The organism is Ruegeria sp. AK11 (genome assembly GCF_056541095.1).
This window is the reverse complement of sequence record NZ_JBQFXU010000013.1, coordinates 1-55,535: the sequence shown is the minus strand read 5'-3', so window position 1 is coordinate 55,535 and position 55,535 is coordinate 1. Positions and strand designations below refer to the sequence as shown.

At 56.1% G+C, this 55,535-nt stretch carries 56 protein-coding genes (1 of these 56 running past the window's edge); 27 read left to right on the top strand and 29 right to left on the bottom strand.

What is annotated here, in order from left to right; genetic code table 11:
- The 9 genes from ACR0D9_RS19025 to ACR0D9_RS18985 form a co-directional block, all read right to left on the bottom strand.
- Positions 1 to 557 carry the start of an aminopeptidase P family protein gene (locus tag ACR0D9_RS19025; protein ID WP_480539863.1) on the bottom strand. Its footprint begins 1,243 nt before the window's first position, so the window shows 557 of its 1,800 coding nt (coding positions 1-557); it begins with the start codon at positions 555 to 557; the stop codon falls past the left edge of the window.
- Positions 547 to 1,548, bottom strand: a complete 1,002-nt coding sequence (locus ACR0D9_RS19020) for an ABC transporter ATP-binding protein (protein WP_480484618.1) — start codon at positions 1,546 to 1,548, stop codon at positions 547 to 549. Before ACR0D9_RS19020 ends, ACR0D9_RS19025 begins: the two co-directional genes overlap by 11 nt.
- Positions 1,545 to 2,540: an ABC transporter ATP-binding protein gene (locus ACR0D9_RS19015; RefSeq protein ID WP_480484619.1), complete on the bottom strand. Its 996-nt coding sequence runs from the start codon at positions 2,538 to 2,540 to the stop codon at positions 1,545 to 1,547. The genes ACR0D9_RS19020 and ACR0D9_RS19015 overlap by 4 nt, the downstream gene beginning before the upstream one ends.
- 10 nt (positions 2,541 to 2,550) lie before the next feature.
- A complete protein-coding gene (locus tag ACR0D9_RS19010) occupies positions 2,551 to 3,309 on the bottom strand; it encodes an ABC transporter permease (protein ID WP_480488785.1) in 759 nt (252 codons plus the stop codon).
- Positions 3,310 to 3,413: 104 nt separating this feature from the next.
- Positions 3,414 to 4,355, bottom strand: coding sequence for an ABC transporter permease (locus ACR0D9_RS19005; protein ID WP_480484621.1), 942 nt, complete (start codon positions 4,353 to 4,355; stop codon positions 3,414 to 3,416).
- Positions 4,356 to 4,409: 54 nt separating this feature from the next.
- Positions 4,410 to 5,996 carry an ABC transporter substrate-binding protein gene (locus tag ACR0D9_RS19000; RefSeq protein WP_480484622.1) on the bottom strand — a complete coding sequence of 529 codons (1,587 nt, stop codon included), beginning with the start codon at positions 5,994 to 5,996 and terminating at the stop codon, positions 4,410 to 4,412.
- A 221-nt stretch (positions 5,997 to 6,217) separates the two neighbouring features.
- Positions 6,218 to 6,787, bottom strand: a complete 570-nt coding sequence (locus ACR0D9_RS18995; RefSeq protein WP_480539861.1) for a helix-turn-helix domain-containing protein — start codon at positions 6,785 to 6,787, stop codon at positions 6,218 to 6,220.
- A gap of 724 nt (positions 6,788 to 7,511) precedes the next feature.
- Positions 7,512 to 8,444 (bottom strand): phosphotransferase, encoded by a 933-nt coding sequence (locus ACR0D9_RS18990; RefSeq protein WP_480484624.1) that lies wholly within the window; start codon positions 8,442 to 8,444, stop codon positions 7,512 to 7,514.
- A 15-nt stretch (positions 8,445 to 8,459) separates the two neighbouring features.
- Positions 8,460 to 10,883 carry a GcvT family protein gene (locus ACR0D9_RS18985; protein ID WP_480539859.1) on the bottom strand — a complete coding sequence of 808 codons (2,424 nt, stop codon included), beginning with the start codon at positions 10,881 to 10,883 and terminating at the stop codon, positions 8,460 to 8,462.
- 146 nt (positions 10,884 to 11,029) lie between these two features.
- On the opposite strand from ACR0D9_RS18985, the gene ACR0D9_RS18980 reads away from it, so the two are divergent.
- Complete coding sequence (locus ACR0D9_RS18980; protein ID WP_480484626.1) at positions 11,030 to 11,812, top strand: DeoR/GlpR family DNA-binding transcription regulator; 783 nt, start codon at positions 11,030 to 11,032, stop codon at positions 11,810 to 11,812.
- A gap of 453 nt (positions 11,813 to 12,265) precedes the next feature.
- On the opposite strand, the gene ACR0D9_RS18975 is transcribed toward ACR0D9_RS18980, so the two are convergent.
- The 7 genes from ACR0D9_RS18975 to pobA form a co-directional block, all read right to left on the bottom strand.
- Positions 12,266 to 13,327, bottom strand: a complete 1,062-nt coding sequence (locus ACR0D9_RS18975) for a 3-carboxy-cis,cis-muconate cycloisomerase (RefSeq protein WP_480539857.1) — start codon at positions 13,325 to 13,327, stop codon at positions 12,266 to 12,268.
- A gap of 66 nt (positions 13,328 to 13,393) precedes the next feature.
- Positions 13,394 to 14,215 carry a 3-oxoadipate:acetyl-CoA acetyltransferase gene (locus ACR0D9_RS18970; RefSeq protein ID WP_480539856.1) on the bottom strand — a complete coding sequence of 274 codons (822 nt, stop codon included), beginning with the start codon at positions 14,213 to 14,215 and terminating at the stop codon, positions 13,394 to 13,396.
- 48 nt (positions 14,216 to 14,263) lie between these two features.
- Positions 14,264 to 14,881, bottom strand: a complete 618-nt coding sequence (gene pcaG, locus ACR0D9_RS18965) for a protocatechuate 3,4-dioxygenase subunit alpha (protein WP_480539854.1) — start codon at positions 14,879 to 14,881, stop codon at positions 14,264 to 14,266.
- Between the two features lie 2 nt (positions 14,882 to 14,883).
- On the bottom strand, positions 14,884 to 15,612 hold the full coding sequence (gene pcaH, locus ACR0D9_RS18960) for a protocatechuate 3,4-dioxygenase subunit beta (RefSeq protein ID WP_480508246.1): 729 nt from the start codon (positions 15,610 to 15,612) through the stop codon (positions 14,884 to 14,886).
- Positions 15,613 to 15,664: 52 nt separating this feature from the next.
- Positions 15,665 to 16,042, bottom strand: a complete 378-nt coding sequence (gene pcaC, locus ACR0D9_RS18955; RefSeq protein ID WP_480508248.1) for a 4-carboxymuconolactone decarboxylase — start codon at positions 16,040 to 16,042, stop codon at positions 15,665 to 15,667.
- Positions 16,035 to 16,823 (bottom strand): 3-oxoadipate enol-lactonase, encoded by a 789-nt coding sequence (pcaD, locus tag ACR0D9_RS18950; protein ID WP_480539852.1) that lies wholly within the window; start codon positions 16,821 to 16,823, stop codon positions 16,035 to 16,037. Before pcaD ends, pcaC begins: the two co-directional genes overlap by 8 nt.
- Positions 16,823 to 17,992 (bottom strand): 4-hydroxybenzoate 3-monooxygenase, encoded by a 1,170-nt coding sequence (gene pobA / locus ACR0D9_RS18945; RefSeq protein ID WP_480539850.1) that lies wholly within the window; start codon positions 17,990 to 17,992, stop codon positions 16,823 to 16,825. The genes pcaD and pobA overlap by 1 nt, the downstream gene beginning before the upstream one ends.
- A gap of 97 nt (positions 17,993 to 18,089) precedes the next feature.
- Here pobA and pcaQ point away from each other — a divergent pair, with 97 nt between their 5' ends.
- The 10 genes from pcaQ to ACR0D9_RS18895 all read left to right on the top strand — a co-directional run bounded on the left by pcaQ (position 18,090) and on the right by ACR0D9_RS18895 (position 27,502).
- Complete coding sequence (gene pcaQ / locus ACR0D9_RS18940; RefSeq protein ID WP_480539848.1) at positions 18,090 to 19,031, top strand: pca operon transcription factor PcaQ; 942 nt, start codon at positions 18,090 to 18,092, stop codon at positions 19,029 to 19,031.
- A 44-nt stretch (positions 19,032 to 19,075) separates the two neighbouring features.
- Positions 19,076 to 19,732 carry a class II aldolase/adducin family protein gene (locus ACR0D9_RS18935; protein ID WP_480539847.1) on the top strand — a complete coding sequence of 219 codons (657 nt, stop codon included), beginning with the start codon at positions 19,076 to 19,078 and terminating at the stop codon, positions 19,730 to 19,732.
- Between the two features lie 59 nt (positions 19,733 to 19,791).
- On the top strand, positions 19,792 to 19,917 hold the full coding sequence (locus tag ACR0D9_RS18930; protein ID WP_480529140.1) for a hypothetical protein: 126 nt from the start codon (positions 19,792 to 19,794) through the stop codon (positions 19,915 to 19,917).
- Between the two features lie 62 nt (positions 19,918 to 19,979).
- Positions 19,980 to 21,005 carry a LacI family DNA-binding transcriptional regulator gene (locus ACR0D9_RS18925; protein WP_480488813.1) on the top strand — a complete coding sequence of 342 codons (1,026 nt, stop codon included), beginning with the start codon at positions 19,980 to 19,982 and terminating at the stop codon, positions 21,003 to 21,005.
- Positions 21,006 to 21,098: 93 nt separating this feature from the next.
- Complete coding sequence (locus ACR0D9_RS18920) at positions 21,099 to 22,400, top strand: ABC transporter substrate-binding protein (RefSeq protein WP_480484636.1); 1,302 nt, start codon at positions 21,099 to 21,101, stop codon at positions 22,398 to 22,400.
- Positions 22,401 to 22,506: 106 nt separating this feature from the next.
- On the top strand, positions 22,507 to 23,373 hold the full coding sequence (locus tag ACR0D9_RS18915; protein WP_480488815.1) for a carbohydrate ABC transporter permease: 867 nt from the start codon (positions 22,507 to 22,509) through the stop codon (positions 23,371 to 23,373).
- A 12-nt stretch (positions 23,374 to 23,385) separates the two neighbouring features.
- The gene (locus ACR0D9_RS18910) at positions 23,386 to 24,216 is read left to right on the top strand and encodes a carbohydrate ABC transporter permease (RefSeq protein WP_480539845.1); all 831 of its coding nucleotides are present in this window, start codon (positions 23,386 to 23,388) and stop codon (positions 24,214 to 24,216) included.
- A 12-nt stretch (positions 24,217 to 24,228) separates the two neighbouring features.
- Entirely contained in the window at positions 24,229 to 25,233 is a 1,005-nt protein-coding gene (locus ACR0D9_RS18905) for an ABC transporter ATP-binding protein (RefSeq protein WP_480488819.1), read from the top strand.
- Complete coding sequence (locus tag ACR0D9_RS18900; RefSeq protein WP_480484639.1) at positions 25,230 to 26,003, top strand: L-iditol 2-dehydrogenase; 774 nt, start codon at positions 25,230 to 25,232, stop codon at positions 26,001 to 26,003. Before ACR0D9_RS18905 ends, ACR0D9_RS18900 begins: the two co-directional genes overlap by 4 nt.
- A complete protein-coding gene (locus ACR0D9_RS18895; protein ID WP_480488821.1) occupies positions 26,003 to 27,502 on the top strand; it encodes a mannitol dehydrogenase family protein in 1,500 nt (499 codons plus the stop codon). Before ACR0D9_RS18900 ends, ACR0D9_RS18895 begins: the two co-directional genes overlap by 1 nt.
- Positions 27,503 to 27,592: 90 nt before the next feature.
- Here ACR0D9_RS18895 and ACR0D9_RS18890 read toward each other — a convergent pair whose 3' ends face one another.
- The 3 genes from ACR0D9_RS18890 to ACR0D9_RS18880 are packed head-to-tail and all read right to left on the bottom strand — an operon-like array spanning position 27,593 to position 30,820.
- Positions 27,593 to 28,471 (bottom strand): DMT family transporter, encoded by an 879-nt coding sequence (locus ACR0D9_RS18890; protein WP_480539843.1) that lies wholly within the window; start codon positions 28,469 to 28,471, stop codon positions 27,593 to 27,595.
- A 3-nt stretch (positions 28,472 to 28,474) separates the two neighbouring features.
- Positions 28,475 to 29,632, bottom strand: a complete 1,158-nt coding sequence (gene argE, locus ACR0D9_RS18885; RefSeq protein ID WP_480539841.1) for an acetylornithine deacetylase — start codon at positions 29,630 to 29,632, stop codon at positions 28,475 to 28,477.
- A gap of 3 nt (positions 29,633 to 29,635) precedes the next feature.
- The gene (locus ACR0D9_RS18880; protein ID WP_480488824.1) at positions 29,636 to 30,820 is read right to left on the bottom strand and encodes a M24 family metallopeptidase; all 1,185 of its coding nucleotides are present in this window, start codon (positions 30,818 to 30,820) and stop codon (positions 29,636 to 29,638) included.
- A gap of 492 nt (positions 30,821 to 31,312) precedes the next feature.
- Here ACR0D9_RS18880 and ACR0D9_RS18875 point away from each other — a divergent pair, with 492 nt between their 5' ends.
- The 7 genes from ACR0D9_RS18875 to ACR0D9_RS18845 all read left to right on the top strand — a co-directional run bounded on the left by ACR0D9_RS18875 (position 31,313) and on the right by ACR0D9_RS18845 (position 38,581).
- Positions 31,313 to 31,687: a hypothetical protein gene (locus ACR0D9_RS18875; RefSeq protein WP_480488825.1), complete on the top strand. Its 375-nt coding sequence runs from the start codon at positions 31,313 to 31,315 to the stop codon at positions 31,685 to 31,687.
- Positions 31,688 to 31,990: 303 nt separating this feature from the next.
- Positions 31,991 to 33,574 carry an ABC transporter substrate-binding protein gene (locus ACR0D9_RS18870; protein ID WP_480488827.1) on the top strand — a complete coding sequence of 528 codons (1,584 nt, stop codon included), beginning with the start codon at positions 31,991 to 31,993 and terminating at the stop codon, positions 33,572 to 33,574.
- A 68-nt stretch (positions 33,575 to 33,642) separates the two neighbouring features.
- Positions 33,643 to 34,737, top strand: coding sequence for a M24 family metallopeptidase (locus ACR0D9_RS18865; RefSeq protein ID WP_480539839.1), 1,095 nt, complete (start codon positions 33,643 to 33,645; stop codon positions 34,735 to 34,737).
- A complete protein-coding gene (locus tag ACR0D9_RS18860; RefSeq protein ID WP_480477613.1) occupies positions 34,737 to 35,744 on the top strand; it encodes an ABC transporter permease subunit in 1,008 nt (335 codons plus the stop codon). The genes ACR0D9_RS18865 and ACR0D9_RS18860 overlap by 1 nt, the downstream gene beginning before the upstream one ends.
- The gene (locus ACR0D9_RS18855) at positions 35,744 to 36,646 is read left to right on the top strand and encodes an ABC transporter permease subunit (protein ID WP_480488831.1); all 903 of its coding nucleotides are present in this window, start codon (positions 35,744 to 35,746) and stop codon (positions 36,644 to 36,646) included. The genes ACR0D9_RS18860 and ACR0D9_RS18855 overlap by 1 nt, the downstream gene beginning before the upstream one ends.
- Positions 36,647 to 36,650: 4 nt before the next feature.
- Complete coding sequence (locus tag ACR0D9_RS18850) at positions 36,651 to 37,628, top strand: ABC transporter ATP-binding protein (RefSeq protein WP_480539837.1); 978 nt, start codon at positions 36,651 to 36,653, stop codon at positions 37,626 to 37,628.
- Entirely contained in the window at positions 37,625 to 38,581 is a 957-nt protein-coding gene (locus ACR0D9_RS18845; protein ID WP_480539835.1) for a dipeptide ABC transporter ATP-binding protein, read from the top strand. The genes ACR0D9_RS18850 and ACR0D9_RS18845 overlap by 4 nt, the downstream gene beginning before the upstream one ends.
- Before the next feature lie 73 nt (positions 38,582 to 38,654).
- On the opposite strand, the gene ACR0D9_RS18840 is transcribed toward ACR0D9_RS18845, so the two are convergent.
- Positions 38,655 to 39,425: a transporter substrate-binding domain-containing protein gene (locus tag ACR0D9_RS18840; RefSeq protein WP_480539833.1), complete on the bottom strand. Its 771-nt coding sequence runs from the start codon at positions 39,423 to 39,425 to the stop codon at positions 38,655 to 38,657.
- Between the two features lie 121 nt (positions 39,426 to 39,546).
- Between ACR0D9_RS18840 and ACR0D9_RS18835 the strand changes: the two genes are divergently transcribed.
- The 3 genes from ACR0D9_RS18835 to ACR0D9_RS18825 are packed head-to-tail and all read left to right on the top strand — an operon-like array spanning position 39,547 to position 41,399.
- The gene (locus ACR0D9_RS18835) at positions 39,547 to 40,287 is read left to right on the top strand and encodes an amino acid ABC transporter ATP-binding protein (RefSeq protein ID WP_480539831.1); all 741 of its coding nucleotides are present in this window, start codon (positions 39,547 to 39,549) and stop codon (positions 40,285 to 40,287) included.
- A 9-nt stretch (positions 40,288 to 40,296) separates the two neighbouring features.
- Entirely contained in the window at positions 40,297 to 41,052 is a 756-nt protein-coding gene (locus tag ACR0D9_RS18830) for an amino acid ABC transporter permease (RefSeq protein ID WP_267365874.1), read from the top strand.
- A gap of 11 nt (positions 41,053 to 41,063) precedes the next feature.
- Entirely contained in the window at positions 41,064 to 41,399 is a 336-nt protein-coding gene (locus ACR0D9_RS18825) for a carboxymuconolactone decarboxylase family protein (protein WP_480484652.1), read from the top strand.
- Between the two features lie 31 nt (positions 41,400 to 41,430).
- Here ACR0D9_RS18825 and ACR0D9_RS18820 read toward each other — a convergent pair whose 3' ends face one another.
- A complete protein-coding gene (locus ACR0D9_RS18820; RefSeq protein ID WP_480484653.1) occupies positions 41,431 to 42,363 on the bottom strand; it encodes a hydrogen peroxide-inducible genes activator in 933 nt (310 codons plus the stop codon).
- A gap of 107 nt (positions 42,364 to 42,470) precedes the next feature.
- On the opposite strand from ACR0D9_RS18820, the gene katG reads away from it, so the two are divergent.
- Positions 42,471 to 44,651, top strand: a complete 2,181-nt coding sequence (gene katG / locus ACR0D9_RS18815) for a catalase/peroxidase HPI (RefSeq protein WP_480539829.1) — start codon at positions 42,471 to 42,473, stop codon at positions 44,649 to 44,651.
- 69 nt (positions 44,652 to 44,720) lie between these two features.
- On the opposite strand, the gene ACR0D9_RS18810 is transcribed toward katG, so the two are convergent.
- The 6 genes from ACR0D9_RS18810 to ACR0D9_RS18785 all read right to left on the bottom strand — a co-directional run bounded on the left by ACR0D9_RS18810 (position 44,721) and on the right by ACR0D9_RS18785 (position 49,503).
- Positions 44,721 to 45,563: a fumarylacetoacetate hydrolase family protein gene (locus ACR0D9_RS18810; protein WP_480484655.1), complete on the bottom strand. Its 843-nt coding sequence runs from the start codon at positions 45,561 to 45,563 to the stop codon at positions 44,721 to 44,723.
- Positions 45,564 to 45,581: 18 nt separating this feature from the next.
- Complete coding sequence (locus ACR0D9_RS18805; RefSeq protein ID WP_480484656.1) at positions 45,582 to 46,337, bottom strand: SDR family oxidoreductase; 756 nt, start codon at positions 46,335 to 46,337, stop codon at positions 45,582 to 45,584.
- Between the two features lie 134 nt (positions 46,338 to 46,471).
- Positions 46,472 to 47,302, bottom strand: coding sequence for an amidohydrolase family protein (locus tag ACR0D9_RS18800; protein WP_480539827.1), 831 nt, complete (start codon positions 47,300 to 47,302; stop codon positions 46,472 to 46,474).
- Positions 47,299 to 47,727, bottom strand: a complete 429-nt coding sequence (locus tag ACR0D9_RS18795) for an RbsD/FucU family protein (RefSeq protein ID WP_480488848.1) — start codon at positions 47,725 to 47,727, stop codon at positions 47,299 to 47,301. Before ACR0D9_RS18795 ends, ACR0D9_RS18800 begins: the two co-directional genes overlap by 4 nt.
- Positions 47,717 to 48,769, bottom strand: a complete 1,053-nt coding sequence (locus ACR0D9_RS18790) for an aldo/keto reductase (RefSeq protein ID WP_480539826.1) — start codon at positions 48,767 to 48,769, stop codon at positions 47,717 to 47,719. Before ACR0D9_RS18790 ends, ACR0D9_RS18795 begins: the two co-directional genes overlap by 11 nt.
- On the bottom strand, positions 48,766 to 49,503 hold the full coding sequence (locus tag ACR0D9_RS18785) for a GntR family transcriptional regulator (RefSeq protein ID WP_480484660.1): 738 nt from the start codon (positions 49,501 to 49,503) through the stop codon (positions 48,766 to 48,768). Before ACR0D9_RS18785 ends, ACR0D9_RS18790 begins: the two co-directional genes overlap by 4 nt.
- Positions 49,504 to 49,584: 81 nt before the next feature.
- Between ACR0D9_RS18785 and ACR0D9_RS18780 the strand changes: the two genes are divergently transcribed.
- From ACR0D9_RS18780 to ACR0D9_RS18765, 4 genes are read left to right on the top strand one after another with little or no spacing between them, the layout of a single operon-like run.
- Positions 49,585 to 51,138, top strand: a complete 1,554-nt coding sequence (locus ACR0D9_RS18780) for a UxaA family hydrolase (RefSeq protein WP_480484661.1) — start codon at positions 49,585 to 49,587, stop codon at positions 51,136 to 51,138.
- 41 nt (positions 51,139 to 51,179) lie between these two features.
- Entirely contained in the window at positions 51,180 to 52,703 is a 1,524-nt protein-coding gene (locus tag ACR0D9_RS18775; protein WP_480488852.1) for a sugar ABC transporter ATP-binding protein, read from the top strand.
- Positions 52,703 to 53,710, top strand: coding sequence for an ABC transporter permease (locus tag ACR0D9_RS18770; protein WP_480484663.1), 1,008 nt, complete (start codon positions 52,703 to 52,705; stop codon positions 53,708 to 53,710). The genes ACR0D9_RS18775 and ACR0D9_RS18770 overlap by 1 nt, the downstream gene beginning before the upstream one ends.
- A 44-nt stretch (positions 53,711 to 53,754) precedes the next feature.
- On the top strand, positions 53,755 to 54,699 hold the full coding sequence (locus ACR0D9_RS18765) for a substrate-binding domain-containing protein (protein WP_480539824.1): 945 nt from the start codon (positions 53,755 to 53,757) through the stop codon (positions 54,697 to 54,699).
- 54 nt (positions 54,700 to 54,753) lie between these two features.
- Here ACR0D9_RS18765 and ACR0D9_RS18760 read toward each other — a convergent pair whose 3' ends face one another.
- Together ACR0D9_RS18760 and ACR0D9_RS18755 are read right to left on the bottom strand one after the other, a co-directional pair.
- The gene (locus tag ACR0D9_RS18760) at positions 54,754 to 55,053 is read right to left on the bottom strand and encodes a CcdB family protein (protein ID WP_480484665.1); all 300 of its coding nucleotides are present in this window, start codon (positions 55,051 to 55,053) and stop codon (positions 54,754 to 54,756) included.
- A complete protein-coding gene (locus ACR0D9_RS18755; protein ID WP_480539822.1) occupies positions 55,053 to 55,283 on the bottom strand; it encodes a type II toxin-antitoxin system CcdA family antitoxin in 231 nt (76 codons plus the stop codon). The genes ACR0D9_RS18760 and ACR0D9_RS18755 overlap by 1 nt, the downstream gene beginning before the upstream one ends.
- Positions 55,284 to 55,350: 67 nt before the next feature.
- Here ACR0D9_RS18755 and ACR0D9_RS18750 point away from each other — a divergent pair.
- Positions 55,351 to 55,535: hypothetical protein (locus ACR0D9_RS18750; RefSeq protein WP_480539820.1), on the top strand; the 185-nt coding region annotated here is incomplete at its 3' end.

The window sequence follows — 55,535 nt, the reverse complement described above, 5'->3', positions numbered from 1 at the left end:
ACCAGATAGTTTGCCAGACTAGTGCATTTTTCAGCACAGTTTTTCCCGGCAATTTGCGACGGTAAAACTGTCACACGACCGCAGGGTGGTGCTGGTTGATCTGTCCAAACCGCGTCGACTGGATTGACTTGTTGCGGCACCATCGTTGCGCCTACTTCCTTGCAAGCTGCGTCAAACCGGTCAAACCACGACGGGGGTATGTGCATCGGGTCAAATCCGAGCCGCCAACCAATACGCATTTCTTTTCTCAGCCACTTTTCGGGCGTCTCGCCATGAAGGTGGTGATGAGAGAACAACGCGCCTTTGCACTCTTGCGCAGCCTGCAAGCTGTATCGACCATCGACAAAAAGAGCGACGATCTCGGGTGTTACAAAAGCAAGTCCGGCAGATCCGGTGAACCCGGTCAGATACGCCAGACGTTCGTCATGCGGTGCGACGTATTCACCTTGATGAGCATCAAATCGCGGTAGTACAAAGGCATCCAGGTCCTGCACAATCAGTTGGTCACGGAACAGCGAAATTCTCTCGCTCGGACATAAGTGAAACCTATCCAGCATTTGCTTTGATCTCTTCCGCGTGGTGGCAGGCGACTTCTCCAAAACCCCCAAATTGTCTGAGTGCGGGAACGTCGCGCTGACACAGGCTTGTGGCAAAGCGGCAGCGCACGTGGAACGGGCATCCGGGCGGTACGTTCATAGGTGATGGCAATTCACCTTCCAGTCGAATGACGTTCCCCTTGTCATCCGGATCAAGCGAAGGCGCGGCGCTGAGCAGAGCTTGGGAGTAAGGATGTGAGGGATCGGAGAACAAGGTTTCACTGTCGCCGATCTCCACAATCCGGCCCAGATAAATCACAGCCACCCGGTTCGAGACGTGACGTACAAGTCGCAAGTCGTGTGCGACGAACAGAATTGTGAGGTTCAGTTTGTCCTGCAATTCAAGCAGAAGATTGACCACTTGTGCCTGTACTGAAACGTCCAGCGCGGAAACCAGTTCGTCGGCAATCAAAACTTCCGGCTCGACTGCCAGTGCGCGAGCGATCGCAATTCGTTGCCTCTGGCCCCCCGAAAACTCGTGCGGTAATTTGTTTGCGGCGTCCTGTGGCAGGCATACCAGATCCAACAGTTCCATAACACGCGAGGGGATTTCACTCTCGGGGCGCATCTTGTGAACACTAAGAGCCTCGGACAGAATCTGACCAGTCGTCATGCGGGGGTTCAGGGACGAATAAGGATCCTGAAACATCATCTGAACGCGACGATTATAATCGCGCTCGTTACGATATTTCGGGTCAAAGATATCTTTTCCAGTGAAACGGATACTGCCGGTCTGAGGCTGGTGGAGCCTAACTATGCAACGTGCAAGTGTGGACTTACCGCAGCCGGACTCACCGACAACTCCCAGTGTTTCTCCTCGCTTGAGCTCGAGGCTAACACCGTTCAGCGCGTTGACAACCCGCCCGGGTCGCTGGCTGATCAGGTCAAGAACCGACCGTGACAAATGAAATTGAAGACCCACATCATTTATCTCCATGACCGTATCTGTCATGCGACGTCTCCCTGAGCTGCGGGCACATGATTGAAGCACGCCACATGACGGCCTTCGGATATCGCCGACAAAGGCGGACGCGCGTTCAGGCACGCGTCGATGGTGCTCTGACACCTTGGGGCAAAGGCGCATCCGACCGGCAACTTCTCAAGACTCGGAGGCGTGCCCGGCACCGAATAGAGTGGTGTACGCGGCGGCACATTCTGAGGGACAGACCGCATCAGCCCTACGGTATAAGGGTGGCGTGGTGCATTCAAAACCTGACGCACAGCCCCCTGTTCAACCACCCGCCCGGCATACATGACCGCCAAGGATTCACAGGTCTGAGCGACCACACCTAAATCATGCGTGACAAGAACCACGCCCATTTGAAGCTCATCGGCCAAGGACAGGATCAGATCAAGAATCTGTGCCTGAATTGTTACGTCCAATGCGGTGGTTGGTTCATCGGCAAGCAACAGTTTCGGATTTGCTGCCAGAGCAATCGCGATCATAACGCGCTGCCGCATACCACCAGAAAACTGATGTGGGTATTCGTCCAAACGTGACGCAGCAGATGGAATCCCTACATGATCCAGCATCTCAACCGCCCGATCACGGCGCGCTGCGCGACTGAGGTCGGTATGCGCTTTCAACGTCTCGGTCAGCTGCATGCCAACCGTCAACAACGGGTTAAGCGATGTCATCGGCTCTTGAAAGATCATCGCAATTTCGCCACCGCGAATGCGCCTCAGTTTTCGTTCGGAAAGCGAAACAAGGTTTTGCCCCTGCCAATTCACGACTCCTGTGACTTCACCATAGCGCCGCGACAGTCCCAGAACCGAACGCAAAGTGACACTCTTGCCAGAACCGCTTTCACCGACCAATCCCAGCACTTCGCCACGTCGAACGGAAAAACTTACGTCTCGCACAGCTGGCAGAGGGGTCCCTTCCTTCCAGAAGGTTGTACTCAGGTTTTTGACTTCGAGGATAGGTTGCTGATTGCCTGTCATTGTCAACTCCTTACCCACGTGGCCTGAGCAGGTCTGCTAACCCATCGCCAACAAGGGAAAATCCAAGACCTGTGATAACGATCGCGATGCCGGGCATCAGGCTCAACCACCAGGCCGTTGTGATAAAATTGCGTCCTTCCGCGATCAGGACACCCCATTCCGCCTGCGGTGGCTGTGCGCCAAGACCCAGATAACCCAGCGACGAACCCAGCAGAATTGCCAGTGCCATGTCCGTCATCCAGTAAACGATAACCGGCGTGATCGCGTTCGGCAGAAGGTGGCGAAAGATAATGCGCCTGTCAGAGTATCCCATGACGATGCCAGCAGCAGCATAGTCGTTTCCCATCTGCGCGATGACCTCGGCCCGCATTAACCGGGCATAGTAGACCCAACCAACAACCGTTATCGCAATGTACATATTGACCAAACCCGGCCCAAGCACGGCGACGACCGCGATAACAAGAACCAGAAATGGGAACGTGATGATCGCGTCTACAACACGCCCGAAGATCATATCGGCAATTCCGCGGTAGTAGCCGACAAGCGCGCCAATCACGACGCCAATGATCAGGGCAAAGACTGTGGCAAGGACAGCCATCTGCATGTTTACCGAATAGGCTGAAATAACGCGGCTCAGACTGTCGCGCCCCAGCAGGTCGGTGCCGAAGGGATGGGCCCAGCTTGGTGGCTGGCGAACCGCGTTATAATCAATGAAATTGGGATCATAGGGGGCGAAAGCATTTGGCATGATCGCAAGCAAAGTCGACATTCCAATGATGCAAAGGCCTATTATGAAACCCGGTTTTCGTAGCGCCGCTGGCATGCGCGTCCTTGGCGGCTCACCCGCCCCAACAGGAGAAGTGGCAGTGTTGGTCATGTCAATCGCATCCTCGGGTCCAACGAGCTTTGAAACAGGTCCGTAAGCAGGAATACGACCGAGACCAGAACGGCAAAGGTCAACGTCAATCCCTGGATAAGCGGGTAGTCGCGCGCGAAAATCGCCTCAAGCATCAAGCGTCCGACACCAGGCACGGCAAAAACTGTTTCGGTAACCAGTGTTCCGCTCATGAGGTTGCCGATGGACAGACCCAAAAGTGTAACGGTCGAAATCAGCGCGTTACGCAGCACATGGCGTCCCAAAATCAGCCTGTCAGGCAAACCCTTGGCTCGGGCAAACTGAACGTATTCAGCATCCAGAACCTCGATGATTGCAGCACGCAGATTTCGCATGATGATCGCCGACGTATATAACGCCACCGCTACGGCAGGCAGGAACAGATGATATAGCCTGTCGCCAAAGGTGTCGCCGTAGCCGCCGACTGGAAACCACCTGAGCTGTGCGGCAAGAAAGGTTAGCAGAATCAGACCGATGTAAAACACAGGCATCGACAACCCCACCTGGAAAACCGTGCGGATCACTGCGTCGGGCCACCGTCCGCGGTTCAGAGCTGCAACAAACGCCAGTGGTCCTGCAATCAACAAAGACATGAGGACAGCATAGATCGTCAGAAAAGCCGTGGTCGGAAGTCGGTTGATGATGACTTCAGTTACCGGTGCGCGCATCAGGATTGACCGGCCCAAATCGCCTTGCAGCGTATTTGTCAGAAACAGCCAGAACTGTACCAAAAGCGGCTCGTTCAGTCCCAACCGTTCGCGGATAGCAGCAAGATCCGCATCCGATGCCCGATCTCCTGCGATGGCGATGGCCGGGTCCCCCGGCAAGAGACGAACCAGAACAAAGATAATGATCATAACGAGGATGAATGTCGGGATCATCAACAGCAAGCGTTTGAACGTGTATTGAAGGGTTGCCATCAAGGCCTCCGTCAAAAGAACCGCCGGCAGGTACTGCCGGCGGCATATAAGCGATCAGCGGCTGACGGTCGCCTGATCGAAGACGTTATTTCCCAGTGGTGTCTGAACGTAACCGTCCACGCTGGTCGAAACGGCCACCGCAAAAGGCGTCTCATACATGAAAAGCAAGGGAGCAGCATCTGCATATATTTCCTGCATTTCAGCATACTGGGCCGCTCTTTTTTCGGCGTCGATTTCGGTTGCCGAAGCTTCAAACAGAGCGTTAAATTCCGCATTTTCCCAACCAGTACCGACCGCATTGGCCGTAGGTGTATGACCCAACCAGCCCACGACCTGGCTGGGGTCGTTTACGTCGTTCACCCAGCCATAGGTGTGGATGTCAAACTCACCCGAGCGGTTCTTGGCGCCACGTGTCGGTCCATCCACCTGTTCGACTGACAGGTTTATCCCCAACGGAGCCCACATTTGCTGAAGAGCCGCAAATATTGTGCTGTCATCCGCAGAGCCAGCCAAAGTCGTAAAGGTGATTTCGGTTCCTGGCGCTACGCCGGCCTCGGCGATCAGGGCTTTCGCCTTGTCAAGGTCGTAGGCATACAACGGATCAAGATTTGCGGAAAGTTGGGTCGCCGCCGCCATCAAAGGCGACGTCATTGGCTTGCCGGCGCCTTGCAGCACAAGCCCGATCAGTGCCTCTTTGTTGGTGGCATAGTTGAGTGCCTGCCGAACCCGAGCGTCTGACAACGGGTTAGGCGATCCGTCAGCACGGGTTTCACGCGTGTTGATCGGCGAATATATGATCCGTGTGGACGGATAGAGGTTCATGTTGATCGCTTGGTCAGCTTCAAGCTCCGGCACACGTGAAAAGGGAATGAACTCGGCGGCATCCACCTCACCGGCCTGAAGCTTCAGAATCCGGGTTGCGTCATCGGGAATGATCTCGAAATGCACGCCGTCCAGGTAGGGCAGCGCTTTGCCGTCGGATCCTTTGCGCCAATAATTCTTGTTGGCACAGAACTCCATGGAAGTTCCCTGCTCAAATCCACACAGATAGAAGGGGCCGGACCCGACACCGGGGCCTTTGGCTGCAAAGATTGCGGCGGACTTTTCCTGGTCTGTTGAACCTTCGGCCGCCTCAAAGACGGCTTTGGAGACAATGCCGGTTGTGAAAGTGGCAAGCATAGAGAGGATTGTCGGGTCAGCCGCTTTCAGGCTGATCGAGATGACGTTTCCTTCCGCGCTTACATTGTCGATGGATCCGAGAAGCCCAGCCCATGGGCTCAGATCGGGATTGCGGGCGCGATCCAGCGAAAAGACAACGTCTTCTCCGGTCAAAGGTGTTCCATCCGAAAACGAGACGCCGCTGCGCAAGGTAAGCGATACAGACTGTCCATCGTCGGAGATACTGTATTCTTCGGCCAGTCCTGGGATGACAGAGTTCCCATCTTCACTGGGGCGCAAAAGCGTGTCGAAAAGGCTGCCAACCATCCAGATGTCAGGGTTTCGATCTGCATAAATAGGGTCAATCAGGTTTGATCCGTCATATCTGGCGAAATTCAGAATGCCACCACGCTCTTGTGCAAACAAAGGTAGGGCCATTGCAGTGGCCACGACGGCAGTCGCTGCCATCAAATTACGTTTCATTGATGAGTTCCTCCCAAAGCGATTCTCCATCGCGTGAAGGTGTTATACATTAATTTCATTGCTGCTAAAACTTTTTTTAGTAATGTGTAAATTGTGTATTGCGCTCACAGGAGCATTGATTGAGAATTTCAGGGCGCGCCACAACGTTCGGGGCAGCACTTTCAAGTGCGGCCCCGCGATAGAATTCGGAGAACTTTCGGTGAGCTGTTCAGCCGGTGCGATTACTTGGACGTATTTTTGATCGGCGTCGTATCCACCCACAATTCAACCGCTTCGGTATCTCCTAGAACGATCGAATAATGCGGCTTGGACGCGTCGTGATGTATCGTGTCACCGCTCGACATGATGTGGACTTCGTCACCCAGATGATATTCCAACTGACCCGAAATCAGATAACAAAAGGTCTCGCCTTCGTGACACATTTTCTCGGACATGTGACCCGCAGGGCGATGAACAATACAAGGATACAAAAGCGCGCCCGAAAACCCCGGACCCAACTTTTCATAGAACCGCCCGTTGACTCCCAAAGCATAGGTTTGACGTCGATCTTTGCGAACGTATTCGGTGTACTCCTCGGGAACGCTGACTAGCTGTTCAATGCTGGTCTTCAAAGATGCAGCAATTGCCATAAGCGAAGACAGGGACGGGGCACTGATGCCGCGTTCAACCTGCGATATGAACCCTGTCGTCAAATCAGCTTCAACCGCAACTTCGACAAGTGTTTTGCCAAGCGCTTTCCGGCGGCGTCGAATTGCTTTCCCCAGTTGAGACGGGTGATTTTTCTGATCCATTATTTCTTCTCTAGTGGTAGAGCTCGACAGCTCTCAAAGGCCTTGTTTCAGCAAATCCTGTACCAGTGTCCGAAGGGGACAGCGATTCGCTTACCTAGGCGAACTTCATAACCGGTACGGTTATCATTGGCTAAGTTTCTACTAAAAGCGTTTTTGACCCTGAAAAGCAAATTTGGTTCGGTCCTTCGTGTCGCTACAAGTTTCTGAATGAGAGGCGTTGTCTTGGCGAACACGTGTGAGGAACCTAGCCAAATCAGCCCGCCGCTATGACAGACTCAGATCTGACAGGGGACCTTGTTGCAGTCGACTTACTTCACCGCGCGCACAGAAGGAAATCAGTGATTTTGACGCCATCATTCAAGAAGGGGCGTAGAAACGCCCGCGTACCTGTTGCGTTGATATACGTTTGGCCCAAGCGCCAGGAAATCTGCACTTAGCGTTCCTTCAAATGTGCCCCGTGCAAAGACCAACGGTGGAAAATCGCAACCCGTATGTTGAGGTCGCCAGATCAACTCTCGGACCGCATTCAGCTATGATATCTGTTCGATCACGACAGGAAACTGTGCCTCAGGTAGAACAGCACAGCATTTTAACTGCCGTTTTGGGGACGTTGCGGCCCCTCAAAGAGCCTACCGTGAAACCTGTTCGAATCCCATTTGTCCGAACCATTTTTCATTTCCACATGCCAGTCATTCATCAAGAGATCGCAACTTATCCATCTGCACTATTCGTTCGCAACTGCCTGAACATGGGCTGCGAAAGCAGGATTGAACATCAGTGCCTTGCACCTGTCGAACCGACCCGTAGCATAGGCCCAGAAATCTTCGGCCGGGTTATCATCAGCATGTTGGATCAAGCCCCAGAGTGTCCACAGAAGATCGCACATCGCCTTGTAGATCACCATTCGCCCGAATTGAGCCGCTGTTGGTGCCGCGCCAAAATAGGAGGTCAGCATTTCGATTTCCTGCTTCTCGGTCAGCCCTGCTTCGACTGATAAATCGCCGAGGTCCCAAAGAGCATCATTCATCCCGGAATATTCGAAATCCACGATCCACATACGGTCACCGTTGTCGAGAAAGTTCTCGCAAAGCGGATCGCAATGGCTGGGAACCAGCGCGCCCGGCTTGTCTTGCAGCAGCTGTTTGATCGGCGCCGCTTCGGCGACGATTTCAGTATAGCCTTCGGGCAGGGAAATATCCTTTGTTGCCAGGACTTTCAGATATTCATCGATCATCGAAAAAAGTTCGAACCGGAACTCGAAAGGGCGGGGTGACTCGTGTAGTTGCCGCAGGGCATGCCCGGCACGCGCAGCCGCTCCGGTGCGCGTCGCGAAAAGCTCGGGTGTCATGGTGACGATATCGTCAATGCAGTCACTGATCATCACACCGGTATCTGCATCCGCCCAAAGCACAGCGGGACCGATACCAGCTTCGGCTGCGACCTTGGCATTGTGAATCTCAACGCCACGATCGATATAATCCGCGGTGCCGTCTCCGGGGATGCGAACGATCATGGTGTGTCCGCAGGTTTCCACTCTGTAGACCAGGTTGGTCAACCCACCCAGCCGCTTGATTTCGCTGTTTTGTGCTGAGGTGTCCTCAAAGCCTTTCAGGTTGCGAAGTTCACTCAGGACACGGTCAGTGTTTCCGTCAGTCATTTTCTGCCCTCCCCCTCAGGCTTTTAGCCGTTCATTGGCCGGGTCGAACAGAGGCCCGTCCACCCGGCAGATTTGTTTGCGGTCACCGAACAGTTCGAGTTCGAATTCCGTCTGGTCCGTCATCGCCACCGGAAGATAGCCGTAGATGATCGTTTTCCCGACGTGGTACCCATAACCACCGCTGCTGGCGCGCGAAACGGTTACGCCATTGTGCAGGATGGTTTCTCCCCCGGTCATCGGCAGTTTTTCTTCGGTCACGAAGGTACAGAGTATCTGTGCCGTGCCATTGGATTTCTGGTCCTCCAGCACATCGCGCCCTAGGAAACTTTCCTTCGATTTCAGGTGGACGCGAGAGCCCAGGCCCGCTTCTACAGGTGTATAGTCCGGGGTGATGTCGGTGCTCCAGTAAAGATACCCCTTTTCCAGGCGCAGCGAGTCAATGGCCCGGTAGCCGATATCGCGGATGCCATGGGCGTGCCCGGCCTTCCAAAGCTGATCATAGACATGAAGTGCAAATTCGGTTGGGATGTGCAGTTCCCAGCCCAACTCGCCGGTATAGCCTATGCGCACTGCACGCACTCTTGCTGCTCCGACTGTAATGTCGCGCGCTGTTGCAAAGGGAAACGCAGCGTTTGAGATATCCTCTTCGGTTACCGTCTGCAGGACGTCGCGCGCTTTTGGCCCGCACATGTTGATCACCGCGCGGGAAGAGGTAACCTCGATTAAATGTGCTGATCCGTCTTCCGGCAGATGACGTCGGATCCAGTCGGAATCGTGAACCCCGAATCCAGCGCCGGTCACGATATAGAAATGGTCGCGCCCCAGGCGGGTGATGGTGACATCCGCCTCGACGCCGCCTTTGTCGTTACAAAGTTGGGTATAGATTACGCTGCCATCCGGCTTGTCCATGTTTGAGACCGCTAGGTGTTGCAACACACCCAACGCGCCAGAGCCGATCAGCTCGAACTTGGAAAAGCTCGACTGGTCGATCAGAACGACACTTTCGCGGGCAGCGCGGTGTTCTTCGGCCGCGAAGACATGCCAACCGGGATTGAGGAAATCGAGCTGATCCACTGGGGCGACCCCAGCTGGGGCAAACCACAAAGGCCGTTCCCACCCGTTCTTCGATCCATAAACCGCCCCGTGTTCTTTCAATCGGTTATATAGTGGAGACAAGCGCAAATTACGTGCGGTCTCGGCCTCCTGGCCCGGATAGCGCATCTTGTAGTGATGTGCGTAATGTTCGACGGCTCGGGGATACATAAAGGCCTTGGTCGCATGATGTGGGCTAAACCGCCGCACGTCCAATGGCCAAAGATCCAGGCTTGGACGCCCGTTCAGAATCCATTCCGCGATCATTTCCCCCGCGCCCCCGCCAGCCGCAATACCGTAGAGGAACCCGGTCGAGAGCATCAGGTTTTTAACCTCAGGGGCCCAGCCCATGACAAAATCACCATCGGCGGAGTAGGGGATTGGTCCATTGATGATTTGCCGGATGCCGACCTGGTTCACGACAGGCGTGACGACACCGGCAAGTTCAGCCAGCGGCGCGAAACGGTCAAGATTGTCCGGTAGCAACTGGCGCACGAACTCTCCGGGAATGCCCCGTTCTCCAAATGGCAATGTGTCGTCTTCGTAACCTCCGATGACCAGACGCCCGCCAGCATCGGGCTTGTAATAGACCAGACGCTCAGGGTCGCGCAGCGTGGGCAGGCCCTTGACCAACTCCGGCTCTGGCAACGGTTCTGTTACGACATATTGGTGCTCGACAGCGCAGGCTGGCACCACGACGCCCAGTTTTGCCGCCAGTTCACGGCTCCACATGCCCGAGGCCAGCACAACGGTTTCCGCCTCATAGTCGCCGTTGGTTGTCATCACTTTGGTTATGCGACCATTGCGGATTTCGAAATCCTCAACCTTCACCCCCTGCCTGATCTGTGCGCCGTGGTTACGCGCACCGGCTGCAATCGCCAGACACAGGCCAGCGGGGTCAACGTGGCCGTCCGACGGAATAAAGGCGGCCCCCTCTAACCCGTCGGCATCGATATAGGGAAACAGGGCTTTCGCTTCGGCTGGTGAGATGATTTCCATCTCCAGGTCAAAACTGCGTGCCATCGTTGCCAAGCGTTTTGCCTCCAGCAACCGTTCCTTGGTTGCCGCCAGCCGCAAGCTGCCGACTTTCTTCCAGTCGAATTCCATACCAGTCTCGTCGGCCAGCCGGTCATAGAGCGCGACCGAACGTTTCAGCATCCGGGTTGTATTGCGGGAAGATCGCAATTGCCCAACCAGCCCGGCAGCGTGCCATGTTGCCCCCTCTGTCAGAGATGCCTTTTCCAGAAGGACGACATCCGTCTCACCTGCCTGGGCCAGATGATAAGCGATTGAGCATCCGATGATGCCGCCGCCAATAATAAGGTGTTTTGCAGAATGGGTTGTCATGGCCTCGCCCCTGTCGACAAATTGGGTGCCAGATCACCGTATCGGCCAATATAAATCAACAAAAATTAAACAATAGTGTTGAAATCTGTTGATTTAAGGGGGTAACTACAATTTATCCTGTTAAAGTCCAACATCCGAGTGACTGAATGTCAAAATACGAAAAGGACATCCTGAGCGCGGTTAACATGCATGGCCGAATCTCGGTCATGGACCTGGCGCAGAGGCTTAACGTTTCCGATCAGACAATCCGTCGAATTGTAAAGCCGTTGGTGGATGCGGGGCAAATCGACAAGGTTCACGGCGCGTTGATCAGCACCCAAAAGGTTCTGGATCCCCCTTTCATCGCGCGTATGACAACCAACCGCGCAGCGAAAGTCGCCATTGCCAAGTCAATATTGAACCTTGTACCAGATAACGCGTCCATTGCTATCGATACGGGATCTACGTCGGGTTTTGTGGCCCAAGCCCTCAAGGCGCGCAGAGATCTTACCGTGGTGACGAATTCAGCGTTCATCGCAACAACTTTGGCCATGGGGAACGGCAACCGGGTCTTTATGGCGGGCACACAGCTTCGAAATCATGACGGGGCAGCGTTCGACCGCGCGGCCTTTGACGTTATTGCAAATATGTCGGTGGAGTACTCAATCCTGTCGGCGTCACGTGTGGATCCGAAACAGGGTTTTTTGGTGTTCGAACAATGCGAAGTCGATATTGCGGTCGCAATGAAGGCGATCAGTGAACGATGTTTCATGGCAGTTGACTCGACCAAGTTCCAGGCATCCGAACCCAAACCAGCCTTGCGTCTTCCGGCTCTTTCGGCAAGTGACTTCCTGATAACCGAGCGGAAGCCTGCGCCAAAATTCGAAGGCGTCATAGGTCAGGCAAAGACAGTAATCGCTGCAGATCAGTTTCAAGCTTTTGATGAGTGATTGGCCTTTGGGAACGGACGTTTTTTCCTATTATTTACCACAAAGCTGTGTGGAGTGGCGGGATTGCGTCGCTTGCATAACGCGTGGGCCGCATCAATATTGTCGGCGACATCTGACATACTCCGGCACTCCAAAATGGCAGCTGTCCTGATATCCGCGTCAACGAAATTCCGATATGTTCCGTCCAGCGTAGGCTGACTTCCTTGGCCGTGAAATAGGCCAGCGACAGATCGTCAGGGCGATCCTCGGCCATCACCTTGATCAGGAACGCCGCCTGTTCTCGGTTCTTCGGCGACTTTAGGTTGCTCGCACCGTCACTGATCCTTCGCTACTGAAGTGGCCCGTCGTTGGGATTGGGAAAACGGAGGAAACACGATGGGAAACAAGTGACACAACCTGCGACGCCAAGTCAGTGTCGCGCCTGAATAACGTCGGGCTCAGAGGCCAGTGCAGTCACTCCACCATGCCTATCCGTTCGATCTGTTGCACTAACGTACCACAGCTGATCAGAGCCTGCCCCGTTGCCAGGATCATCTGGGGCAGGATCATCCATTCCAGCGTCCAGGCAACGCCGGAACGTTCCTGCTCGTGCACCAGCGCCTGATGCATGCCCGAAAGTTGGGTTGCGTTGAAACGAGCAAGTGCGACCAGCAGTTCCGCGCGGACCGGGTTGCGCTTGTGAGGCATCGCCGAAGATCCGCCGCCACCTGCCAGCGAAACCTCGTCCACCCCCTGCTGGGCCATGAGCGACACGTCCTGACCGATCTTTCCCAGCGATCCGGTTATCAATGAAAGCCATGAGGCAAACTCTGCAAGATTGTCCCGGCGGGTATGCCAGTTTGCATCGCAGCTGGCCAGGCCAAGCCCACGGGCCACATGATCTGCGATTACCTGTCCGGACCCGTGCATCCCGGCGCGGTCGCCAACGGCGCCGCCAAGTTGCAGCACAAGCAATCTGGGTTGCAATTCGGTCAGGCGTTTCTGGTGATCGGCCAATGGCAACCGCCAGTTTTGCAGGCGCGTGGCAACTGTAATCTGCAATGCCGCCTGCATTCGGGTTCGCCCCGTCATCACGCGTTCGCCATGTGCCTGTTCCAGCGCCACAAGCGCATCTATCAGGTTTGAAAGGCGGGCCGAAAACACCTCCAGAATGTCCTTGATTGACATGACCAGAGCGGTGTCGACAACATCCTGCGACGTCATCCCCTTATGCAGCGCCACGTGGCAATGATCAGGCAATGCCGCTTTGAGCGACCGCACCAGCGCGGGCACCACCACGCCATCCAATGCCGTCCCGTCGCGCAGCGCCTGCATGTCGGGACGGTGTTGTCGGATAAGTTTTGCCGCGGTATCCACCACCTCTGCTGGTACGGTGCCGACCGCCGCCAAAGCCTCTGAATATGCGGCCTCGACGGCCAGCATGTGTCGCAGCTGAGCCTCTGCACCCAGCAACTCTGAGGTCTGTGGGTCCTCAAACAGCCCGCTGAGCCAGGGATGAGTGGAAAGCTGTTCCATCCTATTTGTGGCCTTTGAACGGAAGAGGGCGGATATCAATCGTCATGGCGCCAATTCTCCTTGCGCTCAAAGAGCCAAAATTTCGCGGGCCTGTTGCCATGTTGCGACCGGACGTTCGTGCTTTGCACATAGCTCGGTCACGCGATTGACCAGCGCAGCATTCGAAGGCGCAAGTGTAATCCGGTCCAGCCGGACATTGTCTTCCAGACCTGTTCGCGTGTGCCCACCCGCAGCAATGGCCCATTCATTTACCACAATCTGGTTTGGACCGATCCCGGCAGCACACCATTCAGCATCCGGTGCGCGATCCTGCATGGACTTCACGTAAAAGTCGAATACGGCCCTGTCGACCGGCATCGCGTTTTTGACACCCATGACAAACTGAACATACAGCTTGCCATAAAGCTTGCCTTCCTTGTGCAATCTGATCGCTTGCAGGATGTGGGACAGGTCAAACGCCTCGATCTCGGGTGTAACTTTGTATTTTTGCATCTCGGCTGATAGCCAGTCCACCAGGTCGGGTGGATTTTCATAAACCCGGGTGGGAAAGTTGTTCGACCCAACAGACAGCGAAGCCATGTCAGGTGACAGGGGCAGCATTCCGCCCCTTGCCTGACCGGCGCCTGACCGCCCACCGGTAGAGAACTGGATAATCATTCCGGGGCAGTGTTTTTGCAAACCCTCTTTGAGGAGGGCGAATTTCTCGGGGTCGCTGCTGGGTGTCTGATCATCGTTGCGAACATGGGCGTGGACAATGCTGGCCCCGGCCTCGAACGCCTCTTGCGTGCTTTCGACCTGTTCCGCAACCGAGATCGGCACCGCGGGGTTGTTCTTTTTGGTGGGCAGGGAACCAGTGATGGCCACGCAAATGATGCAGGGTTTGGTCATGGTGACTTCCTGAATTAAGTGCCGCCTTGGCAAGGCAGCACCAAGTAATCAGATATCAAAAAAGACGGTCTCATCTTCGCCTTGTATCTTGATATCGAAGCGATAGACAACTTGACCGTCCCGATTGGTGCGTCTGGCCAGCAGCGTTGCGCGGCGGCGTTCCCATTCGATGAGATTAAGGACCGGGTCCTTGCTATTGGCCTCTGCCTCGTCCTCGAAATAGATACGCGTATTCAGGCCGACATTGATACCCCGGGCAACAACCCAAAGGTTGATATGAGGCGCTTGCTGGCCCACGTTTCGTCCCGGTGTCGGACCGGGTTTGACTGTGTCGAACGCCCATTCGCCGGTTTCAAAGTTGGTGATGACGCGTCCCCAGCCGCGAAAGCCGTCTTCGACATCGCCGCCGCCCTCAGGATGGGCATAGACGCCCCTGGCATTTGCCTGCCAAGCCTCAAGCAAAACATCCTTGATGGGCGATCCTGCCCCGTCCACGACCAGCCCTTCGACCCTGATACGCTCACCCTCGGCATTTGGTCCGGCTATGTCCCAGCCCAATTCCTGCCTGTAGATTTCGAATCCGGCGGCCCCGGGTGCCAGGCCGATATGGACGTAAGGCCCAGCTGTTTGCGAGGGGGTTTCCTTCAGATAATTAAGCTGTTGCATCTTCAGTTCCCCTCCAGACGGTTTTCAAACAGGGTCGAGCGCCGACCGCGCAAAACCACGTCGAATTTATAGGCGATGGTATCCAGTGGGATCGTTGAATTCATGTCGAGCCGCGAAATCAGGCGGCTGATCGCATCGGCGTCAGGAATAGTTTTCACGATCGGACACCTGTCGATCAGCGGGTCGCCTTCGAAATAGCATTGTGTGATCAGGCGTTGCGCAAAACCTGTTCCGAATATCGACATGTGGATATGGGCGGGACGCCAGCTGTTCACCCAATTGCGCCAGGGGTAGGCCCCGGGTTTTACGGTGCGGAAGAAATAATACCCGTTTTCATCTGTCAGGGTGCGGCCGCAACCACCGAAATTGGGATCGATCGGTGCCAGATAGGTATCTTTCTTGTGACGATAGCGCCCACCTGCATTCGCCTGCCAGATCTCCACCAACGTGTTTGGCACCGCGCGTCCGTTTTCATCCAGCACCCTGCCGTGTAGAATGATACGCTCGCCAATCGGGCTTTTTCCGGGTTGCGCATAGTTCGAGATCAGGTCGTTATCCAGAGGGTCAACATCGTTGTCGCCAAAAACCGGGCCGGTGACCTCACTGATTGAGTTTTGCAGCGAGATCAGCGAATATTGCGGTGAACGGGTCACGCTGGTCTTGTAGTCGGGTGTCAGCGCAGGTGGGTGCCACTCGCGGTCACGCTGGTAGAAATCACCTTGTTTCAACATTGTCGGATCACACTTCCTTTTTGTCTGACTCGGGTTTCTGCGCGTTTCCCATTCAGTCCTGTTCCATTTGATCATAGGTCAGTTTTGCCAGTTTGAGGGCCTGATTGGCGCGTGGCACGCCCGCGTAAATTGCGACGTGCTGAAACGCTTCAAGTACATCCTGCTTGCTGGCGCCGGTACGGACTGTGGCGCGGATATGCATCGGGATTTCTTCGAAATTTCCCAACGCAGCAAGCAAAGCCAGCGTCAGCATGGATCTTTCTCGGTCACTGATCCCGTCCGAGGCCCAGACGGTGCCCCACGCGCCTTCGGTGATAAGCGTCTGAAATGGACCGTCCAGATCAGACTTGGCGTCTTCGGCGCGATCCACATGGGCGTCGCCCAGAATTCTGCGGCGCACTCGCATACCGGACTCGTATTTGTCACTCATTGCGGTTCTCCATCAGGAAGGCGGACAAGTGTTCAGCATAGGTGGCGGGGGCTTCCACGCATGGCAGGTGCCCGGTGTTGGGTATCTCGACATAGTGCGCTCCGGGGATCATAGCACAGGTCTGCCGGACCAGTTCGGGCGGGCAGGCGCGGTCATCTGATCCGGCGATGGCCAGAACCGGCAATCGCAGCGTCCGGGTCATGGATTCAAGATCAGCATTTGCAATGGCGTTGCAACATCCCAGGTACCCAGAAACAGGGGTACGCACCAGCATGTTGCGCCAAAGCAGCACGTTATCGGTTGCCCTGAAACCCGCCGCAAACCAACGGTCCAGAATTGCGTCTGCCACAGGCTCGATGCCGGACGACCGGATCGCGCCCATCCGGTCACGCCACATCTGCGCCGTCCCCATTTTCGTGGCGGTGTTGGACAGAACAAGGGCGCGGATCTGGTCCGGTCTGCGCGAAGCCAGCGCCTGACCGATCATCCCGCCAATAGACAGGCCGACAAACACCGTGTCGCGAACCCCGATATGGTCAAGCAAAGCCTCGGCGTCATCCGCCAGCTCAGCCATGCTGTAAAGCGCCTGAGGGCATTCCGACAGGCCGTGACCACGCAGATCGAACCGGATTAGGCGCAGGCCCTTGGGCAGCAAGGGCACAACCTTGTCCCAAAGGCGCAGGTCAGTTCCCAGCGAGTTGGCAAACACCACAGGCGTGCCATCTGGATCGCCATCCTCACGCCAATGCAGGTGAATGTTATCCAGCGCCGCAATCTGCATCAGTAGGGCAGCCCGACGTAGTTTTGTGCAAACACCGATTGCGCCTCTTTGTTTTCGCGCAGGAAATCAATGTCAGCCTTCTGCATTTTCAGGTCAAAGCCGTTCTGTTCCGGAAAACGGTGCAACAGATTGGTCGTGGACCAACTGAACCGCTCGGCCTTCCAGATCCGGGCCAGCGCTTTTTCGGAATAGCGGTCGATGCCTTCGCTGTCGTGGTCTTCATAGAATTGCAGCAGTGCGTTGTGCAGATAGTGGATGTCGCTTGCCGCTGTGTTAAGCCCCTTGGCCCCGGTGGGGGGCACGATATGCGCGGCATCCCCACACAGGAACAAACGGCCCCAGCGCATTGGTTCGGTCACGAAAGACCGCAGCGCCGCAATTGATTTTTCGACCGATGGCCCGGTGATCAGTGTCTCAGCATATTGCGCGGGGATCCTGCGTTTCAGTTCCTGCCAGAAGGCTTGATCAGTCCAGTCATCGGCACTGTCAGACAGCGAGCATTGAATGTAGTACCGGCTGAGGTTCTCATTGCGCATGGAACAAAGCGCAAAACCGCGTTCCGATCCGGCATATATCAGTTCGTCATGGACCGGGGGTGTTTCGGACAAAACGCCTAGCCAGCCAAATGGATAGACCTTTTCATATTCCCGGCGCACGGTCAGCGGGATGGTTTGACGCGACACCCCATGAAACCCGTCGCACCCGGCGACAAAATCGCAATCAATCCGGTGTCTGGTCCCATCTGCTTGATACGTCACATAAGGCGTATCGCTGTCAGCCCCGTGAATCTGAACATAATCGGCGTTGAAAGCGATCTTACCTCCCATCGCATCGCGGGCATCATACAGATCACGGGTTACTTCCGTTTGTCCGTAAACAACAACGTGGCTGCCGGTCAGCTCTTTAAAGTTAATGCCGAATTCGTTATCGCCGTATGAGATCACTGTGCCGTCATGGACAAAACACTCCTTGTCCATCCGCTCTCCTACACCGGCCTCGCGCATCAGTTCCACAAAACCGGTTTCCAGAATGCCGGCGCGAATGCGGCCCAGAACGTATTCTCTGGTTTTGCGCTCTAACACGATGGTGTCTATGCCTTTGCGGTGCAACAACTGGCTGAGCAAAAGACCTGAAGGTCCACCGCCGATGATCGCGACCTGAACGCGCATGTTGGCTCTCCTGATTTCGCGTATCTAATAATTGAACGCCATTTCTCGATATGTAAAATGAGTTCTGCTTGGACTTAGTTGCCGGAATTGGAAAGTAATGATAGATCGCCGCATCAAAGTTAGGCATATTCAATGTTTTATTGAGATATGTCGCGAGAAAAGCCTGAAAGTTGCGGCAGAGAAGCTGTTTCTCACGCAACCGGCGATATCCAAGACGCTTAAGGAGCTTGAGGATATTCTGGGCACTGTGCTGTTGTCCCGTAACCGGTCCGGTGTTTCTCTGACACGGCAGGGTGAAGTGTTTCTGCATTTCGCCGAAATGTCGCTGGCCGCTTTGCAGCAAGGCTTTTCTGGTGTGGAGCAGATCGAGGCGCGGGGCAGAGCCAGTCTCCAGGTCGGGGTGCTGCCTTCGGTTGCGGCCCGTTTGATGCCAGCCGTTGCCACTGAGTTTTCCGAACTTGCGGGCAATGCCCGACTGAGCGTTTTCGACGGTCCACATGGCCATTTGATGGAGCGTCTTCGTCTGGGCGACCTGGAACTTGTTATCGGGCGGTTGGGTCGCCCTGAAACCATGCAGGGCATTTCCTTTACCCAGCTTTACGAGGAGAAAGTCGTCTTTGTCGTGCGCGCGGATCACCCGCTGCTGAAAGCCCCCGATCTCAGGCGGATTACCGAGTGGCAAGTGCTTTACCCGCCTGAAGGATCGGCAATTCGGCCCTTGGTGGATCGCCTCATGATCGCGCATGGGATTGGTGAAATCGAAGATCGTCTGGAAACTGTCTCGGGTGCTTTCGGGCGGGTGTATACCCGGCAGACCGAGGCGATCTGGATCATCTCGGCGGGGGTGGTCGCCAATGAAATCAGCGATGGCCACCTTGTGGCGCTGCCGTTTGATACGTCGATCACACGCGGGCCCGTTGGGCTGATGCGTCGGCCTGACCAGGTCCTGTCACCTCAGGCGCAGGTTTTCGGGTTGGCTTTGGACAATGCAATTGCGAGGTTGGGCTTGTCGCCTGATGGTGCGACCTCTGATAACTAAGGCTGGTCCATTCTGCCGGGGTGGCGCTAGGACAGGAGCACAAGATGGATGACAAGGAACGCAGAATCCGTGAGGCAATTATCGAGAAATGCCTTTTTCTGAATTCCAGCGGTCTTAGCCAGGGCACATCCGGCAATATCTCGGCCCGATACGAGAACCGGATGCTGATCACACCTTCGGCGACGCCATATGACAAGCTGACCCCCGAGATGATCGTCTCAATGCCATTTGATGGAGAGTATGGGACCTGGGATGGCCCGCTCAAACCTTCGACCGAATGGCGGTTTCACTTCGACATTCTCAAGACCCGCCCCGATATGGGCGCGGTGGTCCATGCACATCCGACCTATTGCACGGCGCTGGCGATTGCACACAAAGAAATCCCGGCAGCGCATTACATGGTCGCGGCCTTCGGCGGTCCCAATGTTCGCTGCGCACCCTATGCGCGCTTTGGAACGCCCGAGCTGTCGGAGCTGGCGATCGAAGCGCTGCAAGGTCGAACCGCCTGTCTGCTTGGAAATCATGGGTCCATTGCCATGGGAGAGGACCTGGACAAGGCCATATGGCGCGCAGTCGAGCTGGAAACCATTGCCCGTCAATATTACCTTTCCCTGACCCTCGGTCCGGTGATCCTGACCGATGAACAGATTTTCGAAACGCTATCCGGTTTCGCTTCTTATGGTGTTCAGGGCGACTACTAGGACGTCGCAGCAGGTACTGCTAAGAAGCAAAATGAGCCTGAACAGACCTGACTGCCAAGATGGCTGCGCTGAGGGGCGGTATATTGGGCTCAATTCCAAAACGTCGCGACGTGATCAGGAGGTTTTCGCCTGTCGGCGTTGGTGTCACGCATCTGGCCATTCGCGCGGATACGGCTGCCTATTGATTTATTGCCGCGCGTAAAGAAGATGTAAGGTCAAAGCAAAAGAGTTCCGCAAGCGGGTAGGTATGGTAAAAATAAGAAATATGGAGGAGTTCGCGGCCCTGAGCGGGATTTCTCGGCCAACGGTTTCCAAATATTTCCACGACCCGGAAAGCGTTCGTTCCTCTACGCGGGCGCGTATCGAAGAAGCATTGGAAAAGTTCGATTACCGTCCAAATATCTATGCGGTGAACCAGAACCGAAAGCTGACCAAGAATATCGGTATCGTTGTTCCCTATCTTGCCGATCCATTTTTCGCCGAGATGGCCAGATACCTTGAGCAGAGTTGTATTGTCGCCGGGTATCGTCCATCTCTTTTCAGCTCGCACGGTGAGCAGGAACTCGAGAACGATATACTCGACAGCCTGCGGTCGCTCAAGCCGGCCGGAGTACTGTTTGCTCCTTTGGGGCGCGGGTCGGACCGAGCTCACATCGAGAAATTTTGTGCCGAGGTGCCAACAGTTCTGTTTGACAGCAACCTCGAAGGTTTGGGTGCAGCCTTTATAGGGTCGGACAATTTCAGTTTTGTTTCCCAAACCGTGGAATACATGACCCGGACGGGTGAACCTCCGTCTTTCTTTGAAATGCGCACGCCAGCAAACCCAAACGCCAACAAGCGACGCAAGGCATATATTGAGGTTATGGAACGTCTGGGGTTCGAACCCCATGTCATAAAAATCGATGGTGAAGGCTGGGCGTTTGAAGAGATCGGGCATCAGGGTGCTTTGAGAGTGTTGGAGAAAGGTGCTCTCAGGACGAACTCGGTTTTGTGCAGCAATGACCGTCTTGCGATCGGATTTCTGGCAGCCTGTTATGAGCAGGGGATTCGGGTTGGGCGAAAGGAAGATTGCTCACTCCGTGTCGCATCAAATGACGACCACCCCTTTGCAAAATTTACCTGCCCATCGCTGACAACAGCTGCGCATGATTATGACAACGTGGCTGGGCGCAGTGTGGATACCTTGTTTGAACTCATTGAAAGCGGCGGAAAATTTGACGACCGGACGGAGACTCTGTTTCCTGCGCGGCTTGTCTTGAGAGAATCCGCGTGAATTAAAACTTAACGCGCGTAAAGTTATTATTGACGCCGCGACAATTTATAAACTAGGGTCTCTGTACAGCATCCAAGCTCAGGGAGGACAGGGATGTATTTGAAGAACGCACTTCGTGCGGCGACTGCGTTGACTTTCGTCGCTACGGCAGCAGCCCAAGCGGAAACCATCACGATCGCGACCGTCAACAATGGCGACATGATCCGGATGCAGGGCTACACAGACGATTTCTCTAAAGCGACCGGCATCGATGTCGAGTGGGTGACGCTTGAAGAAAACGTACTGCGTCAGCGCGTGACCACCGACATCACGACCAAGGGCGGTCAGTTCGATATCATGACCATCGGCATGTACGAAACTCCGATCTGGGGCGCGAACGGCTGGCTGGTACCGCTGGACGGTTTGTCCGATGAATATGATGTTGGTGATCTGCTGCCTGCGATGGCAGGCGGGTTGAGCCATGATGGCACGCTTTACGCTGCGCCGTTTTATGGCGAAAGCTCGATGATCATGTACCGCACCGACCTGATGGAAAAGGCCGGTCTGGAAATGCCCGAAGCACCTACATGGCAATTCATCCGTGAAGCTGCGGCTGCCATGACCGATCGTGACAACGACATCAACGGCATCTGCCTGCGTGGTAAGGCAGGTTGGGGTGAAGGTGGTGCGTTCATTACGGCCATGTCCAACTCGTTTGGTGCACGTTGGTTTGACGAAGACTGGAAGCCGCAATTCGACCAGCCCGAATGGGCTGAAACGCTGAATTTCTACGTTGGAATGATGTCGGAATCCGGACCGGCCGGATATGCCACCAACGGCTTCAATGAAAACCTGTCGCTGTTCCAGCAGGGCAAGTGCGGCATGTGGATCGATGCGACAGTTGCAGCCTCTTTCGTGACCAACCCCAACGACTCGACAGTGGCGGATCACGTTGGCTTTGCTCTTGCGCCAGACACCGGTTTGGGCAAGCGGTCCAACTGGCTCTGGGCCTGGGCGCTGGCCATTCCAGCGGGCACACAAAAACAGGATGCAGCCAAACAATTCATCGAGTGGGCCACGTCCAAGGACTATATTGAACTGGTTGCCGCAGCCGAAGGTTGGGCGAACGTGCCGCCGGGTGCGCGCAAATCGCTGTACGAAAACCCTAACTATCAGGAAGTTCCATTCGCTCAGATGACGTTGAACTCGATCCTGTCTGCCGATCCAAGCAACCCGACAGTGAAGCCGGTGCCTTATGTTGGCGTTCAGTTTGCGGCAATTCCGGAATTTGCAGGTATCGCCACGCAAGTCAGCCAGGAGTTCTCGGCCGTCTATGCCGGACAGCAAACGGTGGATGAGGCGCTTGCCAAAGCGCAGGCCTTCACAGCAGAAGAGATGGAAGCCGCAGGGTACTGAGGCAACCTTCCCAGCGGGGGGCAGACCTTCTGCCCCCTGCTCCCACTTCCACAATTCGTGTTTTTCTCGCAGGCTGCCTTACGCCTGAACAGAGAGGTCTTGCACAATGGCAACTCAACATTCCAGATCAGTTGCACGCCTGATGATGGCACCCGCAGTGGTGCTGCTGCTTGGCTGGATGCTCGTGCCGCTGACGATGACCCTGTATTTTTCCTTCAAGAAATACCTTCCCTTGCGGGGCGGTGATCTCGGATGGGTGGGTTTCGACAACTATATCCGGTTTGTTTCGTCCAGTTCGTTTTGGCCTGCGGTACAGGCAACGCTTGTCATTGTTATCGGCGTGTTGGCGATTACGGTCCTACTGGGCATCCTGCTGGCGATGCTTTTAGATCAACCGATGTGGGGCCAGGGGGTGGTGCGCATCCTCGTTATTGCACCATTCTTTGTTATGCCGACTGTGTCAGCTCTGGTCTGGAAAAACATGTTCATGGACCCGGTCAACGGGTTGCTGGCCCATCTGTGGCGTTTTTTCGGGGCTGAACCGGTCTCGTGGTTGTCCGAAGCTTCAATGACTTCGATTATCATGATCGTGTCGTGGCAATGGTTGCCATTTGCGACACTGATCCTTTTGACTGCAATTCAGTCGCTGGATAGTGAGCAACTGGAAGCTGCTGAAATGGATGGCGCACCGCCGCTCAAGCGGTTCTACCACATCATTCTGCCGCACCTGAGCCGTGCAATCACAATCGTAATCCTGATCCAGACAATCTTTCTGCTTTCGATCTTTGCCGAGATTTTCGTCACCACCGGTGGCGCGTTCGGCACCCGTACACTCACCTACCTGATCTTCCAGCGCGTTTTGGAAAGCCAGAATGTCGGTCTCGGATCAGCCGGAGGTGTCTATGCGATCATTCTCGCCAATATCGTTGCGGTCTTCCTGATGCGCATCGTCGGCAAGAACCTGGACGCGTGAAGAGGTAAAACCATGGCCCGCACCGTTACAATCCAACGCAAGTCGCTGAACACTGCCCTGGCCTGGGCCGTCGGTCTGCTGATCTTTTTCCCGATCCTCTGGACCATCCTGACCAGCTTCAAAACCGAAGCACAGGCTATCGCAAGCCCGCCACTGTTCCTGAACTTCGACTGGACGCTCGAGAACTATGCTATCGTGCAGGAACGCTCGAATTACATGCGTTTCCTTTGGAACTCGGTCATCATTGCAGGTGGGTCAACCCTGTTGGGTGTGATCATTGCCGTACCGGCAGCATGGGCAATGGCGTTTGTTCCTTCGAAACGTACAAAGGACATTCTGCTTTGGATGCTCTCTACCAAGATGTTGCCGGCAGTCGGTGTCCTTTACCCGATCTACCTGCTGTTCATCCGTCTGGGGCTGCTTGATACACGAGGTGGATTGGTCGTCGTGTTGATGCTGATCAACTTGCCGATCATCGTCTGGATGCTCTACACCTACTTCCGTGAAATTCCCGGTGAAATCCTTGAAGCCGCACGGATGGACGGGGCGACACTGAAAGAGGAAATCCTGCACATCCTGACACCCATGGCTGTTCCGGGCATCGCTTCGACTGTTTTGCTGAACTTCATTCTTGCCTGGAACGAGGCGTTCTGGACCCTCAACCTGACAGCCGTTGACGCGGCCCCGCTGACCGCATTTATCGCCAGCTATTCCAGCCCCGAGGGCCTGTTCTTTGCCAAGCTCAGCGCGGCTTCGACAATGGCGATTGCACCGATCCTGATCCTTGGCTGGTTTAGCCAGAAACAACTTGTCCGCGGCCTGACTTTTGGCGCTGTGAAATAAGGAAAACTTATCATGGGACGTATTCAACTCAGGTCCGTGACCAAAAGCTTTGGCGACGTACAGGTTATCCCGCCACTGGATCTGACCATCGAAGACGGAGAGTTCACGGTGTTCGTCGGGCCATCGGGTTGCGGCAAGTCCACTTTGCTGCGTCTGATTGCGGGGTTGGAGGACATCACGTCAGGTTCCATCGACATTGACGGGGCCGACGCGACAAACGTACCACCCGCAAAACGCGGTCTGGCGATGGTGTTCCAGTCCTATGCCTTGTATCCGCACATGTCCGTTCGCAAGAACATCGCCTTTCCCTTGCGCATGGCAAAACTGGATCAGGCCGAAATCGACAAACGTGTGAAAGGGGCCGCGCAGGTTCTGAACCTGACCGACTATCTGGATCGCCGCCCCGGCCAGCTGTCCGGTGGCCAGCGTCAGCGCGTTGCTATCGGGCGTGCCATTGTCCGTGAACCCGCAGCGTTCTTGTTCGATGAGCCGCTGTCCAACCTGGACGCTGCGCTGCGCGTTGGCATGCGGTTGGAGATCAGCGAGTTGCACGAACGGCTGGCGACCACCATGATCTATGTGACCCATGATCAGGTTGAAGCAATGACGATGGCCGACAAGATCGTCGTGCTTCAGGCTGGTGTGATCGAGCAGGTCGGAAGCCCGCTGGACCTGTATCGTACGCCACGAAACCTTTTTGTCGCCGGGTTCATCGGTTCGCCCAGGATGAACTTTATCGAAGGCGAAGAAGCTGCAAAACACGGCGCACATACAATCGGCATCCGCCCCGAACATATTGCTGTGTCCGAGAGCGACGGAACCTGGAGCGGTGTTGTAGGCGTGTCCGAGCATCTTGGATCAGATACGTTTTTCCACATACATGAAACCGGTCTGGCGGAAACAATCACGGTGCGAGCAGACGGAGAGGTTGGATTTAGGCATGGCGACCGCATCTACCTGTCACCACGTGCCGACGTGCTTCATCGTTTTGACGCGCAAGGGCTGCGGATCGAATGAAGCGACTGGACGGAAAAACCGCGCTTATCACTGGTGCTGCGCGTGGAATCGGGCTGGCCTTCGCAAAAGCTTACGTCGCCGAAGGTGCGCGTGTGGCCATTGCCGACATAGATTTCGCGCGGGCGCAATCCGCAGCCTCGGAAATCGGTGACGCTGCAATGGCGGTCGAAATGAATGTTGTTGATCAGGACAGCATCGACATTGCTGTTGCGCGCGCAGTGGATCAGTTCGGCCAGATTGACATTCTGATCAACAATGCTGCCGTTTTCTCAGCAGCGCCAATCATCGAAATCGACCGCTCCGATTACCAGCGCGTTTTTGATATCAATGTTTCGGGCACCTTGTTTACAATGCAGACCGTTGCGCGGCACATGATCGACGCCAATGTCAAAGGCCGGATCATAAATCTGGCCTCACAGGCTGGTCGGCGTGGCGAACCTTTGGTCGCCGTTTACTGCGCCAGCAAGGCTGCCGTAATATCTTTGACGCAGTCAGCGGGGCTCAATCTGATCGCTCACGGGATAAATGTGAATGCGATCTCGCCCGGTGTTGTTGATGGAGAGCATTGGGACGGCGTCGACGCCTTCTTTGCGAAGTACGAAAATAAAAAACCGGGGCAGAAGAAGCGTGAAGTTGCATCAGCGGTACCGTTCGGCCGTATGGGACGGGCCGAGGATTTAACCGGGATAGCGGTGTTTTTGGCGTCTGATGAAGCGGAATACATCGTGGCCCAGACTTACAATGTCGATGGCGGAAACTGGATGAGCTGATGACCCCTTTGGCGGACATAACACCGGTAGAGCTGTGCCTCGAACGCCTCGGATCGCTTCCTGCGGATGTCAAAATACCCGGATACCGGCGTGAAGACCTGACCCCTGGAATTGTTCATATTGGGCTTGGGAATTTTCACCGTGCGCATCAGGCATGGTACATACACAGGCTGATGCAAAAAGGGTTGGCCCTCGACTGGGCGATCATCGGGGCGGGCGTTCGGGCCTATGACGCGGACATGCGCGAAAAGCTGATTGGGCAAGACTGTCTGACAACTTTGATCGAGCTTGACCCGTCCGGTGTTTCTGCCGAAGTCATCGGCCCGTTGATCGACTATCTGCCCATTGAACCCCGAAATGCACCTCTGATCAGGAAAATGTCCGATCCCGCCATTCGGATCGTGTCCCTTACCGTTACTGAAGGCGGCTATTTTCTGGATGCCAAGTCGGGTGCTTTCGACGTGGACCACGATGATATTCGACACGACGTGCAAAACCCGCAACAGCCTCGCACGGTCTTTGGTGCCATAGTGGCAGCACTTGGCAATCGCCGTTCTGCCGGACATCTGCCCTTTACGGCATTAAGCTGTGACAACCTTCAGGGCAACGGTACCATCCTGCGCAATTGCGTTGTTGAACTGGCGCGCCTTACGGACCCTGATCTTGCGGATTGGATCGATCAGAACGGGGCGTTTCCGAATTCGATGGTGGATTGCATTGTCCCCGCCACCACTGATCATGTCCGATCCCAGACCCGCGCCCAAGGAATTGAAGACAGCGTTCCGGTGTCACACGAGAATTTCCGCCAATGGGTGATTGAAGATGATTTCTGCGCCGGGCGGCCGATGTTGGAGAAAGTCGGCGTAACGATCACCAAAGACGTGCACGCATTTGAAACCCTGAAACTGCGCATTCTGAACGGCGGGCACCAAATTCTGGCGAATGTGGGCGAGGTTCTGAACATCCCCACAATCGCGGACTGCATGAACGACCGGGAGATTTCGGCATTCTTTCTGAAAGTCCAGACCGAAGAAATTCTCCCTCATGCCAGTGCGGTTCCCGGGATGACGCCTGAACAGTATCTGGATCTGGTCAAACGTAGGTTTTCGAACACGGCTATTCATGACACCACGCGGCGCGTGGCCTTTGATGGGTCTGCACGACACCCCGGATTCTTGCTCCCGTCCCTTCGCGATGCACTGGCCTCGGGTACATCTGTCACCGGGCTGGCGCTCGTTGAAGCTTTCTGGTGCCGGATGTGCGCCGGTCTGCGTGAGGACGGATCAGAGATTGCGCCCAATGATCCCATCTGGAGCGATTTGCAGAGTGCGGCCCTTACCGCCAGGGAACAGCCCGAAAAGTGGCTTGAGGCAGCAAACCTATACGGAAGTACTGGCCGTGAAGCCCAGTTCGCAGAAGCCTTCATACGCTGGTTGCCACGGATTTGGCAGCACGGAAGCCGGACGACGATCAAAAGCTATCTGAATGCGCTTTCCTGACGGATGTGATCTCGGTTCAGGTGGTTTCCATTATAGAACTGGTCGCAGGCTTTGAATTTCCGGTTGTCCGATCGAAAACTGCCATAGGCGTCAATCTTTGGATTTCCGCACGATATATACGCCTGCGAGGCAGAGAGCGAAGCCAAGGGCGATGCGCCAGGTGACCGGCTCGCCCAGGATCATCCAGGCCAGTGCAATTGCCAAAGGTGTGACAAGGTAAAGCAATGTGGACACGCGGGTCGCGTCGCCGCGCTGAACAAGTGCGACATAGAGGCTGATCGAGATCAGGGAATTGGCGATGACCAGATACGCAAGGGAAAGGATCAGGTTTGGATGCCAGGTGACTTCCATCGTTTCGGTCGCCATTGCGATGGGAAGCAGCACGGCAAATCCGATCACATATTGAACAGCAGCACCCAACACTGGGTCGCTGCGCCGCCCGTGACGTTTTTCCAGCAAAGTGGCGGCGGTCAGGCCGACCAATGCACTAACCGCAAGCAGCCCGGCGGAAAGAGGCACTGCGCTGGTCTTGTCAAAGACGCTGATTGCAACCCCCGCAAAACCCAGCGCCAGGCCAACCCTCATCACGGGCCGTCCACGCGCTTCTCCGACCAACGGAGAGAAGGCGGCGACAAGGGCGGGCTGCAAGGCCATCACGATGGCAGTGGTGCCGGCACCCAACCCCTGTTTCATCGCCTGATAGGCCAGACCGAAATAAACACACTGAATAAGAAACCCACTTGCCGCCATAGCGGCCCAGTGCGCCGGATCACGCGGCAGGGCAGGGCGGAACACCGCCAGCAGCGGCAGAAGACACAGAACAGCCAGACCATAACGGATCGCAAGCATGGTCATAGGTTCCACATAGGGCAGCCCCAGCTTGGCAAAGCTGTAGCCACCCGCCCAGAACAGCACGAACAGAACCGGTGCACCCAACCAGAATATCGATACCGCGCGGGCCGAGGTCATCATCTATTCCAGCTTCGAAGATAATCGCCCAAGCATATCAAGGCATTGGGCCATCTGGTCGACCGAGACGTATTCATCAGGTTTATGCGCCTGATCGATTGATCCGGGGCCGCAGACAACGACGCTCATCCCCAACTGCTGGAATATCCCGGCCTCGGTGCCGAAAGGTACAACGTCGGCGCCATTTGCCCCTGTCAGTTCCATCACAAGGTCACGCGCCTCGTTCTCGTCCATTGGCTCCAGCCCGTCGACCTCACCGATTACTTCGGTCTTGATACCGGCACCGGGATGAACAGTCTGCATTGCCGGGATCAGGGTTTGCGCGCAAAACCGGTGCAGTTCGTCTTTGACGTAATCCGCATCCGCCTTTTGCACTGGTCGCATCTCCCAATCGACCCGCGCCTTACCGGGGATCACATTATGGGCCACCCCGCCCACCAACGTACCGGTATTGATTGTTGTCCATGGCGGGTCGAACGGGCTGTTTGCCGGTGCTCGCCCTTGCAAATCAGCCTTCAGCGCCAGCAGTTTCGACACGTATTGCACCGCGTATTCGACTGCGTTAACGCCGCGCTCGGGGGCCGAGCCATGGCCTTCGAACCCGGTAAAATGCGCTGTATATTCATAGCAACCCTTATGGCCTTCGATGATGCGCATCGAGGTGGGCTCGCCGATGATGACCACAGCGGGTTTGATCGCTTTCTCCCGCAGGGTCTTGGCCAAAGCCTGCGCGCCAAAACAGCCGATTTCTTCATCATAGGTAAAGGCAAAATGCACCGGGCGCTGAAGGTCCAGCTTTGCGTAATACGGGGCCATGACGACTGCCGCCGCTATAAACCCTTTCATATCGCAGGTTCCGCGCCCAAACCACTTGCCGTCCCGCTCCTCCATCACGAGCGGGTCCGAGGACCAGTCCTGATCGGCGACAGGCACTACATCGGAATGGCCTGACAGAACGATACCACCGTCGCGCTTTGGGCCCAATGTGGCAAAAAGATTGGCTTTGGTGCCGGTTTCATCATGCCATATTTCAACCTCTGCACCGCAATCGCTCAACCGGTCCGCGAGGTGTTTGATCATGTCCAGGTTGCTGTCTGACGAAACCGTGGGGAAGCTGATCAGTTCGCCCAGCAGGGTCTTGGCGTCTTCGAGGGTGCTCAAGGCTTAGTCTTTCACAAAGAGCTTTCGCTCGATATTGCACAGGGCTTCGGCGGGGCCGTTTTCAGTGATAAGAATGGTTTCCGTGGTCTCAAGCCCCCAGCTGTCCATCCATAGCGCAGGCATGAAATGGAAAACCATGCCCGGTTGCAGAATGGTCTCGTCTTCGGCGCGGATCGACGCTGTCCGTTCGCCCCAATCTGGCGGATAGCTCAGGCCGATAGGGTATCCCATGCGCCCCTCCCGTTCGAGTCCGTGACGGGCAAGAACCTTAAGAAAAGCGGTTGCAATGTCGCTTGTCCGATTGCCAGCCCGTGCAGCCTCTAAACCCGCCGCTATCCCTTCGATCTGCGCGCGTTCCGCGTCCCGCATTTCTGGCGGCGGAGTGCCAAGAAATACCGTGCGGCAAAGCGGAGCGTGGTACCGCCGATAGCAGCCTGATAGTTCGAAAAATGTTGCCTCACCTTCTTTCATCGGCGCGCCATTCCATGTCAGGTGCGCGGCAGTGGCATCCAGCCCTGAGGGTGTCAAAGGGACAATGGCCGGGTAATCCCCCCAATCATCCTCAACCCCGGTAATCCCGGCATGAAGGATATCTGCGACAAGGTCGTTCTTGCGCACGCCCACCGCGGCGCGATCAATGGCCGTTTGGATTACTTTTTCGGAAATCCGGGCCGCCTTTCTAATAAAGACAATTTCTTCTTCCGACTTGATCAGACGCTGCCAGTTCACAAGTGCCGTCGCATCCACCAGCGTCGCTTCGGGCAATTCCTTGCCCAAAACCTCGTGTGCCTTTGCGGAATAGTAATAGTTCTCCATCTCAACGCCGATGCGGGCGGTGCTCAGCCCGAGTGCGCGAATGTGGCCAGCCAGATCCTGCATGGGATGGCGTATGGTTGATTGAACGTAGTGGTCTGCATAGCCGCGAATGTTATCCCTGGACATCCAGCATGTGCGCAACCCACCCAATGCATCCATCTGGCGTCCCCACCAAATCGGCTCACCTTCCATGCCGAGCAATACGCCCTGATGCACGTAAAAGGACCAACCATCATAGCCAGTCAGCCAAGCCTGGTTCGAAGGGTCGGTGACAAACAGTAGCTCTAGCCCCGCTTTTTCCATAGCGCTTCGGGTCTTGGCGATCCTGCGGTCATATTCCGCTTGGCTGAAGGGGGCGTGTTCAATCGGCATGGCATCCTCGGAGGCTGGATATGACACGTACTTGAGCGCAATCTTTCCAATTTGTACACAAATGAACTTGTAAGCGATACCTGAACCGAAACCCCTATTAGAAGTTAATGGGTTATCTAACGAGGAGATCATGGTACGGGTACAGGGTATTCGCCCTCAGCATCGAAGGACGCAGTAGAATAGAGCGCTGGAAGCATGCGAAGTCCCTGTTCGGCGGTTAGTGCGTTTCCGAAACCGCGCCAAAAGTCATGAGCCACCGAGGGTCATGAGAAATTTCTTCAGACCTCATCTGATCGCGGTTTTCGCGGGCCAATCGACTATTTGTGCGGTTTTATGCTGCGCCTGAGCGAGGATCGGCATTTCTCCGCTGGATATGATTGCAAGACGGCAACGGTGGAACCTGATCTCGCGCGCGGCATGGTGCAGGGGGTCGGTGTCTTGGGGCACAGTGAAGGCTCGCTGCCAAACCCCAGATGTCCAAGGACTCAATCAATGCTACACACTGCGCCCACCTGTCGAGAGGCGGCCCCTTGTTTCGATGCATGTCGATCCAGCGCGCTCGACACCAACGGCATTCTCAATTCAACGCGTGCCGCGTCCCCTGTGGTGAACGAGGCAGAGTGTCAGAGCCTGCGCAACTCGGCCGGTCAGAGGAAAGCGCGCAATCTTTGGGGAATGGTTGCGTGGGGTTTGTTGGTGATAGTCCAAATCGCTGCGTACGCCGCCATGTTCTATGGCGTGTTGGTTATGCATATCTCGCTGCTTCCCTACGTATTTCTGGTTGCACTGACAGTCTTATTCTGGCTGGGCTACGATTGCATTCGCGATATGCGCAAGGATGCTTCATCAGCTAACGGTCAAAGTTAGATTCCTTTCTTACCTGAATGACTTCGGGTCAATGACAGTCGATATCTGTGGCCAAACCGCCGGGCCCAGTGGAATGTAAGTGTTGCCCTTCGTGATTTCCTTGGGGCAGGGCGCTTTCAGGTTCAAGACACGCCCTGGCAACAGGAATCTTTCACGAAAGTCAGTGACAGAGCCGGTTGACAACAGGTTTTGTATTTTGGATACATTTGTCAGGGATATCGCAACGACCTGTATTGTCACTGAACGCTCTGACGACAAAGAGCCCTGCGATTGTCTTGCCAAGTCCATTTCTGGGAGAAAATCATGAAACTCAATCTTCTGGCCGCAACCACGGCAATAGCCCTGTCGGGTGCCGTGGCACAGGCAAATACCCTGGTGTATTGTTCCGAAGGTTCACCCGAGGGGTTTGACCCTGCACTGTTTACCGCAGGGACTACCTTTGATGCCTCGTCGCATCCCATTTATAACCGGTTGCTTGAATTCGAAACCGGTACAACCAATGTGATCCCCGGTCTGGCTGAAAGTGTCGAGGCCAGTGATGATGGCCTGGAATACACGTTCAAGCTGCGCCAGGGTGTTAAATTCCATTCGAATGACGAATTCACCCCGACCCGAGACTTCAACGCTGATGACGTAATCTTTTCGTTCATGCGCCAAAAGGACGAGAACCACCCCTATAACCAAGTGTCTGGCGGCACGTGGGAATACTTCCAGGGTATGGGGATGCCGGATCTGGTCTCTTCTATCGAGAAGATTGATGACTACACGGTGAAGTTCACCCTGTCCAAGCCAGAGGCACCCTTTGTTGCGAACATGGCGATGGATTTTGCTTCGATCATGTCAGCCGAATATGGCGATGCTATGATGGCTGCCGGAACGCCTGAAAAACTGAATACCGCGCCCATCGGGACCGGGCCTTTCTCGTTCGTGGCCTACCAGAAAGACGCGGTGATCCGCTATGCGGCCAATGGCGACTACTGGAAGGAACCGGCGCAGGTCGAAAACCTGATCTTTGCCATTACGCCGGACGCGTCTGTTCGCTACCAGAAGCTGAAGGCTGGCGAATGCCATGTGATGCCTTACCCGAACCCGGCTGACATTCAGGCGATGAAGGATGATGCAGACATCAACATGATGGAGCAGGAAGGGCTGAACGTCGGGTATCTGGCTTACAACACCACGATGGCGCCGTTCGACAACCCCAAGGTTCGCAAAGCGTTGAACATGGCGATCGACAAACAGGCGATCATCGACGTGGTTTTCCAGGGCTCGGGCCAGGCTGCCAAGAACCCGATCCCGCCAACCATGTGGGGCTATAACGACGCTATTGTGGACGATGCCTATGATCCCGAAGCGGCCAAGGCCATGCTTGATGCCGAAGGTGTCTCGGACTTGTCGATGAAGATCTGGGCGATGCCTGTTCAGCGCCCCTATAACCCCAATGCCCGCCGCATGGCCGAGCTGATCCAGGCGGATTTTGCCAAGGTTGGTGTGGGCGTCGAAATCGTCTCATACGAATGGGGCGAATACCTGTCACGCTCGAAAGAACTGAACCGCGATGGTGCTGTTTTGCTGGGCTGGACCGGGGATAACGGCGATCCGGACAACTTCCTGGCCGTTCTGCTGGGCTGTGACGGGGTCGAAGCATCTAACCGTGCACAATGGTGCCACCAGCCGTTCGAGGATCTGATCCTGAAAGCCAAGCAAAGCACCGATCAGGCCGAGCGGACCAAGCTGTATGAAGAAGCGCAGGTCGTGTTCAAAGAGCAGGCCCCATGGGCAACCATTGCTCACTCGGTTGTATTCATGCCGATGAGCAACAAGGTGCAAGGCTACAAAGTGCACCCGCTGGGCGGCCACATCTTCTATGGTGTGAGCGTCGAGTAAGCCACCACTCACTCACCGGAGCCGCCTGTTTGGCGGCTCCGGCTTTCTTATTGAGGAGGTCGGCCTGAATGCCGGATCTGTCCGAATATCGTCAACTGGCACGGGACCTGTCAGTCGACGCAGTAGCTCTTGTGCCTGGCCCGAACTTCACCCGCGCTTTGGGAAAAGCTTTCATGAGCCACGAGCGGCCTTTCGTGGTTATTGTCCCGGCTGAGGGACAGGCCGCAGCGATTGTGCCCAATCTGGAACTGGCGCCATGGGATCTTGTAGGGTTCGAGGGCGCTGTTTTCGATTGGCGCGATCAGACCGGTTATGATGATGCGTTTACTGCTTTGGCCGCACATATGCCGATCCGCTCTCTTGCGGTGGAAGGTCAGGTGATGCGGGTTTTTGTCTCTGTGGCTTTCACACGTGCTATGCCGGACTTGCGGATCGTTGACGGTGAACGCGAAATCTCGGGCCTGCGCATTATCAAAACCGATGAAGACATTGCTGCGATGCAGGCGGCCATCGATATCTCGGAACGTGCTCTGGGTCGTGTGATTGCAGATGTGCGCGTCGGTCAGACTGAAAAACAGGTCGAGCAGGCCCTGATACAGGCGCTGTTTGCAGAAGGAGCCGAGTCTCTGGCGTTTTCGCCAATCGTTGCGGCTGCCGACAACTCTGCACGGCCGCATGGGAAAGCACGCAGCGACTACCAGATCAGGGCAGGCGACGCGTTACTGTTCGATTTCGGCGCCTGCAACGATGGTTTTGCCGCTGACATCACGCGAACCTTCTTTGTTCAAGACGTATCGGACGAGGGTAGGGAAGTCTACGATACCGTTCTGCGCGCCAACAAAGCCGGGTTCGAAGCTTGCCGCCCGGGTGCAACGGCCCATGACATCGACGATGCGGTCATCAGCGTGCTCGAGGCCTCGCCATTTGCGGATCGTATACGTACCAAAACGGGCCACGGGCTTGGCCGGGATGTGCACGAGGCACCTTATATCATGCGCGGAAACCACCAGAAAATTCTGCCGGGCATGGTCTGGACGAATGAACCAGGTCTCTACGCGCTCGAAAGTTTTGGCGTTCGCATCGAAGATGACGTGCTTGTCACTGTGGATGGTTGCCGGTCGCTGACCCATTTCCCCAAAGAGCTTACAGTCATAGGTCGCTGATGTTTGGTTACTTACTCACCCGCATTGGCCTGTTCGTCCCGACTTTTCTGGGCGTGACGTTGATCTCATTCATGTTCATCCGGGTGTTGCCGGGTGATCCGATCATCGTCATGGCCGGCGAGCGTGGCATGACTGAAGAACGCTATCAGGAAATGGTAGAAAAGCTGGGTTTCGACAAACCGGTGTTGCAGCAATACTGGGAATACCTTGCCGGAGTTTTGCAGGGCGATCTCGGCGAAAGCTTTGTCACAAAAAAACCGGTCTGGGAGGAGTTCTTTTCGCTGTTCCCCGCGACAATGGAACTTTCGCTCTGCGCCATGATCTTCGCCATCGCATTGGGTCTGCCTGCCGGTGTGATTGCGGCGGTGAACCGGGGGAAGTTTTTTGACAGGGCACTGATGTCTTCGGCATTGGTCGGGTATTCGATGCCCATCTTCTGGTGGGCGCTGCTGCTGATCATCGTGTTTTCGGGCAATCTTGGCTGGACACCGGTGTCCGGTCGGATCGACCTGCTTTATTACTTCCCAAGTGTCACTGGCTTTATGCTGATCGACAGTCTTTTGTCCGGGCAGGAAGGCGCATTCGGGTCGGCCGTTCGTCATCTGATCCTTCCGACGATTGTGCTGGGTACTATTCCGCTGGCAGTGATCGCGCGTCAGACCCGGTCGGCGATGCTGGAGGTTCTGGGCGAGGATTACATCCGCACTGCACGTGCAAAAGGGTTGTCGCCGACCCGGGTAAACGGGCTGCATGCGCTACGTAACGCGCTGATACCGGTTGTCACGGTGATCGGGTTGTCGGTTGGTACGTTGCTGGCGGGGGCAATTCTTACTGAAACCATCTTCAGCTGGCCGGGCATCGGCAAGTGGATGGTCGATAGTATTTTCCGCAGGGATTACCCGGTGGTGCAAGGGGGTTTGCTGATGATCGCGGTGATCGTGATGCTGGTGAACCTGCTGGTCGATGTTTTGTACGGCATCATCAACCCCAAAATCCGGAGACGATGATGACCGAGCTTTCGTCGAACCAGCCAATGGCCGAAAATCGTCCCAGCGCACTGCGAGAGTTCTGGTACTATTTCAGCGAAAACCGCGGTGCCGTGATCGGGTTGTGGGTTTTTGCCGCCTTTGTGTTCTGTGCGGCCTTTGCCCCTTTGTTGGCCCCCTATGATCCGACCGAACAGTTCCGGGACCATATCCTGCAACCCCCTGCCTGGCAGGAAGGCGGAAGCTGGGCCTTCCCGTTGGGCACCGATCCTTTGGGCAGGGATATGCTGTCGCGGCTGATCATGGGTTCACGCTATTCCTTCTTTGTGGGGATCGTTGTGGTCTGTGTTGCCGTAACGGGCGGCGTAATGGTCGGCCTTCTGTCGGGTTTTGCGCCCAAATGGGTTGATACGTTGATTATGCGGGTGATGGACATCGTCCTGGCTTTCCCGTCTCTGCTGCTTGCCCTTGTTCTGGTCGCCATTCTGGGCCCATCACTGACCAATGCGATGATCGCCATCGCCATCGTGTTTCAACCGCATTACGTGCGCCTGACCCGCGCGTCGGTTCTGGCGGAACGGCAGAAAGACTATGTGACCTCGGCCCGTGTGGCCGGTGCTGGCAAGTCGCGGCTGATGTTCATCACGGTATTGCCCAACTGTCTGGCGCCAATCATCGTGCAGGCGGCCCTGTCTTTTTCGACTGCCATTCTGGACGCGGCGGCCCTTGGGTTTCTGGGCATGGGCGCGCAGCCCCCCACGCCGGAATGGGGCACCATGCTGGCTGAAGCGCGCGAGTTCATCCTGCGCGCATGGTGGGTTGTAACCTTCCCCGGTCTCGCGATTCTGGTCACCGTGCTTGCCATCAATCTGATGGGTGACGGGTTGCGGGATGCGCTGGACCCGAAACTGAAACGGAGCTGATCGCATGAGCCTTTTGCAGATCCGTAATCTGACTGTTGAGTTCGCCACATCTTCGGGTAGTTTCCGCGCCGTGGACGGTGTCGATCTGTCGGTCGACAAAGGCGAATTGCTGGCCATCGTCGGCGAAAGCGGTTCGGGCAAGTCCGTGTCGATGCTGGCACTGATGGGCTTGCTGCCCTGGACCGCCACGATCACCGCCGATGAGATGAGCTTTGAGGGCCGTGACCTGTCCGGTATCTCGGCCCGCGAACGGCGCAAGATCATTGGTAAGGACATGGCGATGATCTTTCAGGAACCGATGTCCTCGCTGAACCCCTGTTTTACTGTCGGGTTTCAGATCAAAGAGGCATTGCGCATCCACCTTGGCCTGAACCGAAAAGAGCGTCACGAGCGTGCGGTCGAATTGTTCGATCAGGTTGGCATTCCTGCGCCTGAAAGCCGCCTGAATTCCTTTCCGCATCAGATGTCAGGGGGCATGAACCAACGGGTTGTGATCGCGATGGCCATTGCCTGCAATCCCAAACTGCTGATCGCGGATGAACCGACCACCGCGCTGGACGTGACCATTCAGGCGCAGATTCTGGATCTGTTGATCCGGTTGCGTGATGAGCATGACATGGGCCTTGTTCTGATCACCCATGACATGGGTGTCGTTGCGGAAACCGCCGAGCGGGTTCAGGTGCAATATGCCGGGCAAAAGGTTGAAGAACAGCCTGTCAGGGATTTGTTCCGAACCCCCCGCCATCCCTATACCACGGCCCTGCTAAGTGCTTTGCCGGAGCGGGCGACGTCCAAGATTCTGCCGACGATTCCAGGTGTTGTCCCGGGGCAATTCGACCGTCCAAAAGGATGCCTTTTCAGCCCACGGTGCCGCTTTGCCGATGCGACCTGCGCCCAAACCCCACCGACCCCTCATGCCGAGGCATTTGGCAAGGCGCGCTGTCACTATGTTGAAAAGATTGCCGCCGGAGAGCTGATATGACCACACCTATCGTTCAGGCCAACGACCTGGCCCGGTATTATACGGTCAAAGGTGGGTTGCTGTCCAAACCCGCAACCGTAAAGGCACTGTCGGGGGTGGATTTCGACCTGCTGCCAGGAAAAACACTGGCCATTGTCGGAGAGTCAGGCTGTGGCAAGTCTACGCTGGCCAGACTGATTACAATGATCGAAGAACCAACCTCGGGCAGCCTGACGATCAACGGGGTCGACATTACCCCTTCGCAATGGAGCAAGATGAGAGAGACGGTACAGATCGTCTTTCAAGACCCCTATAGCTCGTTGAATCCGCGTCAGCGCATCGGGCAGATCCTGCAGGAACCGCTGATTATCAACCGGCCACAGATGACAGCCGCCGATCGCGAAAAGCACGCTCGCAAGATGATCGAGATGGTGGGCCTGCGCCCGGAACATTATGACCGCTATCCGCATATGTTCTCGGGTGGGCAGCGCCAGCGGATCGCCATTGCGCGGGCGCTTATGCTGGATCCCAAGGTGCTGGTTCTGGATGAACCTGTCTCGGCGCTGGATGTTTCGATTCAATCGCAGATCCTGAACCTGCTGGTCGATCTTCAGGAACGGCTGAACCTGGCCTACCTGTTCATTTCACATGACTTGTCGGTTGTCCGGCATTTCGCCGACGACGTGATTGTCATGTATCTGGGGCGCGCGGTCGAAAAAGGTCCGAAAGAGCAGCTGTTCGCTGCTCCCCGACATCCGTACTCCAAGGCGTTGCTCTCCACGACGCCCCGTGCCGACCCGGATGCCCGGAAAGAGCGGATCAAGCTGGAAGGCGAGTTGCCGTCACCCATGAACATCCCGAAAGGGTGCGCTTTTGCGCAACGATGCTGGCTCGCGACTGAACAGTGCAGGCAAACATTGCCTGAACTGGATGATGAAATTCATCAGGTCGCGTGTCTGCATCCTCTTTTCTGAAAAACCAGATGGCCAGCGAAAACGCCCGGGCCATAGGACCGGGCGTCAGGAAGTCCGCACGTCCTTGAAGGCGTCAGAGCCCCCATTTCTCGCGGTTTGCTTCAAAAAAGCCTTCCGCTTTTTTCACTTCGATCCAGTTGTTCACATAGTTGATCCAGATCTGATCGCCTTGTGGCAGGATCATCGCAATCGGCGAAGGTGACCGGGGACCGGCGTTTTTCACGCGGATAACAGGAAACTTCTCCTCTAGGGTCGAGCCCTCGATGTTCGACGTGATGAATACATCAGCACGACCGGCGATTACTTCCTGATACCCGCGGGCCGGGGCCTCGACCACCTTGATCTCGGCGTTCGGGAACCATTCGCGGACCCGTTTTTCGAAAGTGGTGCCCAAAGTCGTCGCGACTTTCACACCGGTCTGGTTGATCGAGTCATAGCCGTCGAATTTGTTAGCCTTGTCCTTGGTGGTGTAGGGAAAAAGTTCGACCGAAATATAGCTGTCCGAAAAACCCGCAACTTTCATGCGCGGTGGCGAAATCGATGCCGACCCGGTCAGGTGGTACTTGCCCGCGACCACACCATTCACCAGTGTTTTCCAGTCGGTGGGGACAAATTCGACCTCAACTCCAAGATCGGCGGCCAATGCATTCATGATGTCGATGTCGTATCCTTTGTAGCTGTTGGTTGCCGGGTCGCGCAGTGTCATCGGGTTCCAGTCACCTGTGGTCCCAACCTTGAGAACGCCGGAATCCAGCACCTCGTTCAGCGCAGATTGCGCCAGTGCGGAACCGGACAATACAAGCCCCAACACGGCAACCGCCGCGGCTTTCCAAAAAACGCTCATAGGTATCTCCCGTTGGTGGCGTTACGACCTTGTGATTGCAATCCTCATTGATTTCAGTCCAAAGGGAAAGATAACCTCAAGAAAATATTACTATGGGGCAAAAACGGGGGCAGTTCAGCTTATGGCAGGCGCCGCAATCGAGCTTGTGGGCGTGAATAAGTGGTATGACACATTTCACGTTCTCAAGGACATCAACCTGACGGTCAGCAGCGGCGAAAAGGTGGTGATTTGCGGGCCTTCGGGGTCAGGCAAATCCACGGTCGTTCGATGTATCAACCGGTTGGAAAAACACCAGAAAGGTATCATTCGGATAGATGGGGTTGAGCTGGCGGATGACGCGAAGTCAACGGCAACCATCCGGTCCGATGTCGGGATGGTCTTCCAGCAATTCAATCTGTTTCCGCATTTGACCGTTTTGGAAAACCTGACTTTGGGTCCGATCAAAGCGCGCGGCCTGAGCCGGAAGGACGCAGAGGAAAAAGCGCGCCATTATCTGGATCGGGTACATATCCCCGATCAGGCGGACAAAAAGCCCATGCAGTTGTCTGGTGGCCAGCAACAACGCGTAGCGATTGCACGATCCTTGTGCATGGAACCGCGCGCGCTGTTGTTCGATGAACCCACGTCGGCTCTGGACCCCGAGATGATCTCGGAAGTGTTGGAAGTTATGGTTGAACTGGCAAATGAGGGCATGACCATGGTGGTTGTGACCCACGAAATGGGATTTGCCCGCAAAGTTGCCGACAAGATGGTCTTCATGGATGCCGGTGAGATTGTCGAAGAAGGCAAGCCGGAGCATTTCTTTACCAACCCTCAGTCTGACCGCTGTCGCAAATTCCTGTCTCAGATTCTGCAGCACTGAGAGGGGCAGATGAAAAAACTTCTACTAATCGTACCTTTGCTGCTGGCAGGCTGTTCTTCATCCCAGACCTGGGGCTGGTATGTGATCGACCCGACTACAGCATCGGGGTGGATCAATGTGAAATTCCTGATCTCGGGGATGGGTGCAACGATTCAGATTTCACTGATCGCCGCCGTGCTGTCGATCGTCATCGGTTTGCTGGTGGCCCTGCCGGGATTGTCCGAAAAACGTGGCTGGCGGCTGGTCAACCGTGTCTACGTTGAATTCATTCGGGCCATTCCCTTGCTGCCGATGCTGTTTTGGGTCTTTTACGGCTTGCCCATCGTGTTCAAGTCGATGGGCATGAACGTACCAATTGACCCGTTCTGGGGTGCAATCATCACCCTGGCGATTTCTGACAGCGCCTTCACTGCCGAGATTTACCGCGCAGGCATTCAATCCATTGCGCGAGGTCAAAGCGAAGCGGCGCAGACCATCGGGCTGAACTACGTGCAGACCATGCGTTATGTGATCCTGCCGCAGGCAATCCGGCGCATTCTGCCGCCCTTGGCAAACCAGTTCATCTACATCGTAAAGATGAGTGCATTCGCCAGCGTCATCGGGATGCAGGAACTGACCCGCCGCGCGAATGAGCTGGTGGTTACGGAATACCGCCCGTTGGAAATCTATACCCTGTTGATCTTTGAATACCTGATCCTGGTTCTGATCATCAGTGCGGGTGTGCGCTGGCTGGAGCGTCGCATGGGCGCGGACGAGCGCGGATAAGGAGAATTGATATGGACTGGAAAGCTTTCATGGCCGAGACCGAGGCCAATATCGGAACTTTTTCGCAGGAAGTGCCCGAAACCGTGCGCGGCTTTGGCATCATGGGCAAGGCCGCCAAGACCAATGGCGCACTAAGTGAGAAAACCAAGGAATTCATGGCCCTTGGCATCGCCATTGCGACCCGCTGCGACAGCTGCATAGGGTTTCACGTGCGTTCCCTTGTCCGGCTGGGTGCAACCCGAGACGAGATGTGCGAGGCATTGGCGATGGCGACCTATATGGGCGGCGGGCCGTCTTATGCTTACAGCGCCAAAGCGCTGAAGGCTTATGATGTGTTTTCCGGGTAATTGCCGCGCATAGCATTAATGCGGGTTATGATCAGGCGTTTGGTTCCGGTTTCATTTGCCCCATGCCTCCCGCGTTTTCTTCTGCGGTTTTGCGAATAATTGCACCGATTTTCAGAAGGTTTTCGCCCAGCGGGTTGGTCTTTCGCCAGATCAGGCCGATGGTTCGGGTTGGTGGGGTGTCCTGAAAGCGGGCGATGGACACGTCGGCAGACCGGGTTTCCAGCCCCACGGCCATTTCCGGTATCAGCGTCACACCGATGCCCGCCCCGACCATCTGTACCAGTGTGGACAGAGAACTGCCCTCCATAATGTGCTGCGGTTCGATATTGCGGATCGAACAGAAGGAAAGCGCCTGATCTCTGAAACAATGCCCTTCTTCCAGCAACAACAGCCGCATCGTTCTGAGCTGTGACGAACTTGGCATTGGCAACCCGGCGTCCCGCGCCGGGCGAACCAGCAGAAAGTCTTCGTTAAACAACGAAAATTCCCGAAGGCTGGGCTCCGATACTGGCAAAGCGACAACGGCAAAATCCAGTCTTGAGTCCAAAATTTCGCCGATCAGGGTTTGGGTGATGGTCTCTTTGGGCTCGATCGTCAGCTGTGGGAATCGTTGCGACAGTGCCTTGATGATTGATGGCAGCAAGTAAGGCGCGACCGTGGGGATGACCCCGATTCTGATGCGACCCGACAAGGGACCAGCGGAAGATTGCACAAGATTCCCCAAATCTTCGACCCGCGTCAGGATTTCGCGGCCATGTTTTAGGACATCTTCGCCAAGCGCGGTCAGGCGCGTCTCGCGCGCTGCGCGTTCGACCAAGGGGCCACCCATGATGGCCTCCAGCTCTTTGATTTGTATGGAAAGCGCGGGTTGCGAAATCGCGCTGGCCGCCGCGGCTTTGCCAAAATGGCGGTAGGTGGCAAGCGCTTCAAAGTAGCGCAGGTGTTTAAGCGTGAGTGACTTCATAGAAAAAACTAATCACAATGATAGTAATTACAAATTTCCAATTATCGAAACTGTGGGATACGAGTCAAGACATCTGAACCCCTCAGTAAATACTCAGGAGATTTACAATGGACGGCAATCCCCACAATCATCAATCCGGCGGCTGCCCAGTCTTGCATGGCGGGAACACGGGCACAGGCAACTCTGTCACCAAATGGTGGCCGGATGCGCTGAACCTGGACATTCTGAGCCAGCACGACACCCGCACCAACCCGATGGACGCGGATTACAACCACCGCGAAGCGGTCAAAGGGCTGGATTTCAATGCTGTTCGTGCTGACGTCGAAGCGTTGCTGACCGACAGTCAGGACTGGTGGCCAGCCGATTGGGGCCACTATGGCGGCCTGATGATCCGACTGGCGTGGCACTCTGCCGGGTCGTACCGCCTGGGGGATGGTCGCGGCGGCGCAGGTTCGGGCAACATCCGTTTTGCACCGCTGAACTCTTGGCCGGACAATGCCAGCCTTGATAAAGCGCGCCGTCTGCTCTGGCCGGTGAAAAAGAAATACGGCAACGCGCTGTCCTGGGCAGACCTGATTGTTTTGTCGGGAACGGTTGCCTACGAATCCATGGGTCTGAAGACCTTTGGCTTTGGCTTTGGCCGCGAAGATATCTGGGGCCCGGAAAAAGACGTCTATTGGGGGTCGGAAAACCAGTGGCTGGCCCCGTCCGAGAACCGCTATGGCGATCTGGAAACTCCCGGAACGCTGGAAAACCCGCTGGGTGCGGTGCATATGGGCCTGATCTATGTGAACCCAGAAGGTGTGAACGGCAACCCGGATCCAGCAAGAACTGCGCTGCACATCCGTGAAACCTTTGCCCGCATGGCGATGAATGACGAAGAGACCGCCGCGTTGACCTGTGGTGGTCACACGGTCGGCAAAGCGCATGGCGCGATGGCGGGTGATCATATCGGCGCCGAACCCGAAGCCTGCCCGGTTTCCGCTCAGGGTCTGGGATGGGACAACCCCGATCAAAACGGCAAGGCAACCAACGCGTTCACGTCTGGTATCGAGGGTGCGTGGACGAAAAACCCGACCAAATTCGATATGGGCTTTTTCGATTACCTGTTCGGCTATGAGTGGGAATTGGGTAAATCGCCCGCGGGTGCACAACAGTGGCAGCCCATCGACATGCCGGAAGAGGAAAAGCCGGTCGACCCGACCGACCCTTCGGTTCGGCGTATGCCGGTCATGACCGATGCGGACATGGCAATGAAGATCGATCCTATTTACAACGCGATCTGTCAGAAGTTCATGGCTGACCCGGATTACTTTGCTGACACTTTTGCCCGCGCGTGGTTCAAGCTGACCCACCGCGATATGGGGCCACGTGTCAACTACTATGGCCCAGACGTCCCGTCAGAAGAGCTGATCTGGCAGGACCCGATCCCTGTCGGTTCGACCGGGTATGACGTCGATACCGTCAAAGCAAAGATCGCCGACAGTGGTCTGACCGCGGTCGAGATGATCACCACCGCGTGGGACAGTGCCCGTACCTTCCGTGGCTCGGACAAACGCGGCGGAGCAAATGGTGCGCGTATCCGTCTGGCACCGCAGAAAGACTGGGCAGGGAACGAGCCCGAACGTCTGGCAAAAGTGCTGGGCGTGCTGGAGCCGATTGCAGCGGAAACCGGGGCCTCGATCGCCGACGTGATCGTTCTGGCGGGTAACGTTGGTCTGGAACAGTCGATCAAAGCCGCAGGCTTTGACGTGACGGTTCCGTTCTCGGCTGGTCGCGGCGACGCAACGGATGAGCAGACCGATGCCGACAGCTTCTCGGTGCTGGAGCCGCTGGCGGACGGGTTCAGAAACTGGCAGCTGAAGGAATACGCGGTATCACCCGAGGCGATGATGCTGGACCGCGCGCAACTGCTGGGTCTGACCGCAGCCGAAATGACGGTTCTGGTGGGTGGCCTGCGTGTGCTGGGCGCCAATCATGGCGGCTCGGCGCATGGGGTCTTCACGGATCGCGTGGGTCAGTTGACCACCGACTTCTTCGTCAACCTGACGGATATGTCGCTCAGCTGGCACCCGGTTGACGGCGGCACATATGAGCTGCGTGATCGCGCCTCGGGCGAGGTCAGGTTCACCGCTACCAGCGCGGATCTGGTCTTCGGCTCGAACTCGATCCTGCGTGGCTACGCCGAGGTCTATGCCCAGGACGATAATGCCCAGAAGTTCGTGCGGGACTTCGTGGCGGCCTGGACAAAGGTCATGACCAACGACCGGTTCGATCTGGTAGCCTAAGTCAAAAATCGTCAGGCGAGGGAAACCTCGCCTGATATTGTGTTCGGGCAGACATCTGATAGTGCCCGATTATCCCGCGATCACATTCTGTTTTTGAACACCCAGGCCTTCGATGCCCAATTCCATCGTGTCGCCGGGTTTCAGATAGACTTGCGGGTTTTGCCCCATGCCCACACCCGGCGGAGTTCCGGTCGAGATCACATCGCCCGGTTGCAGGGACATGAATTGCGACAGGTGTGAGATCACAGTTGCCACCCCGAAGTGCATCGTCCGGGTCGAGCCGTCCTGATAACGGTGGCCGTTGACCTCAAGATACATCGGCAGATTCTGAGGGTCTGCAACCTCGTCCCGCGTCACCAGCCATGGACCGATGGGGCCGAATGTGTCTGCCGACTTGCCCTTGACCCACTGCCCCGAGCGGTGAAGCTGAAAATCACGTTCCGACAGGTCATTGACCACACAATAGCCTGCGACGTGATCCATCGCTTCGGCCTCGGAGATGTATTTCGCTTCCTTGCCGATCACCACGCCCAATTCGACCTCCCAGTCGGTCTTGACGGACCCGCGCGGGATTTCCACCGTGTCGTTCGGCCCGACAATGGCCGATGTCGCCTTGAAAAAGATCACAGGTTCCTGCGGCAACTCCATACCGCTTTCTGCCGCGTGGTCGGCATAGTTCAGGCCGATGCAAATGAACTTGCCCACTTGGCCGACACACGCCCCTAAACGGGTGTTGCCTTCAACCATCGGCAAATCCTGTGGATCCAGCGCGCGCAGTCGCGCCAAACCTTCGTCGCTGAGAACGTCGCCCGAAATATCGTCGATGACGCCTGACAGGTCGCGAATTGTGCCATCGTCGTGCAGTAGCCCAGGCTTTTCTGCACCCAAGGCGCCAAACCGCAGTAGTTTCATATTGTGATCCCTTTCAGATTAAATCGCCCATCCGCCATCAATGGCAAAGGGCTGACCTGTGGTAAATGCGCTGCTGTCACTCGCAAGGTAGAGCGCCAGTTCGGCAATCTCGTCGGCAGTCCCAATGCGCCCCATCGGCTGGCGGGCGATGAAATCCGTCATCGCCTTTTCGTAGTCGCCCGTCGCCCGCAAACGCTCGTGCAGGCTGGGGCTGTCAACGGTGCCGGGGCAGATAGCATTGCACCGGATGCCCTGCGTGACGAAATCGGCGGCGATCGACTTGGTCAGGCCAATTACGGCAGCCTTTGATGCGCAATATACAAACCGGTTTGGAACGCCCTTCATCGACGATGCGACCGAGGACATATTGATGATCGACCCCCCGCCGTTTTTCAACATCGCGGGCAGGGTCAGACGGATCAGGCGATACATAGCCTTCACATTAAGATCGAAACTGAAATCCCAGTCGTCCTCTTCGCACTCAAGAATGGTGCCGTTTGCCACGTAACCCGCGCAATTGAACAGGATATCCAACGGTGGCAATTCAGCCACGGCACGTTTTACGGCATGCGCGTCTGTCACGTCGAGATGGATTGGAGAGATCCTGTCGATCTCCGAAAGCCCGGCCAAAGTGGTTTCGTTGATGTCGCTTGCAAAGACATGCGCGCCTTCGGCTGCGAACAGTTCGGCCGTGGCACGTCCGATGCCCTGCCCAGCGGCGCTGATGAATGCGGTTTTGCCTTTTAGTCGGTCAGAAGGCTGATGCGATGTCATTCTGGTCCTCATGATTTTCCCGAAGCCGGGTGGTGTGTTGGGGATAACTGCCTTGTTGTTCGCGCCTCAGGGAAAAGATTGGGCAGGTTCAGCGGGCGCAAAGCAGTGCGTGTTTGGGGTTCGGTGCGGCACCGTCAAATCCTGATGTGATAAGCCTTTGCCGCATTCCCTCCGAGGATGGCCGCACGGTCATTGGAGGAAAGTGCGCTTAGCAGTTCGTCGGTTGCATCTACCCATCGTTCATAGCTGCTGGCCAATGTGCAGACCGGCCAGTCGCTGCCCCAGATCAACCGCGATGGTCCGAACGTGTTCAGTAGGTGATCCACATAGGGGTACAGGTCCCGAACCGTCCAGTCAGGTGCAGCTTCGGTGACAAGACCGGACAGTTTGCAGAACGCGTTGGTGTCCCGCGCGATGGCGGCCATGTCTTCGGCCCACCCGTCAAATGCACCGTCCCGGATCAGAGGTTTCGAGCCATGGTCAATCACAACCCGCATGTCCGGGTGCTGTGTCAGAAGGCGACGCAACGGCCCCAGGTGCCGGGGCAGGGTGAGGGCATCGAAAGTCAGATCTTTAGATTGGATGGCCTCAAAGGCAGGTCTCAGGGCTGCGCCGAGCATCCAGTTCGGATCAGCGATATCCTGAATCATTGGCCGCAGACCAACCAAAGCGGGATGAGTGGCTAGTCTGATGATTTGTGCACGCGCATCAGGGGCGTCGAAACCGACCCAGCCAACCACACCTTTGATAAAATGTGTCTTGTCCGCCAGTGACAACAGGTACTTCGTTTCGGCGACGGTCGACGCTGCCTGAACCAGAATTGTCCCGTCGATGCCCTGTGCTTGCAACAATGGCGCAAGATCACCTGGCCCGAAGTCCCGGTAAATCTGGCCCAAATCCGGTGTCAGCCACCCATAGTCACCACGTGCCAGCGCCCAAAAATGCTGATGGGCGTCGATCTTCATGCAATCACGCCTTTCTTCAGGATGATGTTGCCGTACAGCCTGCGCTCGCCGGTCTGAATGATGGCAAATGCGGATGCCGCGCGTTGGTAGAAGTCGAACCGGTCCAGACCCTGAATTTGCGCGGGGTTGTCAGCCTGCGCGTCGATGATCTTTTGGAAATCTGCGACGGCCTCGGGCACGGCTTCGGGATCACCGACAACCTGCATGGTCAGCGCGGGGTCGGGTACGAATGTGTCCAGCGGCATGACAGACAACACCGCGCCAAGCAGATCACTTGCCGTTGAACCATCCGCACGAATGCAGTCAGGCCCAAGGTTGGAGCCCGGGAAATTGGCGTCCGCAATAACGATGTCATCGCCATGGCCCATGGCGCGCAAGGCGTACAGCAACTCAGGAGACAACAGCGGGTCGAGGTTACGCAGCATTGACAGGTTCCTTGGGCAAGGGGGCATCTGGCCGGATCAGGCCTTCGGTACGCAGGTCTGACCAAAGCTGGGCGGGGATAGTCCGCTCCAGCAGGGCGACATTGGCTTGAACCTCGGCCGCATTGACGGCGCCCGGAACAACCGTTTTCACGGCGGGGTGTCCCAGAACAAATTGCAGCGCGGCTGCGATCAGCGGTGTGTCATGGGCCGCACAGACAGTTTCGATCCTGCGCACCCGTTCAAGAATATCCTCAGGCGCATCGGAATAGTTATACTTGGCCCCAGGCACCGGTCCGGTGGCGAGGATACCTGAGTTATACGGCCCGCCCAGAATGATGCCCACATCGCGTTTCTCGCAAAGTGGCAGAAAACTGTCCAAAGCTTCCTGCTCCAAAAGCGTATACCGACCTGCCAGCAGGAACCCGTCGAAATCGCCAAGACCCAGCAGTTTTTCGCAAACCTGCCATTCATTCACGCCGGCGCCAATCGCAGCGATCTCACCTGCATCGCGCAGTTCAACCAGCGCCTTGTACCCGCCGCCATCGAACAACTCGCGTACTTTGGCGTCTGACATTTCCTGACTGCCCTGACTGAAAGCGCAGACGTCATGCACCAGAAGAATGTCCGCATTGGCAACACCTGTCCGGTCCCGGCTTGCCTCATATGACCGCATGACGCCGTCATAGGTATAGTCGAACACAATGCGTTTCTGCGGAACGTCCACAAACGCTTCGGGTGTCACCTCATGTGGTTCGCAATCCAACAGCAGACGACCGATTTTGGTTGATAGCTGAATGTTCTCACGCCCAAACCGCCTGATCGCTTCGCCAAAGCGATACTCGGACCGCCCCAACCCGTATTGCGGCGCGGTGTCGAAGAACCGGATGCCTGCGTCAAAAGCGGATTGCAACGCAGCCTGCGCATCAGCATCCGAGACCTTGCGATAAAGATTGCCCAATGGCGCGCCGCCAAACCCCATGCGGGTCAGCGGTACAGGCCGGGACGTCCTTTTGTTCAGAAGGGCGGTTTGCGAAACGGTCATCCTGCCTCTCGGGTGTTTTGGGGGGGTAAATTGAACAGCTGCGGTCTTTCCTGTTGCAGCTGTTCTATCCGAGGCATCAGTTGCCCAAGGTGATGGCGCATGGCGTCTTGTGCTGCACGTTCATCATGGGCGCAGATGGCATCGAATATCGCCCGGTGTTCGGCCAGTGTTTCCGCGATGCGGCCGGGTGTCGGCAACAGCAACATACGCGCGCGGCTGACCTGTAGCGACACCGTCTGCGCCACATCCGGCAAGCGAAGCATCCCGGTGAACGCCATCAACAGGGCGTGGAATTCTTCATCCGCGTGATAGAACCCGGCAATGTCGTCATCTTCGATCAACAGCTCTTGCAGGCGCACGTTGCGGCTCAGCTTTTTGCGCTGATCATCGGTCAGGTCACGCGCAACCTTGGCCACAGTTGCCAGCTCCAGGGCCTCTCGCAGAAAGGCGCCTTCGCGTATTTCATCCATCGAGAAATAGGACACGCGTGTACCCGATTGCGGCACCACATCCACCAGTCCTTCGGCGGCAAGCCTGGTGATGGCGTCCGCGACAGGTGCGCGGGATACACCCAGGCGCGTGCAGATTGGTGCCTTTCTCAGATTGGCACCGGGAGGGAAATCCAGTGCCAGGATCGCCTGTTTGATGGATTGGTAAACCCGCTGCGCAAGCGATCCCTCAAATGTTGAAATGTCGGGCAGGCGGGTGGCGTCAATGTCATATGGGTGGTTCATGAATCTGAACTATCATACTAACATGTTAGTTGACAAGAGTGGATTATCCCCGTAGCTCTGTGGCGAACAAGCGGGGAATCCATGCGCCCAGTTTCAGAGATCAAAACCCCGGGAGGCCCGGCCCGTGACACAATCCGGCTGAACCCGGATGACAACGTGATCATCGCGTTGCGCGACCTGAAAGCCGACGCGCAACCGGATGGGATATCGATACGGCTTCCCACGGACATCGCACGCGGGCACAAGATCGCCACCGCCCCGATTGCGGCGGGTGAAAATGTGATCCGCTATGGACAGATCATAGGTCAGGCCAAAGCGGATATCGCCGCGGGCGAGCATGTTCATGTCCATAATCTGGGTATGGGGGCGCATCAGCAGGACTACGCATATGCAAGCGCGAACGCGCCGCTGCCCGAGATTTCAGGCGACCGTATCTTCCAGGGCTTCCACCGCGCCGATGGCAAGGTCGGCACGCGCAACTACATCGGCATTTTGACAACGGTGAATTGCTCTGGCTCCGTGGCGCGGTTCATCGCCGAAGCCGCCGAGAAACGGGGCTTATTGGACGCGTACCCGAATGTGGACGGTATCGTCCCGATCGTTCATGGCACTGGATGCGGCATGTCGGGCAAAGATGAAGGCTACGCCACGTTGTTTCGAACGCTGGCGGGATATGCCCAGCACCCGAATTTCGCCGGTATCCTGTTGATCGGTTTGGGCTGCGAGGTGATGCAGGTGGCCGATCTGGTTGGCGGTCGTCCGATCCGTCCTGATGGCGTGCTGCGTTACATGACCATTCAGAGTGAGGGCGGCACACGCCGTACCATTGAACGTGGATTGAACGAGCTGCGCGGGATTGCCGACCTCGCGAACAAGGCCGAACGCAAACCTGCGCCGATCAGTGCGATAACGGTCGGAATGCAATGCGGCGGGTCGGATGGGTATTCCGGGATCACCGCCAATCCTGCTTTGGGTTATGCGTCGGATCTGTTGGTGCGGCATGGCGGTACGACGATCCTGTCCGAAACCTCGGAAATCTATGGCGCGGAACACCTTTTGACCCGGCGGGCCGAGACCGTTGAGGTCGGGGAAAAGCTGATCGAACGCATTCGCTGGTGGGAGGGGTATACACAGCGCAACGGCGGCGAGATGAACAACAACCCAAGCCCGGGCAACAAGCGCGGCGGGTTGACGACCATTCTTGAGAAATCGCTTGGCGCCGTCGCCAAGGGCGGCACCGCGCCCTTGCGCGGTGTTTACAAGTTCGGCGAGAAAATCGACAAGGCCGGCTTTGTTTTCATGGACAGCCCCGGTTTTGATCCATGCTCGGTCACGGGGCAGGTAGCGTCAGGCGCGAACCTGATCGTGTTCACCACCGGGCGGGGCTCGGTTTCGGGATATCAACCAACACCCTGCATCAAGCTGGCTACCAATTCCGAAATGTATGCCCGGATGTCGGAAGACATGGATCTGAACTGTGGGGATATCGTCACAGACGGTGTGAGCATTGAGGCAAAAGGCGAAGAGCTGTTCGAAATGCTGATCCGCGTCGCATCGGGTGAACAAACAAAAAGCGAAGAACTTGGCTTTGGTGGGGTCGAATTTGTGCCCTGGCAAATCGGCGCGGTGATGTAGGCGGCACCACCCCTTGGGGAGAGGGGTGTTTGGGAGGATAAATGAAAAAACTGGTCGACATGTCGGGGATCGAGAAACACTTTCCCGGAGTCCATGCGCTGAAATCAGTGCAGTTCGATCTGGTGCCCGGTGAAGTCCATGCGCTGATGGGCGAGAACGGCGCGGGAAAAAGCACGCTGATGAAAATCCTCTCGGGGATTTATCAGCGCGACGGTGGCACATTGCAAATCGAAGGACGTGATGCAAACCCAACCACGCCACGCGAGGCGCAGGCTTTGGGTATCGGCATCATCCATCAGGAACTGAGCCTGATGAATGATCTGACAGTGGCACAGAATATTTTTATCGGCCGCGAACCTCGTAAACGGTTTGGCCGACTGAACGATGCTGCGTTGAATGCACATACGGCCGAGATCTTTGCGTCCATGAACCTAAACCTCGACCCCAAGGCGCAGGTCGGCAGTCTGACCATTGCGAAACAACAGATGGTCGAGATCGCCAAGGCTCTTTCTTACCGGTCCAGGGTTCTGATCATGGATGAACCGACCGCGGCCCTGAACGATGCTGAAATTGCCGAGCTGTTCGTGATCATCCGCCGTCTGAAGGCTGAAGGCGTGGGCATTGTCTATATCAGCCACAAAATGGATGAGCTGAAGCAGATTGCTGACCGGGTTACGGTGATGCGCGACGGAGAATACGTTGGCACCGTTGACGCGGCAGCAACGCCGATCAGCCAGATTATCGCGATGATGGTAGGTCGCGAAGTCAAGGAAGAGCCGCTGGCCCCCCCCGATCTGAGCGATGCCGAGGTTTCGCTGGAAGTGACCGGGCTGTGTCGGGGTCACGAAATCCGCGATGTCAGCTTTTCGGTCCTGAAGGGTGAGATCCTGGGCTTTGCCGGGCTGATGGGGGCCGGACGTACCGAAGTTGCGCGGGCAATCTTCGGGGCTGATCCCAAAGATAGCGGAGAAATCCGGGTGCATGGGCAGGTGGTCTCGATCAGGACACCATCCGATGCCGTCAAGGCGGGCATCGGCTATCTTTCCGAGGATCGCAAGCATTTCGGCCTCGCCACAGGGATGAGCGTTCGTGACAATGTTGCCTTGGCTTCGATGGATATGTTCACCGGACGTGTCGGTGTTCTGAACGATGGTGAAATCAGCACGACGGCCAAGGGTTACATCACGCAGCTGGGCATTCGCACGCCTTCGGACACGCAGGAGGTACGCCTGCTGTCCGGCGGCAATCAGCAGAAAGTTGTCATTGCCAAATGGCTGCTGCGGGATTGCGATATCCTGATTTTCGATGAGCCCACGCGCGGTATCGACGTGGGCGCAAAATCTGAAATCTACAAGCTGCTGGAAGAACTGGCCGGGCAGGGCAAGACGATCATCGTGATTTCGTCGGAACTGCCCGAGATCATGCGCCTAAGCCATCGCATTGCCGTGATGTGCGAAGGCCGACTGACCGGCATTTTGCCGGGCGGCAAAGCCACCACTCAGGAAGACATCATGCATCTGGCGACGCAGCGGGCGGCGGCGATGCAGATAACAGGAACAGCGTAATGACCTCAGCAACGGAAATCGAAAAGAAAAGCCCACTGGCGGGGCTCTCGGAAAGCGGCGCCTACCAAAAGCTGCTGGCCTTCGCCAGCTTGATTGCCTTGCTGATCGGGTTTTCAATCGCGTCGCCGAACTTCATGCAAACTTCAAACATGATCGCCATCTTGCAGGCGACATCGGTCAATGGGGTGCTGGCGGTTGCTGCAACATTGGTCATCATAACTGGCGGGATCGACCTGTCCGTGGGAACTCTGATGACATTCTGTGCCGTTATCGCCGGTGTCGTGCTGACCTATCTCGGAATGCCACTGTTGTTGGGGGTTACGGCAGCGATTGCGGCGGGTGCGTTCTGCGGGCTGTGCTCGGGCACCTTTGTCGCCAAGATGAAAATCCCGCCCTTCATTGCCACGCTGGGTATGATGCTGATCCTAAAAGGGTTGTCGCTGGTGATTTCCGGCACGCGGCCCATCTACTTCAACGACACGCCGGGCTTTGACCAGATTTCGCGCGGGTCGCTGATCGGAAAGGTTTTTCCCGCATTACCGATCCCCAATGGCGTGCTGATCCTTTTCCTTGTTGCCATTGCAGCTTCGTACATTCTGGGGCGCACGGTTCTGGGCAGATACACCTTTGCGCTGGGATCAAACGAAGAGGCGGTGCGCCTATCGGGGGTGAATACCGATCTTTGGAAGATGCGTATTTACGCTCTGGCAGGTGGGATCTGCGGTATCGGTGGAATTCTGATCGCGTCGCGACTGAATTCGGCGCAGCCCGCGCTGGGGCTTGGCTACGAGCTGGAAGCCATCGCTGCCGTCGTGATCGGGGGCACGTCCCTGTCCGGTGGGCGTGGTACAATCCTTGGAACCCTGATCGGTGCCCTGATCATGGCAGTTCTGACCAATGGTTTGCGAGTGCTGTCCGTCGCGCAGGAATGGCAGACCGTTGTCACCGGCGCGATCATCATTCTGGCCGTTTACGCCGATATGGCGCGGCGCAGGAAGACAGGTTGAACAGTCACAAAAATCAGAAACGAAGACCAACTGGAGGAGAAGACATGCTAACACGTCGTTTCATTTTGGGGGCCCTGAGTGCGGCCAGCCTTTCGATACCTGCAACTATGTCATCAGCGGAAGACATATATATTCCGCTGGTGTCCAAAGGGTTTCAGCACCAGTTCTGGCAGGCGGTAAAGTCCGGTGCGGAACAGGCCGCGGAGGAATACGGTGTCACGATCACCTTTGAAGGCCCGGACAACGAAACCATGGTGGATCGTCAGATCGACATGCTGGCGGCGGCCTTGGCCAATAACCCCAAGGCCATCGGTTTTGCCGCTCTGGACAGCCAGGCCGCCATTCCACTGCTGAAGCAGGCTGATGAAAAGGGCATTCCGATCATTGCCTTTGACAGTGGCGTTGACAGCGACATTCCGGTTTCTACAGCAACAACAGACAATCAGGCCGCGGCTGCGCTAGCTGCGGACAAGATGGCCGAGATGATCGGCGGCAAAGGCAAAGTGGCCGTTGTTGCACATGACCAGACCAGCCGCACAGGCATCGACCGGCGCGACGGCTTCGTCAATCGCATTGCCGAAAAATACCCGGACATCGAAGTTGTCACGGTTCAATACGGTCAGGGTGACCACCTGAAATCGACCGAGGTGACCAAAGCGATCCTGACGGCGAACCCCGATCTGAATGGCATCTTCGGCACCAACGAAGGCTCGGCCATCGGTGTGGTGAATGGTGTGCAGGAACTGGGGACCGAGGGGCTGATCATCATCGGATATGACAGTGGCAAGGCCCAGAAAGATGCGATCAAAAGCGGGCTGATGGCGGGTGCAATCACTCAGAATCCCGTGGGCATCGGGTATGAAACCGTCAAGGCTGCTGTGGCCGCGATGAAGGGTGAAGAAGTTCCTGCCCTGATTGATACCGGGTTCTACTATTACGACGCATCCAACATCGACAATCCGAAGATCGCGGCAGTGCTGTACGACTGATCTTCATTGTCAAACTTGTTCCTGGCTCTTGGTTCTCCAAGGGCCAGAAGCTTGTCAGAATCCCTGCATTAGCATGTCGACGCCGGCGGTGATCTGCGCAAAGTGATCATCAAGGTTGTCGACCGGCGATTTTAGAATGCCCACCGGAACAGCAGCCATGAATTGGGTTGCCATTACAAACGGTTTGCCTTGGATATCAAAGACGGGATTGAGCCGGGTGGCTGGGATCGGCGCGGTCGCTTCGGGAAGCAGGGGCACGACGACGCGTGTGTTCAACCCGCTCAGCAGATCGCTCTGGATGTCCAGAAGATACCCGTCACCTGACGGGTTGGGGAATACGTCGTATTTTGGCATCAGAACTGTCGGTAGGTGTCCAGCGGTAAGCCATTACGCTCGACATACGCGTTGGAACTCTCAAGCGCGGCCTTGTTTTCGGCTTTCCAGCGCTCAGCTTTTGTACTGGCGACTGCGGCCCGAATGCCGTCTTCGGCTGCGCGGGAAAGATTGATCTTCAGATCCCGCGCCTCGGACAGCATATCGCCATCCAGTGATAGATTTGTCGGTTTACGAGATGGAGCATTCATTTGATTACCCTCTGAACTGCGCCATTTTACCATCACACGATATGCGCGTCAAACATGCGCATTTTACGTGAAGCGTGGAAGCCCTCTGTTCAGCGGTACGTGGCAATCAGGAGATTTTTGGCCTGAAAAGAGCTTTGCGCTCAGTTCTTGTAACCTCTCATTACTGAGCGACTTTGTGTTTGTGTTTATTGAACTGTTGGTCGAAGAGGTTTTTGAAGGGTCCGTTTTTCTGCATGAGTTGGTCGAGGTTTC

What these genes read in the sequence shown, in the direction of transcription:
- ACR0D9_RS19020 (WP_480484618.1), bottom strand. Translation starts at nt 1,548, where the DNA reads ATGACAGATACGGTCATGGAGATAAATGATGTGGGTCTTCAATTTCAT.
- ACR0D9_RS19015 (WP_480484619.1), bottom strand. Translation starts at nt 2,540, where the DNA reads ATGACAGGCAATCAGCAACCTATCCTCGAAGTCAAAAACCTGAGTACA.
- ACR0D9_RS19010 (WP_480488785.1), bottom strand. Translation starts at nt 3,309, where the DNA reads ATGTCGACTTTGCTTGCGATCATGCCAAATGCTTTCGCCCCCTATGAT.
- ACR0D9_RS19005 (WP_480484621.1), bottom strand. Translation starts at nt 4,355, where the DNA reads ATGGCAACCCTTCAATACACGTTCAAACGCTTGCTGTTGATGATCCCG.
- ACR0D9_RS19000 (WP_480484622.1), bottom strand. Translation starts at nt 5,996, where the DNA reads ATGAAACGTAATTTGATGGCAGCGACTGCCGTCGTGGCCACTGCAATG.
- ACR0D9_RS18995 (WP_480539861.1), bottom strand. Translation starts at nt 6,787, where the DNA reads ATGGATCAGAAAAATCACCCGTCTCAACTGGGGAAAGCAATTCGACGC.
- ACR0D9_RS18990 (WP_480484624.1), bottom strand. Translation starts at nt 8,444, where the DNA reads ATGACTGACGGAAACACTGACCGTGTCCTGAGTGAACTTCGCAACCTG.
- ACR0D9_RS18985 (WP_480539859.1), bottom strand. Translation starts at nt 10,883, where the DNA reads ATGACAACCCATTCTGCAAAACACCTTATTATTGGCGGCGGCATCATC.
- ACR0D9_RS18980 (WP_480484626.1), top strand. Translation starts at nt 11,030, where the DNA reads ATGTCAAAATACGAAAAGGACATCCTGAGCGCGGTTAACATGCATGGC.
- ACR0D9_RS18975 (WP_480539857.1), bottom strand. Translation starts at nt 13,327, where the DNA reads ATGGAACAGCTTTCCACTCATCCCTGGCTCAGCGGGCTGTTTGAGGAC.
- ACR0D9_RS18970 (WP_480539856.1), bottom strand. Translation starts at nt 14,215, where the DNA reads ATGACCAAACCCTGCATCATTTGCGTGGCCATCACTGGTTCCCTGCCC.
- pcaG (WP_480539854.1), bottom strand. Translation starts at nt 14,881, where the DNA reads ATGCAACAGCTTAATTATCTGAAGGAAACCCCCTCGCAAACAGCTGGG.
- pcaH (WP_480508246.1), bottom strand. Translation starts at nt 15,612, where the DNA reads ATGTTGAAACAAGGTGATTTCTACCAGCGTGACCGCGAGTGGCACCCA.
- pcaC (WP_480508248.1), bottom strand. Translation starts at nt 16,042, where the DNA reads ATGAGTGACAAATACGAGTCCGGTATGCGAGTGCGCCGCAGAATTCTG.
- pcaD (WP_480539852.1), bottom strand. Translation starts at nt 16,823, where the DNA reads ATGCAGATTGCGGCGCTGGATAACATTCACCTGCATTGGCGTGAGGAT.
- pobA (WP_480539850.1), bottom strand. Translation starts at nt 17,992, where the DNA reads ATGCGCGTTCAGGTCGCGATCATCGGCGGTGGACCTTCAGGTCTTTTG.
- pcaQ (WP_480539848.1), top strand. Translation starts at nt 18,090, where the DNA reads ATGATAGATCGCCGCATCAAAGTTAGGCATATTCAATGTTTTATTGAG.
- ACR0D9_RS18935 (WP_480539847.1), top strand. Translation starts at nt 19,076, where the DNA reads ATGGATGACAAGGAACGCAGAATCCGTGAGGCAATTATCGAGAAATGC.
- ACR0D9_RS18930 (WP_480529140.1), top strand. Translation starts at nt 19,792, where the DNA reads ATGGCTGCGCTGAGGGGCGGTATATTGGGCTCAATTCCAAAACGTCGC.
- ACR0D9_RS18925 (WP_480488813.1), top strand. Translation starts at nt 19,980, where the DNA reads ATGGTAAAAATAAGAAATATGGAGGAGTTCGCGGCCCTGAGCGGGATT.
- ACR0D9_RS18920 (WP_480484636.1), top strand. Translation starts at nt 21,099, where the DNA reads ATGTATTTGAAGAACGCACTTCGTGCGGCGACTGCGTTGACTTTCGTC.
- ACR0D9_RS18915 (WP_480488815.1), top strand. Translation starts at nt 22,507, where the DNA reads ATGGCAACTCAACATTCCAGATCAGTTGCACGCCTGATGATGGCACCC.
- ACR0D9_RS18910 (WP_480539845.1), top strand. Translation starts at nt 23,386, where the DNA reads ATGGCCCGCACCGTTACAATCCAACGCAAGTCGCTGAACACTGCCCTG.
- ACR0D9_RS18905 (WP_480488819.1), top strand. Translation starts at nt 24,229, where the DNA reads ATGGGACGTATTCAACTCAGGTCCGTGACCAAAAGCTTTGGCGACGTA.
- ACR0D9_RS18900 (WP_480484639.1), top strand. Translation starts at nt 25,230, where the DNA reads ATGAAGCGACTGGACGGAAAAACCGCGCTTATCACTGGTGCTGCGCGT.
- ACR0D9_RS18895 (WP_480488821.1), top strand. Translation starts at nt 26,003, where the DNA reads ATGACCCCTTTGGCGGACATAACACCGGTAGAGCTGTGCCTCGAACGC.
- ACR0D9_RS18890 (WP_480539843.1), bottom strand. Translation starts at nt 28,471, where the DNA reads ATGACCTCGGCCCGCGCGGTATCGATATTCTGGTTGGGTGCACCGGTT.
- ACR0D9_RS18880 (WP_480488824.1), bottom strand. Translation starts at nt 30,820, where the DNA reads ATGCCGATTGAACACGCCCCCTTCAGCCAAGCGGAATATGACCGCAGG.
- ACR0D9_RS18875 (WP_480488825.1), top strand. Translation starts at nt 31,313, where the DNA reads ATGCTACACACTGCGCCCACCTGTCGAGAGGCGGCCCCTTGTTTCGAT.
- ACR0D9_RS18870 (WP_480488827.1), top strand. Translation starts at nt 31,991, where the DNA reads ATGAAACTCAATCTTCTGGCCGCAACCACGGCAATAGCCCTGTCGGGT.
- ACR0D9_RS18865 (WP_480539839.1), top strand. Translation starts at nt 33,643, where the DNA reads ATGCCGGATCTGTCCGAATATCGTCAACTGGCACGGGACCTGTCAGTC.
- ACR0D9_RS18860 (WP_480477613.1), top strand. Translation starts at nt 34,737, where the DNA reads ATGTTTGGTTACTTACTCACCCGCATTGGCCTGTTCGTCCCGACTTTT.
- ACR0D9_RS18855 (WP_480488831.1), top strand. Translation starts at nt 35,744, where the DNA reads ATGACCGAGCTTTCGTCGAACCAGCCAATGGCCGAAAATCGTCCCAGC.
- ACR0D9_RS18850 (WP_480539837.1), top strand. Translation starts at nt 36,651, where the DNA reads ATGAGCCTTTTGCAGATCCGTAATCTGACTGTTGAGTTCGCCACATCT.
- ACR0D9_RS18845 (WP_480539835.1), top strand. Translation starts at nt 37,625, where the DNA reads ATGACCACACCTATCGTTCAGGCCAACGACCTGGCCCGGTATTATACG.
- ACR0D9_RS18840 (WP_480539833.1), bottom strand. Translation starts at nt 39,425, where the DNA reads ATGAGCGTTTTTTGGAAAGCCGCGGCGGTTGCCGTGTTGGGGCTTGTA.
- ACR0D9_RS18835 (WP_480539831.1), top strand. Translation starts at nt 39,547, where the DNA reads ATGGCAGGCGCCGCAATCGAGCTTGTGGGCGTGAATAAGTGGTATGAC.
- ACR0D9_RS18830 (WP_267365874.1), top strand. Translation starts at nt 40,297, where the DNA reads ATGAAAAAACTTCTACTAATCGTACCTTTGCTGCTGGCAGGCTGTTCT.
- ACR0D9_RS18825 (WP_480484652.1), top strand. Translation starts at nt 41,064, where the DNA reads ATGGACTGGAAAGCTTTCATGGCCGAGACCGAGGCCAATATCGGAACT.
- ACR0D9_RS18820 (WP_480484653.1), bottom strand. Translation starts at nt 42,363, where the DNA reads ATGAAGTCACTCACGCTTAAACACCTGCGCTACTTTGAAGCGCTTGCC.
- katG (WP_480539829.1), top strand. Translation starts at nt 42,471, where the DNA reads ATGGACGGCAATCCCCACAATCATCAATCCGGCGGCTGCCCAGTCTTG.
- ACR0D9_RS18810 (WP_480484655.1), bottom strand. Translation starts at nt 45,563, where the DNA reads ATGAAACTACTGCGGTTTGGCGCCTTGGGTGCAGAAAAGCCTGGGCTA.
- ACR0D9_RS18805 (WP_480484656.1), bottom strand. Translation starts at nt 46,337, where the DNA reads ATGACATCGCATCAGCCTTCTGACCGACTAAAAGGCAAAACCGCATTC.
- ACR0D9_RS18800 (WP_480539827.1), bottom strand. Translation starts at nt 47,302, where the DNA reads ATGAAGATCGACGCCCATCAGCATTTTTGGGCGCTGGCACGTGGTGAC.
- ACR0D9_RS18795 (WP_480488848.1), bottom strand. Translation starts at nt 47,727, where the DNA reads ATGCTGCGTAACCTCGACCCGCTGTTGTCTCCTGAGTTGCTGTACGCC.
- ACR0D9_RS18790 (WP_480539826.1), bottom strand. Translation starts at nt 48,769, where the DNA reads ATGACCGTTTCGCAAACCGCCCTTCTGAACAAAAGGACGTCCCGGCCT.
- ACR0D9_RS18785 (WP_480484660.1), bottom strand. Translation starts at nt 49,503, where the DNA reads ATGAACCACCCATATGACATTGACGCCACCCGCCTGCCCGACATTTCA.
- ACR0D9_RS18780 (WP_480484661.1), top strand. Translation starts at nt 49,585, where the DNA reads ATGCGCCCAGTTTCAGAGATCAAAACCCCGGGAGGCCCGGCCCGTGAC.
- ACR0D9_RS18775 (WP_480488852.1), top strand. Translation starts at nt 51,180, where the DNA reads ATGAAAAAACTGGTCGACATGTCGGGGATCGAGAAACACTTTCCCGGA.
- ACR0D9_RS18770 (WP_480484663.1), top strand. Translation starts at nt 52,703, where the DNA reads ATGACCTCAGCAACGGAAATCGAAAAGAAAAGCCCACTGGCGGGGCTC.
- ACR0D9_RS18765 (WP_480539824.1), top strand. Translation starts at nt 53,755, where the DNA reads ATGCTAACACGTCGTTTCATTTTGGGGGCCCTGAGTGCGGCCAGCCTT.
- ACR0D9_RS18760 (WP_480484665.1), bottom strand. Translation starts at nt 55,053, where the DNA reads ATGCCAAAATACGACGTATTCCCCAACCCGTCAGGTGACGGGTATCTT.
- ACR0D9_RS18755 (WP_480539822.1), bottom strand. Translation starts at nt 55,283, where the DNA reads ATGAATGCTCCATCTCGTAAACCGACAAATCTATCACTGGATGGCGAT.